This is a genomic window from Paenibacillus sinensis, assembly GCF_019904155.1.
In the GTDB taxonomy this organism is placed as follows: domain Bacteria; phylum Bacillota; class Bacilli; order Paenibacillales; family Paenibacillaceae; genus Paenibacillus_AQ; species Paenibacillus_AQ sinensis.
This window is the reverse complement of the sequence record NZ_JAHCMB010000136.1, coordinates 1-47,062: the sequence shown is the minus strand read 5'-3', so window position 1 is coordinate 47,062 and position 47,062 is coordinate 1. Positions and strand designations below refer to the sequence as shown.

Annotated in this window: 32 protein-coding genes and 1 rRNA gene; 27 read left to right on the top strand and 6 right to left on the bottom strand. The window is 55.9% G+C overall.

Features of this window, described 5'->3' with window-relative positions; translation table 11 throughout:
- Window positions 1-148 precede the first annotated feature (148 nt).
- Both KIH86_RS15780 and KIH86_RS15775 read left to right on the top strand, forming a co-directional pair.
- Window positions 149-1,081, top strand: coding sequence for a glycosyltransferase family 2 protein (locus KIH86_RS15780; RefSeq protein ID WP_223080973.1), 933 nt, complete (start codon window positions 149-151; stop codon window positions 1,079-1,081).
- Window positions 1,082-1,504: 423 nt separating this feature from the next.
- Window positions 1,505-2,575 (top strand): FecCD family ABC transporter permease, encoded by a 1,071-nt coding sequence (locus KIH86_RS15775; protein ID WP_223080972.1) that lies wholly within the window; start codon window positions 1,505-1,507, stop codon window positions 2,573-2,575.
- 250 nt (window positions 2,576-2,825) lie between these two features.
- Here KIH86_RS15775 and KIH86_RS15770 read toward each other — a convergent pair whose 3' ends face one another.
- Together KIH86_RS15770 and KIH86_RS15765 are read right to left on the bottom strand one after the other, a co-directional pair.
- Complete coding sequence (locus KIH86_RS15770) at window positions 2,826-3,806, bottom strand: hypothetical protein (protein WP_223080971.1); 981 nt, start codon at window positions 3,804-3,806, stop codon at window positions 2,826-2,828.
- Window positions 3,807-3,931: 125 nt separating this feature from the next.
- Window positions 3,932-4,924, bottom strand: a complete 993-nt coding sequence (locus KIH86_RS15765) for a hypothetical protein (protein ID WP_223080970.1) — start codon at window positions 4,922-4,924, stop codon at window positions 3,932-3,934.
- A gap of 328 nt (window positions 4,925-5,252) precedes the next feature.
- Here KIH86_RS15765 and KIH86_RS15760 point away from each other — a divergent pair, with 328 nt between their 5' ends.
- The 20 genes from KIH86_RS15760 to KIH86_RS15665 all read left to right on the top strand — a co-directional run bounded on the left by KIH86_RS15760 (window position 5,253) and on the right by KIH86_RS15665 (window position 37,553).
- Window positions 5,253-9,170, top strand: coding sequence for an S-layer homology domain-containing protein (locus KIH86_RS15760; RefSeq protein WP_223110553.1), 3,918 nt, complete (start codon window positions 5,253-5,255; stop codon window positions 9,168-9,170).
- 45 nt (window positions 9,171-9,215) lie between these two features.
- Window positions 9,216-13,919 carry an InlB B-repeat-containing protein gene (locus tag KIH86_RS15755; protein WP_456094019.1) on the top strand — a complete coding sequence of 1,568 codons (4,704 nt, stop codon included), beginning with the start codon at window positions 9,216-9,218 and terminating at the stop codon, window positions 13,917-13,919.
- Between the two features lie 81 nt (window positions 13,920-14,000).
- Window positions 14,001-16,019: a hypothetical protein gene (locus tag KIH86_RS15750; protein WP_223080967.1), complete on the top strand. Its 2,019-nt coding sequence runs from the start codon at window positions 14,001-14,003 to the stop codon at window positions 16,017-16,019.
- 106 nt (window positions 16,020-16,125) lie between these two features.
- On the top strand, window positions 16,126-17,022 hold the full coding sequence (locus KIH86_RS15745) for an ABC transporter ATP-binding protein (protein ID WP_223080966.1): 897 nt from the start codon (window positions 16,126-16,128) through the stop codon (window positions 17,020-17,022).
- Window positions 17,000-19,309, top strand: a complete 2,310-nt coding sequence (locus KIH86_RS15740; protein ID WP_223080965.1) for a hypothetical protein — start codon at window positions 17,000-17,002, stop codon at window positions 19,307-19,309. Before KIH86_RS15745 ends, KIH86_RS15740 begins: the two co-directional genes overlap by 23 nt.
- Before the next feature lie 2 nt (window positions 19,310-19,311).
- A complete protein-coding gene (locus KIH86_RS15735; protein WP_223080964.1) occupies window positions 19,312-20,379 on the top strand; it encodes a FecCD family ABC transporter permease in 1,068 nt (355 codons plus the stop codon).
- Between the two features lie 65 nt (window positions 20,380-20,444).
- Window positions 20,445-21,509, top strand: a complete 1,065-nt coding sequence (locus KIH86_RS15730) for an ABC transporter substrate-binding protein (protein ID WP_223080963.1) — start codon at window positions 20,445-20,447, stop codon at window positions 21,507-21,509.
- Window positions 21,510-21,554: 45 nt separating this feature from the next.
- Window positions 21,555-21,809, top strand: a complete 255-nt coding sequence (locus KIH86_RS15725) for a heavy-metal-associated domain-containing protein (RefSeq protein WP_223080962.1) — start codon at window positions 21,555-21,557, stop codon at window positions 21,807-21,809.
- Between the two features lie 9 nt (window positions 21,810-21,818).
- The gene (locus tag KIH86_RS15720; RefSeq protein ID WP_223080977.1) at window positions 21,819-22,814 is read left to right on the top strand and encodes a cytochrome c biogenesis protein CcdA; all 996 of its coding nucleotides are present in this window, start codon (window positions 21,819-21,821) and stop codon (window positions 22,812-22,814) included.
- A 19-nt stretch (window positions 22,815-22,833) separates the two neighbouring features.
- Window positions 22,834-23,412 (top strand): TlpA family protein disulfide reductase, encoded by a 579-nt coding sequence (locus KIH86_RS15715; protein ID WP_223080961.1) that lies wholly within the window; start codon window positions 22,834-22,836, stop codon window positions 23,410-23,412.
- Window positions 23,413-23,681: 269 nt separating this feature from the next.
- The gene (locus tag KIH86_RS15710) at window positions 23,682-24,641 is read left to right on the top strand and encodes a glycosyltransferase family 2 protein (protein ID WP_223080960.1); all 960 of its coding nucleotides are present in this window, start codon (window positions 23,682-23,684) and stop codon (window positions 24,639-24,641) included.
- The gene (locus KIH86_RS15705; RefSeq protein WP_223080959.1) at window positions 24,638-26,044 is read left to right on the top strand and encodes an undecaprenyl-phosphate glucose phosphotransferase; all 1,407 of its coding nucleotides are present in this window, start codon (window positions 24,638-24,640) and stop codon (window positions 26,042-26,044) included. The genes KIH86_RS15710 and KIH86_RS15705 overlap by 4 nt, the downstream gene beginning before the upstream one ends.
- A gap of 94 nt (window positions 26,045-26,138) precedes the next feature.
- Window positions 26,139-27,029, top strand: coding sequence for a phosphatidylinositol-specific phospholipase C/glycerophosphodiester phosphodiesterase family protein (locus tag KIH86_RS15700; protein ID WP_223080958.1), 891 nt, complete (start codon window positions 26,139-26,141; stop codon window positions 27,027-27,029).
- Between the two features lie 222 nt (window positions 27,030-27,251).
- Entirely contained in the window at window positions 27,252-27,959 is a 708-nt protein-coding gene (gene pcrB, locus KIH86_RS15695; protein WP_223080957.1) for a heptaprenylglyceryl phosphate synthase, read from the top strand.
- 55 nt (window positions 27,960-28,014) lie between these two features.
- Complete coding sequence (pcrA, locus tag KIH86_RS15690; RefSeq protein ID WP_223080956.1) at window positions 28,015-30,363, top strand: DNA helicase PcrA; 2,349 nt, start codon at window positions 28,015-28,017, stop codon at window positions 30,361-30,363.
- 157 nt (window positions 30,364-30,520) lie between these two features.
- Window positions 30,521-32,545: an NAD-dependent DNA ligase LigA gene (ligA, locus tag KIH86_RS15685; RefSeq protein ID WP_223080955.1), complete on the top strand. Its 2,025-nt coding sequence runs from the start codon at window positions 30,521-30,523 to the stop codon at window positions 32,543-32,545.
- A gap of 131 nt (window positions 32,546-32,676) precedes the next feature.
- Window positions 32,677-33,384, top strand: coding sequence for a response regulator transcription factor (locus KIH86_RS15680; RefSeq protein WP_223080954.1), 708 nt, complete (start codon window positions 32,677-32,679; stop codon window positions 33,382-33,384).
- 19 nt (window positions 33,385-33,403) lie between these two features.
- Complete coding sequence (locus KIH86_RS15675; protein WP_235775440.1) at window positions 33,404-34,528, top strand: sensor histidine kinase; 1,125 nt, start codon at window positions 33,404-33,406, stop codon at window positions 34,526-34,528.
- A gap of 119 nt (window positions 34,529-34,647) precedes the next feature.
- On the top strand, window positions 34,648-35,604 hold the full coding sequence (locus KIH86_RS15670) for a hypothetical protein (protein ID WP_223080953.1): 957 nt from the start codon (window positions 34,648-34,650) through the stop codon (window positions 35,602-35,604).
- The gene (locus KIH86_RS15665; protein ID WP_235775439.1) at window positions 35,601-37,553 is read left to right on the top strand and encodes a transglycosylase domain-containing protein; all 1,953 of its coding nucleotides are present in this window, start codon (window positions 35,601-35,603) and stop codon (window positions 37,551-37,553) included. Before KIH86_RS15670 ends, KIH86_RS15665 begins: the two co-directional genes overlap by 4 nt.
- A gap of 171 nt (window positions 37,554-37,724) precedes the next feature.
- Here KIH86_RS15665 and KIH86_RS15660 read toward each other — a convergent pair whose 3' ends face one another.
- Window positions 37,725-38,480 (bottom strand): helix-turn-helix transcriptional regulator, encoded by a 756-nt coding sequence (locus tag KIH86_RS15660; protein ID WP_223080952.1) that lies wholly within the window; start codon window positions 38,478-38,480, stop codon window positions 37,725-37,727.
- Window positions 38,481-38,697: 217 nt separating this feature from the next.
- On the opposite strand from KIH86_RS15660, the gene KIH86_RS15655 reads away from it, so the two are divergent.
- The 4 genes from KIH86_RS15655 to KIH86_RS15640 all read left to right on the top strand — a co-directional run bounded on the left by KIH86_RS15655 (window position 38,698) and on the right by KIH86_RS15640 (window position 42,843).
- On the top strand, window positions 38,698-40,053 hold the full coding sequence (locus tag KIH86_RS15655) for an ABC transporter substrate-binding protein (RefSeq protein WP_223080951.1): 1,356 nt from the start codon (window positions 38,698-38,700) through the stop codon (window positions 40,051-40,053).
- A 94-nt stretch (window positions 40,054-40,147) separates the two neighbouring features.
- Window positions 40,148-41,029 (top strand): carbohydrate ABC transporter permease, encoded by an 882-nt coding sequence (locus KIH86_RS15650; RefSeq protein ID WP_223080950.1) that lies wholly within the window; start codon window positions 40,148-40,150, stop codon window positions 41,027-41,029.
- Window positions 41,026-41,859, top strand: coding sequence for a carbohydrate ABC transporter permease (locus KIH86_RS15645; protein ID WP_223080949.1), 834 nt, complete (start codon window positions 41,026-41,028; stop codon window positions 41,857-41,859). Before KIH86_RS15650 ends, KIH86_RS15645 begins: the two co-directional genes overlap by 4 nt.
- Before the next feature lie 36 nt (window positions 41,860-41,895).
- On the top strand, window positions 41,896-42,843 hold the full coding sequence (locus KIH86_RS15640; protein WP_223080948.1) for a nucleoside hydrolase: 948 nt from the start codon (window positions 41,896-41,898) through the stop codon (window positions 42,841-42,843).
- A 62-nt stretch (window positions 42,844-42,905) separates the two neighbouring features.
- Here KIH86_RS15640 and KIH86_RS15635 read toward each other — a convergent pair whose 3' ends face one another.
- The 3 genes from KIH86_RS15635 to KIH86_RS15625 all read right to left on the bottom strand — a co-directional run bounded on the left by KIH86_RS15635 (window position 42,906) and on the right by KIH86_RS15625 (window position 46,563).
- Window positions 42,906-43,694: a hypothetical protein gene (locus tag KIH86_RS15635; RefSeq protein WP_223080947.1), complete on the bottom strand. Its 789-nt coding sequence runs from the start codon at window positions 43,692-43,694 to the stop codon at window positions 42,906-42,908.
- Between the two features lie 161 nt (window positions 43,695-43,855).
- Entirely contained in the window at window positions 43,856-45,121 is a 1,266-nt protein-coding gene (locus tag KIH86_RS15630; protein WP_223080974.1) for a molybdopterin-dependent oxidoreductase, read from the bottom strand.
- Window positions 45,122-45,306: 185 nt separating this feature from the next.
- Window positions 45,307-46,563: an MFS transporter gene (locus KIH86_RS15625; RefSeq protein ID WP_223080946.1), complete on the bottom strand. Its 1,257-nt coding sequence runs from the start codon at window positions 46,561-46,563 to the stop codon at window positions 45,307-45,309.
- A gap of 339 nt (window positions 46,564-46,902) precedes the next feature.
- Here KIH86_RS15625 and KIH86_RS15620 point away from each other — a divergent pair.
- Window positions 46,903-47,062 (top strand): 16S ribosomal RNA (locus KIH86_RS15620); the annotation flags it as partial.

Below are 47,062 nucleotides of genomic sequence, written 5' to 3'. Positions count from 1 at the left end.
TTTGGAACCGCCGTATGCGGACCCGCATGTACGGTGGTGTGAGAGGACGGGGGCTTGCCGCCCCCTCCTACTCGATTCAGCTAGATGGCCGTTTGCGCTATACTAGTTCATGTGGAATGTAATCAATCACTTGTATAAGGACTGGACTATGGCTAACAAAAAGGTAAGCGTACATATCATCACATTCAACAGTGAATCCGATATACCGGAATGTCTGGAGGCCGTAAAGGGCCAGACCTATCCTATCTCGCAGATTATTGTTATTGATAATGCTTCAACTGACGGCACTACTCAGCAAGTGGAACGGAGCCCGGAGGGAGTAGTTACGCTCATTTGCAATCCAGTTAACACCGGCTTCGCCCCCGCCCATAATCAGGCTATTGCCGCCAGTGATGCCGATTATATGCTCGTGCTGAACCCGGACGTCGTCCTTGCGCCTGATTATGTGTCCCGGCTGGTGGCACAAATGGAGGCCAATCCGCAGATTGGGAGCGCTACGGGGAAGCTGCTGTTCAAAGGCGATCCGACGATTGTGGACAGCACAGGCCTGCGGATGAACCGGATTCGCCGCGCGTTCGATAGGGGGATGGGGGAGCCGGCGGAGAACTGGAAGAAGTCGGGCGAGGTGTTCGGCGTGTCCGGGGCGGCGGCGATGTACTCACAGAGAATGATCGAGGATATCAGCGTGGACGGGGAGTTTTTTGACGGCAGTTTTTTTGCATATAAGGAAGATGTCGATGTTGCCTGGCGGGCACAGCTGCTCGGGTGGAAGGCCTGGTATGACGCGGAAGCGGTCGGGTACCATGAGCGGGGCTGGAAGACGTCGGGGCGCGGCAGCAAACCCCTGTTCATCCGGAGAAAATCCTATCTCAACCGCTACAAAATGCTCGTTAAGAACGAGCCGGCCCGCACGCTGCTGAAGACTCTGGTCTTCGCCCTACCGTATGAGATCGCCGTTCACGGATACATGCTGCTGAAAGAGCCTGGCGTGCTTCGGGCATGGGGAAGCTGGGGGGCGGAATGGAAGACGCTGAAGCGGAAACGGAAGGTCATTCAGGAGATGGTCCGGTCAAAACAGTAAAGAGGCAGCCGTGAACCATTCTTCGCTGTCGTCCTTGATGCCGCTTCGCCTGTCGGTCACGAACTATTAATTCACCAGGAGCGGGCTATATGGAGAATAGCGGACGGATCACCCCGGATTACTCTGTAGAGATCATAGTTCCGAACTGGCCGATAGAACGGGGATGTAACGGTAGCCGGAGGCCGGTGAAGACAGCCATTTTGATGGTTACTGGTTAAAAAAGAACAAGTATGCAGCCGATGCCCGATTGGGTATCGGTTTTTTGGACTTGGCGGATGCGTGTTGCGTTTCGGAAGAGTTCTGACGGGAGCCTAATAGAAAATTCCCCGAATTGACTATTGATGTTTATATCGGGTGATTATATTATATTTAATTATATTCAGATATATTTGGTTATAAATAAAATGTTCGGGGGGACCAAAATTGCAGCATCATTCTATAGGTCATGGCTCTGCAGAGGGCGGGGGGATTGGCGGGAAAACCGTTATTCGCGGCAGGACGGTGGCCGTTGTTCTGATTCTCTGCGCCTGCGTGGTGTTCCTGGGCTCCTTCACCTGGGGCAGATACGGGATTTCGCTGGAGCAAATGGCGGAAATCTTGGCGGGCCGATTGCGGGGACAAGCGGCGGATTGGTCGAATCCGGTGGAGACGGTGCTGCTTAAGGTGCGGGTTCCCCGTATTTTTGCAGCGATGCTGATTGGTTCGGCACTTGCGGTATCAGGCGTCGCTTATCAGGGATTGTTCCGGAATCCTATGGTGTCCTCCGATATTCTGGGAGCCTCGGCGGGGTCAGGCTTCGGAGCGGCTGTGGGCATTCTGATGTCTGCGGGGACGTTCGGGGTGCAAGCCCTGGCTTTTGTCTTCGGATTAGCGGCAGTCCTAATCACTTATGTCATAGGAGCCTCAATTGGACGCAGGGGAGGCATGGTGACGGTTCTGGGACTCCTGCTTACCGGCATGGTCGTATCGGCGCTCTTCGGCTCTCTGACCTCTCTGATCAAATATGCGGCCGATCCGTACAGCAAGCTGCCGGCGATAACGTTCTGGATGATGGGCGGCTTGTCCGCCGTCACAGGCAGGGATCTGCTTATACTGCTGATTCCTGGCCTGCTGGGGAGCGTGCCGCTTCTGTGCATTCGCTGGCAGATGAATGTGATGTGTTTCGGGGAAGAGGAGGCGGAGGCGCTTGGTGTCAATGTGCGCAGAATTCGTATGGTAGTTATTCTCTGCTCCACGCTGCTCACGGCCTCTGCGGTGGCTGTGGGCGGCATGATCGGCTGGGTCGGCCTGGTCGTTCCCCATATGGCCCGCCTCCTGGTCGGACCGGATCACAAGACGCTGCTGCCGGTGTCGATGGGGCTGGGGGCTATCTATTTGCTGGCCGTTGACGATCTGGCGCGCAGCATGTTCGCCCAGGAAATCCCGCTCGGTATTCTGACTGCGGTGATCGGCGCGCCGTTCTTCCTGTATTTGCTGGTTAAGGGGAGAGGTTAGGTATAGGCAAGGTGTGTATCGGCAGGTTAGGACGAAAAAGATAAAGAAATGCAGACAGGCCCTGTTCAGTTATGTGCTGAACAGGGCCTGTCTTATTGCATGAAGCTTATTCTTGAAGATGTATACCTAACAGGCTGGACATTGGACCAGGGCGAATGGTGGAAGTCCGGCCGATCAAGCGGATGCTTGTACGGCAGTCGGTGCAATTACGGGAAGACAGTCGATACAAGTCAGATGTCAACAGATCATCTTACTGGTTCGTGTAGTTGATGACACGCAGCGAGATGGTTTCGCCATCGTCATAAACCCCGGTATTCTTGGTGATCGACAGCGTACCACCGGAGACAGTTGCAGTGTAACCGGTAGTGTTACCTGGATAGTTGATTGCCGATGCGATGGTGTTAGCGTAGTCGTTGGCGGTCAGCGTGACGAACATATGCGAGTGCAACGGAATCGTACCTGTCAGGGATGATACTGCTGATGGCCAGGAGAAGGGCAACCCAGAGCTGTCGTATGTTGCATTAACCTTGTGGAACCCTGTATCGTCCGTATAGCCAAGTTCTACGTAGCTTACTCCGCGAACCTGTGGCAGGGAACTGATCGGAATTGACAGAGATGGTGCAGTGCTAGTTGCATTGTCTCCCGGAGTCGAGGTAGCCGATCCAAATCCAAGTCCAGTCGCGATGATCTGATTCGAGAAGGCTGTGTTGGGCCATAGGGCAACATCGGAGGTACCGGTCTTCGTCACGCTGTTTAGCACCTTGCCCAGAGTAGCGTCGGTCGAAGAGGAGGTGATGGACAGTGCAGCGCCCATGATGGCGAACATTCCGCTGGCAGGCGGAGGATTAGGAGTATAGATCTTCACAGTAAAGTAATTAGTGCCGATCGTATCAACATCGAAGATCATGTACGGGTCCGGTGACACTTCACCGACGGCAGGAATGTTGGTGCCGTTGAGGCTGACATCCAGTTCGGCCCGCAGAGCCGACGCAGAGCTGACCGTAATGTTCTGGTCAAAGGTGATGGTGGCAGTAACGACCTGAAGCGGGTTCGCGGCAGCTTGGGTCGCACCTGTATGGGAAGAAACGATGCTGATGCTGGATTTCTCCGGGTTGGTTGCATTGGCATGAGCCGTAAGTGGAGAAATGAGCAGTGCGCTCAGCGAGAGGATAGCGGCGGCAAGAAGGGCAAGCCAACGCATGGCCAGCGGTTGTCTTGAATACGTCGTCATTGTGGTAAAAGTCTCCTTTTCATCAGAAATTTGAAATACTGGTGCAGTCTTCGCCCTTATGTCCAAACCTGATGCAACTGGAAGGGATGAGTGAGCCTTGCATTACACAGCAGCTAATTTAACTATTACTGGTTCGTATAGTTGATGACACGCAGCGAGATGGTCTCTCCATCGTCATAAACCATGGTATTCTTGGTAACCGTGAGCGTACCGCCAGTGACTGTGGCAGTGTAACCGGTATTGTTGAATGGATAATTGATTGCCGATGCGATGGTGTTGGCGTAGTCGTTGGCTGTTTTAGTTATGAACGACCCTGAATATAACGGAATGCACCCTGTGAGACTGGGAACACCCGTTGGCCAGACAGCTAAAAAATACGTATAGTCCCCGAAGGGATCTGTGGTTGCATAAACCTTGTGGAACCCAGTATCGTCCGTATAGCCAAGCTCCACGTAGTTCACCCCGCGAACCTGTGGTAGGGAACTGATTGGAATAGTCAGAGACGGTGAAATGCTTGTAAAATTATCTCCCGGAGTCGAGGTAGCTGTTCCAAATCCAAGACCGGTCGCAATGATCTGATTCGAGAAGGCCGTGTTGGGCCACAGGGCGACATTGGAGGTACCGGTCTTCGTCACGCTGTTTAGCACCTTGCCCAGAGTGGCATTGGTAGAGGCGGAGGTAATGGTGAGATCGGCTCCCACAATTGAAAACTCACCGTTGGCAGGCGGAGGATCAGGAGTATAGATCTTCACAGTGAAGTAATTGGTGCCGATTGTACCAACATCAAAGACCATATAGGGGTCCGGAGAAGTCTCGCCGATCGCCGGGATGTTGGTGCCGTTGAGGCTTACATCCAGTTCAGCGCGCAGAGCCGAAGCTGAGCTGACCGTAATGTTCTGGTCAAAGGTGATGGTGGCAGTAACGACCTGAAGCGGGTTCGCGGCAGCCTGAGTCGCACCTGTATGGGAGGAAACGATGCTGATGCTGGTTTTCTCCGGGTTGGTTGCATTGGCGTGAGCTGTAAGCGGAGAAATGAGCAGTGCGCTCAACGAGAGGATAGCGGCGGCAAGAAGGGCAAGCCAACGCAAGGCCAGCGGTTGTCTTGAATACGTCGTCATTGTGGTAAGAGTCTCCTTTTCATCAGAAATTTGAAATACTGGTGCAGTCTTCGCGCTTATGTCCAAACCTGATGCAACTGGAAGAGATGGTAATTAAGATTCACCAGAAGGATAGCAAAATGGCAACTAAATATCAACAAATATCATCAAATATAATTGAATATAATTAAAATCGCGAAAAAATGACAAAATTCGATGAACTTTTTTGGAATTAAGCTTGATATGAGTATGTTTAGTTATATTTGATATTGATTAATGAAAAGCGGTATGATTATATATTTTGTAAATTTACTGAAACTGTATGACGGGGGGAGAGATATTGAAAGAAATGAATACCAAACCGCGTAAGAGTAGCATGATGCTGCGAGCCATGCTGTCGCTGACCTTGCTTCTGCCGATCTTGGGACAAGCTGGACTGACGGAGAAGGCTGCGGCGGCCGAGTATGACCCGAGTACTGATATTCCTATGGTTAGAAGTTCATGGGCAGCGGCTAAGTACCAGACAACAATGGTTACCGGAATTACTACATATGACAATACCAGTGTAATTGTCGATTCTGCCGGAGACTACGTGTCCACGCTATCATTGTCGCTCCAGGATACAGAAGAACTGGGATTGAACCACGACGAGCTGTCAGGCGATGCCGCAGCTGAAATTACTGGGTTGGTGGTCAAGACATCCGACACGGACGGTGTGATGAAGAAAGTATGGGCTAATGGGTTATATGCGGTTTCGGGAAGTAGCTCATATACGATAGATTTTCAGAATGTGGCCGAGCTGAAGGGGGGGGGCCTCGTCGCGGTCGGCGAGATTTTCACAAGAAATAGCGGCGATGCCGATCGTCGCCCGGTTATTCTAAAAGATTATTCAGGAGGTTCGTGGACCGTTAATGTATATTCTGGTACAAACGGATTGTCAGGAATAGGAGACGCTCTCATTATGCAAATGGATGCATCGGGACGTGTGCTTGGGGTAGCAACTCTGGGCGGAAGCGGAACTGACATATTGCGTAGCGTCAAAGCGACTGCTGACGGGGGCTTTGTGTCCGCCGGAACGAGCGACTCGCAAGATGGAGATTTTGAGGGGAACAGTAGAGGGAAATCAGATGGAATTGTGGTCAAATGCACTGCAGACGGAACCCGGGAATGGCTGCAAAATCTCGGGGGCTCCCAAGAGGACAGATTAAACAGCATTGTTGAACTGCCTGACAGCGGAGGATATGCGGTCGTTGGGAGCTCTTCTTCCGCTTCACTTAACACAAAACCCGCCGCATCGGATGTTGGTCCGGCTTCTCTGGCAGCGGCTAATGCGACACCTGAAACCCGTGGATTGATCGCACGTCTGGATATTGATGGCAAGCAGATATGGGGGAAGAGTTATTTTCCTGGTTCAACCACGACAGTCCTTAATGATGTAGTAATCTCGAAAGACGGAACGAGATTGACGATAGCAGGGGTGCGCTCGAGTAAATATGTTTCAATAGCGGTTCAATATGATTTGGCGACGGGAGGGTTGATCAGCGAGAAATCGTACTCAAGACCAGAAGACAGAGTGTTCGCCGGCAGCAGCGAGCAGTGGCAGGACACGTTGTCGGCGGTTGTTGCGGCGCCTGGAGGCGGCTATTTGTTCATGGGACAGGCGCTTGCCTTATCTGGCGATATTGATAATGAAATTGCCTCGAATCCCAAAGGGGGAGAGCCGCTTGACTTTGTTATCTTCAGAACAGATGAGAATCTCAATATGGAGTGGGTCGGATTCTATGGAGGAACCGGGCATGAACAGGTACTGAGCTGGGGAGGAGGGACCAACTTTCTTCACACCCTAGCCGCAACACCAGACGGGTTCGTGTTGGCCGGATATAGCGTCACGGCACCCGGAGAGAGGATGGACGGGGACCTTGCTCAGGCTGGTGCGGCGTCTGCGGGAATATCACAGCCGTTTTATAGTAATACCGGACAGCTGGTCAATGGTGGAACCTACTCTGTGGTTGCACGCTTTACCTTCGACTGGGACAACGACGGCGTCATCAATTCCCGGGACTTGTACCCTGATGACCCCGATTACAGCATTCCCTTCGGAGCCGATGCGAATAAGCTGAACTTGAACGCAGCATCCGCAAGAGAATTCAGGGCGGAGGGCATCACCCATTCGGATATTGAGGATTTGCCGCCGACGGTCAATGTAGATGTGTACACTGAACGCGCCAACATAACTATGCCTGTCGCTGCGCTTGACCGCATTCTGGGAAGCAGGGGAAGAACGGTTGTGATGGACAGCACTTATCTGGACTCTCCCTGGAACGGACTCTCCGCACTTCTGCCAGCCGGACAGCAGATAGAAGCCGCAGTTGATGTCAGCGCCAAACTGGACGGAGCGGCGATCCGGGATTTTGGAACGGAAGCGCGGGTGGCTCTGTCCGTTAACCTTCCCGGTGATTATTCCCGGTTGAGGGTATATTCCTACAATTCAGACGGTTCAAGCAGTACAGCCTTGTCGCGGATTTCCACAGCGGATTTCTCCGGGACTTCCGGGGTTGCGTTTCTGACGGCCAAGCCAGGTGTGTACCTTATAACGGGACCAAACGCCGATCAGTTGGCTGCCGATTCTGTAATTGCGCAGATCGCGGCGCTTCCGTCACAGGTGTCGATTGCCCAGACTGAGTTGGTAACGAACGCCCGCGCGGCTTATGAGGGGCTTGCCCCGTCGCAGCAGTCGCTGGTCACGAATTACCCGCTGCTGGTAAATGCGGAGCAGCAGCTTGCGGATATGGCTGATCTTCGGGAGCAATTGATCGCAATCAATCCGGTGATCGCCAAGTTCTCTAACCTGCCGGATGCAGGTGCGGTTACGCTGAATGATCAAGCGATGATCGAAGAAGCGCGCGCAGCGTATGAAGCATTGACCGACCGGCAGAAGGAACTGGTGCAGTCGGGAGATAATCTGGCCATGTATAACCGGCTTCTGGAAGCGGAGGCTGCGCTGCAGGAGCTGCAGCTGGAGCGCGACACTGAAATTGCGAATGTAGTGGTATCGGCGATTGCGGCGCTGCCTTCTCTGGTATCTCTGGCGGACCAGAACGCCGTCGCAGCTGTTCGCGCACGGTACGATGCACTTACTCCATCGCAGCAGGCGCTGGTGACGAACTATGTGAAGCTGCAATCGGCAGAGGCACAGATCAACATACAGCTGACGCAGAATTCCGCGTTGAAATCCCAGGTGAACGATCTGACGTCTTCTCTCGTTCAGGTAATGAATCGCAACAGGGAGCTGATTGCTTCCGGTGGACCGGCCGCATCTACCAGTGGTTCAGCTTCTGTTACTCCCGCGCTTGGAGGATCAATCTCGCTTGGTTCAGGGGCGGCGGTGGAAATACCGCCCGGGGCTCTGAACGGAAGCGCGAAGGTGAAGGTAGGCATATCAGAGGTTGCGAGTCCGCCAATGGCACCTTTCACTCTGACCGCAGTCAGTAGTACGTTCGAATTCACCGTTGGCAGCGGGTCTTCCTATACATTCGCCAAGCCGGTGACGATCACGCTGCCTTTCGATTCTTCCAAGGTTGCCAAAGGCAGAGAAGCGGCGATTTACTACTATGATACCAGCACATCCAAATGGGTACGGGTAGGAGGAACGGTGAACGGCAATCAAATCACGGCATCCGTGTATCACTTCACCAAGTTTGCCGTATTTGCTGAAATTTCCGCAGACGTGCTGGGTACGGGAGAACTGGCGCCGCTGAACGATATTGAAGGGCATTGGGCGAATCGCTATATTCAGGAGCTGCGTCAGCGCGGTACGATCAGCGGTTATCCGGACGGTACATTCAAGCCGAACAAGAGCATATCGCGGGCGGAATTCGCCGCGCTGGTGGTCAAATCGCTTAGTCTTGCCGGTACAGGCACAGCAGATTTCAATGATATCGGGCAGCATTGGGCGCGCGAAATGATCCGGACTGCGGCGAATTATCAGATTGTCAACGGCTACCCGGACGGACGGTTCATGCCTGACCAGCCTGTAAGCCGGGAGGAAATGGTAGCTATGGCGGTGTATGCGTTCCAATTGACCGGCGGCAATGAGCTTCAATTTGCAGATAACGCAGAAATATCGGATTGGGCGAAGTCGGCGGTCGGAGCGGCCGTCAAGGCCGGTATTGTCTCCGGTCAGCAAGGGAATAAATTTGCCCCCAAATCGGCGGCAACCCGGGCGGAAGCGGTGACGCTGCTGGCCAAGGCAATGCGACTGAGATGATTGTCATATAACTATCCGTATTCACCGAAGGAGGATTAGTGCTCAATGAGATGCAGTGAACTGGCAAGGAATGCCAAAGGGAACCGATCGCAATGGAAGCGAATGACCGGAATGCTGTTAGCTCTTATACTGCTTCTGACAAGTCTATTGCCGGAAATGTATGGTGGCCGTTCTGATGTGGCTGCTGCAAATGGCAGTGAAGAGAGTTATACACTCAGCAGGTATGTCGGTATGGGAGAGGTTGGTTCAGGAAACGCAGGCGCACCAAGCTCAACTTTTGCCGATGCCGGTGACAATGGTCTTGCAGCTTCTGCGAAGATAAGGGCAGCTAAAGCGTTGACTCTGGATAGCGATGAAAATCTCTATTTTATAGACACTACTAATAAAAGAATTCGGAGAGTTGATCGAAGCACCGGAATTGTTACAACAATTGCCGGCAATGGCGACAATCTGCAGGTTTCAACAATTGGCGAGGCTCCGGCAACGGAGGTCGGGATTGGAGCTCTCACCAATTTGGCGCTCGACACGAATAATAATATATATTTTTTTAGCGGTTTTTATCTTTTTAAACTGAATGCCGCCACCCAAAGGATTACGGTTATCGCAGGTACCGGGGTTACAAGAAGCTCCAACACCCCTCCTATTCCTGATGGGGATGCATCTGGAGTTACGTTTGGGCCTATTACTGGGATGGTATGTGACCGGGATAATAATCTCTATTTATCCGAATCGAATGGATATGGCTTTATTTATAAAATATCACCAGATAGGCAAATAAGCAGATTTGCAGGGATTTCCCAGGCTTTTTATTCAGCGGATAGTGAATTGGCCAAGGAGAATATTCCCGCAACAGAAGCAATTCTCTCATCTCCAGCCGGACTGGCTGTGGATGCTGCCAATAATCTGTACTATACGGAGTCTACGGCAAGCGATAATTCACCTTTGGGTAATAAGGTCCGAAAAATACTTGCCGGTGACCATACGGTTCATACTGTTGCTGGAGCCGGCCTTCAAGTGGGAATCGTTCCGACTGCTACCAACGGCGACGGCGGTCCGGCAACGGAGGCTTATTTATATGGGCCATCAGCGGTCACCGTCGATAATAGCGGTAATGTGTATATTGCGGATACTCTCAATCATAAAATCCGCAAGGTTAACGCGGAAGACGGCATTATCACAACGATTGCCGGGAACGGTTCTTCTTCAACGACTGACGAAGTTGTAGGCCCTAAAGCGATTGTCGCTGACAGCCTTGGAAACCTCTATGTAGGATACAATGCGAAGTACTATATTTCCAAGCTCGCCCTTAATTACACCGTGTCTTATAACGGAAATGGCAGTGATACGGGCAGTGTTCCTGCTCCGGGAATCGCCACCGGCGATTCGGCGGTTGCGGCGGCAGAGAATAGCGGAAGTCTTACAAAGATGGGATATTCCTTTGCGGGATGGAATACGCAGGCCGATGGAACAGGGGTGACCTATGCGCCCGGCGAGTCGTTCACAATGACGTATGGGAACCTCACGCTCTATGCGAATTGGGTGCCCGGCACATTATATACGCTAAGCTATAATGGCAACGGCAACGATGGCGGGACAGTTCCGGCTTCCAATGCGTTTCCGTCCGGCATCGAGCTTACAGTAGCGGATGGTTCCGGCTTGACTCGGCAGGGCTATGCCTTCACAGGTTGGAATACTCTGCCTGACGGCTCGGGCGTCAGCTATCCCGCCGGTTCGACATTGACCCTGAGTGCGGGAGATGTGAACCTGTACGCTCAATGGGCGGAGAATCCGAAATATTCGATTGTCTATAACGGGAACGGAAATACTGGCGGCGTTGCACCAGCAAGCGTGACCGAAGAACCCGGCACCGAGACGGCTATTGCCGAACCGGGCAGCCTGATTCGCACCGGTTATTCATTTAGCGGGTGGGGAACCGCCCAGACTGCCACTACGGCTACTTATCATCCGGGTGACCCCGTTACAATCGGCGGCAGCAATTTGCTGTTATATGTCGTATGGAGCATTGATACGTACAAGCTGACTTTTGAAACGAACGGAGGCGGCATAATTAACAGCCAGACGGCGGTCTATAACACGCTCTTCACACGTCCGGCCGATCCGGTCCGCACCGGCTATCAGTTCGACGGTTGGTACACAGACCCCGGGTTAACGAAGACGTATGTTTTCGGAACTCCCACTACCGGTGATGTGACTTTGTATGCCAAGTGGAATCCGATCAAATATAGCGTTAGTTTTTCAGGAGTTCCTACCAACCCTCCGGCACAGTATGTTGAGTACGGTGGGAAGGCAACCCGTCCGGCCGATCCGGTATGGGAAGGCAGAATTTTTGCAGATTGGTATTACAGCGGAACCACTCTCAAATTTGATTTCAACACTCCGATTACGGCGAATGTCAAGCTTGAGGGAAAATGGCTCTTTACTCAATACACCGTCACCTTTAACACCGACGGTGGAACGGCGATTGAGTCCCAAAAGGTTGATTATGGAAAACCTGCGGTTCGCCCGGATGACGATCCCGGCAAGTACGGGTACGCATTCGCCGGCTGGTACTCCGACAGCGAACTGACGCATGAATATAACTTCGCCAGCACAGTGAGCAGCGATCTGACGATCTACGCGAAGTGGGTGCCGCGCACCTACACCGTCAGCTTTAACACGAACGGCGGAACGGCGGTTCAGGCGCAGAGCATCACCTACAACGAGAAGGCGGCGCAGCCGGAAGCTCCGGCGAAGGACGGATACGGATTCGGCGGCTGGTACAGCAACGCAGCGTTGACCACAGCATACAACTTCAATGCGCCGGTTACGAAAAATGTGACATTGTACGCCAAATGGGTCAAGGACAGCTACACGGTCAGCTTCAACTCCAACGGAGGCACGGCGATAAGTGCTGTGGCGGTGCCATACGGAACACCTGTAGCCCAGCCGGAAGCACCGACGAAAGCCAGCTATACCTTCGGCGGCTGGTATGTGAATGCGGCTCTGACAACGAAATATATTTTCACCGCTGCCGTTGAGGACGACTTGACGCTGTATGCGAAGTGGACGCCGATTGTCCACACCATCTCCTTTAACACAGGAGGGGGTTCATCGGTAGCAGTGCAGAAAGTGAATGATGGTGAAACCGCGACACTGCCGGGAGCGCCAGCGAAGGAAGGCTACGGTTTCGATGGTTGGTACATCGATGAAGCGTTGATGATGCCATATGACTTCAGCGCGCCTGTGACGGGTGACCTTACGCTCTATGCCAAATGGAAGGCGAACAGCTACACCGTTAGCTTCAACTCGAATGGTGGCACGGCTGTCAGCAGCCAGGCCGTGGCGTATGGAACTCCCGCCCAGCAGCCGGTTGCTCCGGTGAAGACCGGCTATACTTTCGGCGGCTGGTACAGCGACAGCGCACTGACAACCGTCTACGATTTCGGTGCTCCTGTCCAGGGAAATGTCACGCTGTATGCCAAATGGACCGTGAGCAGCTATACCGTCACCTTTGAACCGAACGGTGGTACAGCTGTGAGCACACAGACGATTGCTTACGGTCAGACCGCGGCACTGCCAACTGCTCCGGCCAAGACCGGCTATGCGTTCGGCGGCTGGTATCTGGATGAAGAGCTGACTGTAGCGTACAGCTTCCAATCGCCGGTTATCGGTGATCTGACTCTGTATGCCAAATGGAACACAGCGGACACATCCGGCGGATCAGGCAGCGGCGGATCGGGCGGTGGCGGAGGAGGCGGCGCAGCAGCAACGGCCTCTCCAGCGGCTTCAGCTTCTCCGACTCCGCAGCCGACAGTCACCACAACCGGATCGGCGTCGGTAAATCCGCAATCAGGCGCCAGAGTCAGTCTGGGCGATTCGGCGGCGGTGGACATTCCGGCCGGCGCGCTCACGGGCAGCGGAGCGGTTGAAGTGAGGGTAGCTGAGGTTGCGGCGCCACCGGCCGCTTCCGGAGATTTGACACCGATTGCCAAGACTTATGAATTTACTGTCGGCGGTGCCGGCTATACGTTCACCCGCTCGGTCAAGATTACGCTGAAGTTCGATCCGGCATTGATTCCAGCGGGGGCAACACCGAGTATCTACTATTACGATGAAACTGCCGGTGAATGGAAACGCATTGGCGGCACGGCAGACGGCGGAACGATTACGGCGGAGACAACCCATTTCACGAAATACTCTGTGTTCGCCGAGGGGTCAACCGCTCAAGCGTCCACACCGAGCGATATTTCCGGCCACTGGGCCGAGGTTTATATCGTGAAGCTTCTTGGAAATGGAGTCGTTCAAGGCTATCCGGACGGTACATTCCAGCCTGGCAAAGCGGTGACCCGTGCGGAATTCGCGTCGATGCTCGTTAAAGCTCTGAATCTGCAGGCAACGGGACAATCTGCGTTCTCCGATATGGACAGCCATTGGGCCAAGAATACTGTGGCAATCGCAGCCGATCATGGTATTGTCACTGGCTACGATGATAGAACCTTCCGTCCGAACCAGCAGGTGACCCGGCAAGAAATGGTTGCTATGGCCGTGCGGGCGTTCGGACTTTCCGGCGGCTCCGCTCTGAACTTCGCCGACAGCGGAGACATTGCGGCATGGGCAAAGGCCTCGGTGAGTGCCGCGGTACAAGCGGGCATCGTCTCTGGACAGACAGGCAACCGGTTCGCTCCGGCGGTTACGGCTACCCGGGCTGAAGCAGTCACATTGATCGCCAAAGCACTTGAGTTGAATTAATTGCATAGGCAGGCGGAGGGGGATCTCCGCTTGTCTTTTCCATTGGAATCCAACTATCCAAACAAAAGGAGGGACAAAAGAGTGAAAGGTAGAGTGATTCGTCAGGCCCTGCTGACTCTGTTCGCTCTGGTCATCATCACGGCCGCAGCAGGCAGCCAGACCGTGTATGGCTACTATAATCGGGGGACCGTCCAGTTGTCCCTGGGGGACAGCTCGGCGACGCTTAATGTCGGAGAGACCACTACGATCTCGGCGACCATGAGTCCGGCATCGTACTCGGGAGTTATCGGCTGTGGACAAGCTATTTGTCCGCAGCAATGCAACGGCAAATGCGGCGATGAAGTTACTGGCGCCTGCGCTTGCGCGGGACCCGACCGCAAGACGGAGAATGCCCGCGCTTCGGTCAGCGTGGCCGATCCGTTCGTCGCGTCGGCATCCTATTCGAACGGAACCATTACGATCAAGGGCAAGAAAGCCGGCAGCACCACCGTCACGGTGGTCGGAACACTGTGGCAGCATAGTGAATCGTCGGCGGAGACCATTTCGGTGACGGTGGAGAATCCGAATGCGGGCGGCGGTGATTCGGAAGGAGGAGGCACCAGCGGCGGTGGAGGTGGCTCTGGCGGTGGAAATCCGGGAACGGAGAATCCGCCGGCCGCGAGTCCTGTGATCAATCAGCCTTCGCCGATCACGAATAATCCGCCGGCCGTCGTCCCAAGTCCTGTTCCGGTGGCGACGCCGTATGTGCCTGTGCCTGATGCAACATCGCCTAAAGTATCGTCCGCACCGCAGCCGGAATATTCCGCTTCATCGGGACAGGACTCCTCACAGCAAAATGCCTCCGGGCCGTCCCCCGCGCCTGCGGTGAACAGCGGAACGACGCCGTATGTTCCGCAGTATTCGCAGAATCCTGCTCCGTTAGCTTCGGCCGCCGCGGGCAATTCGGGCGTTCCGGACAAGGCTCAGCCGACCCCGTATCGGCCTGAATATGTGCAGAATGTGCCGCAGCCATCGCCGGTATCGGCGCTTCCGCTTCCCTCGGCCGATATGAGCGCGGCGTTCCCGGGAAGAACCAGCAGCGGAGGATCGGGAACGACGGGCAGCGGAGGCTCATCGGCGGGAGGAGGCACAGTCCCTTCCTCCGGCGGTTCCGGAACAGCTGCGGCTTCCGGCGGCGGGACCGGAGCTTCCGGCAAAGGCATTTCTTCCGGCACGCTTGGCAGCCTCACAGGCTCCGCCGGGGCGGGCGGCAAGCCCTACGTAAGCGCGGCGAAGCCATATGTCGCGGTAATCGCGCCCTATGTGCCGCTCGTGGCGGCGCAGGGAACGAACATCAGCGAGAAGGAGCAGCAGGAGGTCATCGCCAAAATGCAGGCGCTGGCGCCCGTCACGCCGAAGACGCTTGCCGGTGAAGGCGGGGAGCAGCTTCAGCCGGAGGCGCTGTCGTCGGAGCCAAGTGCTTCGCCCGGAGCGGATACGCCCGAGACGAAGGAAATGCAGACGATGCGCGGCGCCATGAAGATGATTACCTTGACCGATACCGGCATTCTGACCGGCAAGGCGGCGATGGAGGAAGCTAAGGAGAAGAATGAACGGCTCACCTTCCAGAAGCTGAATGACAGCGGGAATGTGCTGTACTCCTGGAACTTCGACGGCGATACGCTGGGAACGCCTGAGGATATCAGCTTCCAGATTGATTTCCCGGAACAGGCGCCCGCTCTCAAGAAGGCGGCGTCCTCGCTTACCAAGCCGTTCTATATTTCCTTCGTCCATGACGGGGATCTCCCCGGTCCGGCCGAGATCTATGTCAATACCGGCAGCCGGTTCAGCGACTCGGACAACCTGACCCTGTATCTGCTCGATACACAGAAGGGGCGGCTTGTGCCGGCGGCGACGAATCTGAGCGTGAGTGCGGGCTATGTCTCGTTCACGATCAGCCATAATTCCGATTACGTTCTGGCCGTAGGAGCGCCTTCCTATTCCTCCGGCGGCAGAATTATTGTTGTCGCAGTCGCGGTGCTGCTGGTCATAGCAGCCGGGGCATCGGCGCTGATTCTGAGCGGTATGAGACGGCGGCGTCAGTTCCGCGATGCGGCCTGACAGCAGGGAATGCCATAAGGCGGGTCCGTTCCTCCTAAGCGGTTCATTTAATATACAAGGAGCGGCCCGCTGTTCACAGAGACAGATGCAAAGGATGGTGGAGAACTTGATATCCATAGAAGGAGTAGGCAAAACCTTCGGCCGGTTCACGGCACTGGAAGACATCACGTTTGAGATTGCGGATGGACGGATCTGCGGACTGGTCGGTTACAACGGAGCGGGTAAGACGACGCTGCTCAAGATGATCGCGGGAATTTACCGGCCCGAGAGCGGCAGAATTACAATTGACGGCATTCCGGTATACGAGAATGAGGGGATCAAGCGCAGACTGTTCATGGCCCAGGATGATCCGTTCTTCCTTCCGCAGGGCTCGCTGCGTTCGATGGCCCTGTTCTTCAGCGGTTTTTATCCAAAGTGGAGCCAGAAGACGTTCAAGGATCTCGTCGATTTCTTCGAGCTGGACCCGGATGCCCGGATCAGCGGTTTCTCCAAGGGGATGCAGCGGCAGGCGGCGCTTATTCTTGCGTTCGCGACAATGCCCAAGTACCTGCTGATGGATGAATCCTTCGACGGCCTGGACTTGTCCAAGCGCAATCAGTTGAAGAGCATTATGTTCGAGTATATGAAAAAGCACGGGACGAACATCGTGATCTCGTCCCATAATCTGCGGGAATTGGAAGGTCTGTGCGACTTCATCGCGATTATCCGCGACAAACGCCTCTCCTTCGCGGAGACGGTGGATGAGATGCGGAAGCGGCGGACCAAATACCGGATCGCCTTTCCGCGCAATGACGGGGCGGAGCGGCTTGCGGCCATCGCGGCCCGGAATATTACGCGCGACGGGGACGGCTTTATTTTCACCTGGGACGGTGGAGAGGATGAGCTGCGCAAGATGCTGGAGTCTTCCGCTCCGCTCTGGATCGCCAGCGAGCCGATGACGCTCGAAGAAATCTTCTTGGATGAGATGGAGGATAAGGAATATGACATCGCAACCTTCTTTTGAGCGTATCGAGACAGAGCCGCAGCCGGAATCTTCGCCTACTCCGCCTGTGAAGGCGGCCGATTCTTCGCGGGGACGCGCCTTTCCGGTCTATCTTCACGCCTTCACCCGCGCGCTGACCCAGAGCCTCGGCGTCTCCGCTCTCGGTCTGGCGGTGCTGTTGCTCCTGATTCCGGTATCTACTGCCTTCATACCCGGAAAGTCGATCTTCGACGAGAACTATACGCATAACCAGATGCAGTACCGGTTCTACTACGAGAGCCTGACCGGGGTTATTCTTGCCGCCGTCATCGCCTTCGGGGCCGCGCTGGCGGTCGTTCTGTTCCGGTTCATGCTGGTGAAGCGCTCGTCGGATACGTATTTTGCCCAGGGCATCACGCGGGTCAAGCAGTTCGGCTTGCGCCTGCTGATCGGCGTTCTCATGCTGGCGATTGTCCTGTTTATCCCGATCATGGTCTCGCTCATGATGAATGTCTCGGCCTTCAGCGGCCTCGGCTACGCGAACATCGCCATTTCGGGCGCCGGGTATATGTACTCCGGATTCCTCATTATGGGTATTGCCGCTTTCTGTGTGACGGCATTGATCTGCTGTATGGTCGGCACGATCACGGAGGCCGTATTCTTCTCCCTCCTCGCGCTGGGTGCGCCTTCCATTGTGCTGTACGGCGCCAACTCGCTGATGAAGCAGCTGCTCTTCGGCAATTCCTTCGGCTTCTCAGCCAGCACAGGGACGGTCGAAGTAGGCGCGAGCCTGCTGGACAAGCTGTCCGGCTTCAATCCGGTGCTGTTCTTCTATCAGGCGGCCAAAGACTACTGCGCCCAGTACACCCGCTTTGACGGTTTCGTCCAGCCGCCGATGCATATCGCGCTTCTGCTGGCCTGGGTTGCCGCAAGCGCGGCCATAGCCGCACTTGGAATATATGCCCTGTCGAAGCGCAAGGCCGAGATCGCCGGTGTCTCAGGGACGAACCGGATTCTGGGCACGGCATCCACCTTTCTACTGCCGCTCTTCGGCTTCGCCGTCGTGCTGGAATATGGAGCCGATATGGGAACGGGCTATTCCATTCTGGCGGCATCGCTGACTTTTATCGTCTTCTTCCTCATTACCGAGCTGATTCAGAAGAACGGCTCGCGCGGACTTAGCCGGGGCATTCTGAAGCTGCCCTTCGGACTTGGCGTCGTTCTGATCGCTGTCGTGATTCTCGTTACCGGGGGCTTCGGCTACTCAACCCGGATTCCGCAGATTGACCGGATCGCCAGCGTCCAGATGTCCTACGCCGGTTCGCCGAACTATCTGGACGGCCAGGTCGGCGGCGTCAGCACGGGCGGAAGCTATTACGTCATGAGCAACTACACTTTTACAACGCAGAGCGATCTCAAGACCATCACGGAGCTGCATCAGAAGCTGATCGACGGCGGAAAGGGCAAGCTGGCGCTGGACCGGGACAATTTTACCGACACGACAGTGCCTTACGATATTATCGTGAACTATACGCTGACTAATGGCTCCCATCTGACCCGTTACTATGACCGGACCAAGTTCAGCGTTCTCTCGGACTTCCTGGCGCTGGACAAGACGGAGGCTGTGGAGAAACAGACGCGGCGCACCATTACCGGAACGACCGAATCGCAGTATTGGGCGGCGGGTGCTTTTCGGAATGGCCTCGTATATTTGGCGAACAGTAATTATACGAACCCGAGACAGGTGATCCTGTCGGACAGCCAGCGCAAGGAGCTGCTTGGACATATTGCCGACGATGTTGAGGCGCAGAGCCTGGAAGACCGCTATTTCCCGAAGGATCAGGCACTCGGCATTATCATGTTCACCCAGGACGGCGGTCAGGAGAGCTTGAAATTTGGCTACCGGCTGGAGAACAGCATCATCTATCTGACACCGTCTTTCAAGAATACGCTGAAATATTTACAGGACACAGGCTTGTATCCTTATCTGGAAAATACAGAGGAAATCGAGAGCATCACCCTCCAGGCGTATGATCCCTATGTCGGCATGAACAAGAGCAAAGATCCGAAGTCGCCGTTCTTCCTCGGATACATCGCCGACAACGACCGGGAATTCATCCAGACGAAGGATTTCGGCGCCAATCCAATCGTCAGCGATCCGTCCAAAATGGACGAGCTGGCTCCGCTGCTGAAGAATGACTACTACATGAGCGGTGGCGGCTATCTGGCCTGCGTGAAGCTGAAGAACAAAAATCTGTATGTCTACAAGTTCCTCCCAGCAGCGGATGCCCCAGCCTATCTGGCGGATGCCGGGGAGCATCAGCATTAGAGATGAACAAGAATCTTCCGGCACTGTCCGGCAAACGCGGAATCCGCAATGGCCAATCGGTGAAGGCAAGCCTTCAGGCTGTCTTCTCCGAGCCATCCCGCTGTCTTGCGGCATTGGGAGCATTGCTTGTGCTGACGGCTTTAGGTTCCCTGCTTGTGGGGAGATACAGCATCTCCCTCTCCGACTTGCCGGGATTGATCCTTGGAAAAGGCGATGCGGCGGCGGCCCAGGTGCTGCTGCAGGTCCGGCTGACGCGGATCGGTGCGGCGGTGCTGACGGGCGGCGCCCTGTCCATGTCCGGGTCAGCCTATCAGGGGATGCTGCGCAATCCGCTCGTCTCGCCGGACATTCTTGGCGCGGCGGCAGGGGCAAGCTGCGGCGCGGCCCTGGCGATACTTCTGGGCTTGGACGGCCTGGCCGTTCAGGCGGTTGCTTTTGCCGCTGGACTCGCGGCGGTGCTGCTGACGTTCGCCGTGAGCAGAGCCGTGGCGGGAAGCGCGGCCAGCGGCCCCTTGCCGCTCATCCTGACCGGCATGATCGTCGGCGCGCTGTTCAGCGCCGGGATTTCCGTGATCAAGTTCACCGCCGATCCGTACAACACGCTCCCGGCGATTACGTTCTGGCTGATGGGAGGGCTCAGCTATGTCACAGGAACCGACCTGCTGCTTCAGCTGGCGCCGATGGCATTGGGCGCTGTTCCGCTGCTGCTGCTCTCCTGGCGGCTGAACGTTCTGTCTTTCGGAGATGAGGAGGCGTCGTCGCTTGGCGTCAATGTGGGACGGCTGCGGATGATCTTTATCGTAGGCGCCACACTGCTGACCTCAACGGCGGTCGCTGTTGCGGGGATGATCGGCTGGGTGGGCCTGCTCATTCCGCATCTGACCCGGATGCTGACCGGAATGAATCACCAGCTGCTTCTGCCGGCCTCGGCGCTTCTTGGCGCGAGCTTTCTGCTGATCGCGGACGATCTGGCCCGGGGGCTGTTCGACCAGGAAATCCCTCTCGGGATATTGTCCTCCATCGTCGGGGCTCCCGCTTTTTTATATCTACTTTTAATGAAGGAAAAATAACGGCCGCCCGTTCGGAGCGCGGGAAAAGTTCCGCCGGAAACGGGCGGCGAAGAGGGAGGGGCTCTATGACCAGGCACCGCCGCATAATGCTAATGCTCGCAGCCTGTCTCTTGCTCGCGGTAAGCGCCGGTTGCGGCGGCTCCCGAGCGGAGCAGCGGACCATTACGAACATCAAGGGCCAGGAGCTGAAGGTTCCGGTGGAGGCCAAGCGAATCGCCGCCGTATACGGGCCTTCCTATGAAATACTGGTCATGCTTGGCGCGGAGGACCGGATTGTGGCTTGCTCTGACGTGCAAGTGGACAATTTTCCGTGGGCGCAGCTCATTTTCAAGCGGATGAATACACTGCCCAAGCTGAAGAACGTGCATACCGCCGTGAACATCGAAGCGCTGCTGTCGTACAAGCCCGATCTGGTGCTCGGATTCCCTCGGCCGAACGAGAGCAACAAGCTGGACGAGCTGAAGATAGACAATGTGCCGGGAGCGGTGACCGCCAATCTGGAGAGCTCGCTGAAGCAGCTGGAGGTGTACGCCAACGCCGTTGGAGGCGAAGCGCCGGAGCGGGTGCGGGAATACGAGGATTATTTCCGTGCGAAGCTGAAGCGGGTGACGGATGTTACAAACAAGCTGCCGGACGCCGATCGCCCTGCCGTGTATTATTCGGCTATCGATCTGCTGTCCACCTACGGCAAATATTCCGATTTGACAGAGGTGATTTCGGCTGCGGGGGGCCGGTCCGTTACCGCCGATTTCGAGGCGGGCAATCATTCGCAGATTACGTTCGAGCAACTGGTGCAGTACAACCCGGCCTATATTTTTATCGACCATGGCGGAATCAATGACCTGGAAACGGCGGAGAAAATCCGTTCGAACGCCTACAGCGACGGCCGGTACGGACTGATCAAGGCCGTGGCGGACAAGCAGGTGTATTTGACGCCAAGCGGTGCTTTTTACTGGGATATGGGTTTGCAGAAAATTTTGCTGGTCATGGAGATGGCCAAAATCCTTCATCCCGATGCATTCGCCGATCTGGACATGAACGCGGAGCTGCGGGAATTCTACTCTAAGTTCTATCATTATGAGCTTACGCAAGAGCAAGCGGACCAAATCCTGAACAGGGAGAACCCCTGATCGTCTTGCAAGACAAGACTAGTGGGAATCGGAGGAGGTATTCAAATGGAACAATCGCAGAATACGGTCGCAACCAGGTTTATTGTGGAGGGCATGCATTGTCCCAAATGCGAAGCGAAAATCACGGAAGCTGCCTTGCAGGTGCCCGGCGCTCTGCATGTCAGTGTTGACCGGGAAGGCAAGCGTGTGACGGTTACGCATCTGGACGAGAGCGGGCTGGTAGGCGCCATACGCGGCCGGATCGAAAGTCTGAACGACGGGAAGTTCACCGTAACGGGCATTGCCGCCGCCGAGGCATAAGGGCGGGTCATGACCGCCAATTACGGACTCAGCTTCCTGGAGGGCGTGCTGACCTTCATCTCGCCCTGCATGCTGCCGATGCTGCCGGTCTACCTGTTCTACCTGGCGGGTGTGGCCGGTCAGGAGGACAATCGGGAAGAGTACGCTGACTCAAGGGCTGTCGATTCCCGGACTGCCGACTCCCGTGCCGCCGACTCTCAGACTGCCCAACCCAGGGCCGACGCCCCGGAGTCGCATCAGGCGGAATCCCGCGCAGCAGGCGGGAAGGCCGCTCCCTGTGCTGTTGGCTCCCGGACCACCGATGCCCTAACCGCCGCCCCCCGGACAGCTGATGCACGGACCGCCGATCCCCGGACTGCCGATTCCCGCGCCGCCGACTCCCAGGCCGCCGACCCGGAGTCGCAGCAGCCGGAATCCCACGCGCCAGACAGCAAGGCCAGCCCTTCGCAGCCCCGCCGAAGTGGCGGGAGGCTCTTCCGGAACGCCGCGGCCTTTGTCGCCGGGTTCACGCTGGTATTCGTCTCCATGGGAGCGGCGGCAACCGCAGTCGGCGCTTTTCTGAACGGACATCTGGCTCTCTTTCGTCTTCTCGGCGGAATGCTGATGATTCTGTTCGGACTGAGCTTCGCCGGGGTGTTCAGGCTGGGCTTCCTCCAGAAAGAGCGGCGTCTGTCCTTTCAGCCGGGCAAGCTGACGGTTCTTCGCTCCCTAGCCTTCGGTGCGGTCTTCGCGTTCGGCTGGACGCCATGCGTCGGCTACTTGTTGTCATCGTCGCTGCTCATGGCGAGCACCTCCGGCTCCGTGCCGCAGGGGATGGCCATGCTGCTGCTGTACTCGCTTGGCCTCGGCCTGCCGTTCCTGTTCTCGTCGCTCATCTACCATGAGCTTAAGGAGACATTCCGCTTTCTGCAGCGGCATAACAGGCTGATCGGCATCCTCTCCGGAATCGTGATGATTGCGGCCGGTGTACTGACACTGACGGGAAGGGTGCTGACGAACTGGTAAACAGAGAGGAGAACATGCCATGAAAATGAAAAAGCTGCTGTGGCTCTGGATCGCCCTGCTGGTCTTCCTGCTCGCGGGCAGCGCCTTCATCTACAGCCGCGCCCAGGCGGGCCCGCAGACTCCGCTGTCGGGCGTGGCGCCCATCGAATTGCTTAAGGCTGCATCGGGGGCGAAGGAGCCGGCGGAGTCCGGGAAGCTCCGGGCGCCGGATTTCAGTCTGAAGGATCTGAACGGCAGACAAGTGTCGCTTGCGGATTACAAGGGCAAGATTGTCGTGCTTAATTTCTGGACAACCTGGTGCACCATCTGCAAGAAAGAGATGCCGGAGCTGGATCAGGCTTCGTCTATTCTGCAGAAGCGCGACGATGTTGTGCTGCTCGCCGTCAATACCGGAGAAGACCCGGAGACGGTGAAGCAGTATATGAAGGACAATGCCTATACGCTGCCGGTTCTGCTGGACCCTGATTCCACACTGTTCAAAGCATTCGGTCTAAGGGCATACCCCACGACCATTGTCATTCTGCGGGATGGTACCGTATATGGGGGAGTGGAAGGCGCCATTACGGCGGAATCCCTGCTCGAGCTGGACAAGCTGTGATGCCCTTACTGTCATTCATTGCGATTGCGCAATCGCCTGTTTTTCCGCCTGAGCGGGAGAACAGGTTTTTTTTATTTCCAGGTAAGCGCTCGTTATCTTGAAGATGATTCCAGACGATTGTCCTTGTTATCACCTTTTTCATGAATCGCACCATCAGAAGGAAACTTGCAAAACAGATGAAACTTGCGAAAACCGCACCGTTAATCTATGTCAATCTATGCTATAATATTGTCGATAGATTACTAATTTTGTATGGAGCGTAACAACCTGTGAAACCTGATGTCAGTATTCTGATCCTTAACTACAAAACGCAGCGTCTGACTTTGGACTGTATACAGTCGGTATATGACTCGGAGACGAACTACTCCTACGAGATTATTGTGGTCGACAATCACTCCTCCGACGGGTCGGTGGAAGCGATCCGGGAGCGGTTCCCGGAAGCGAAGCTGATTGCCAATTCGGAGAATGTCGGATTTGCCAAAGGCAATAACCAGGCGATGGAGATCGCAGACGGGCGTTATGTGCTGCTGCTGAACTCGGATACGGTGGTACGCCCGGATACGCTGGAGACGATGATCGCCTTCATGGACAGCCGGCCGGATATCGGGGCATCGGGTTGTAAGGTGATTTTGCCGGATGGAAGTCTCGACAAGGCCTGCAAGCGCGGATTTCCGACACCTTCGGCGTCCTTCTACTATGCGTTCGGCTTCAGCAAGCTGTTCCCTGACAATCCCCGGTTCAACGGCTATCAGCTCGGGTATCTTGATCCGAATGATGAGTATGAGGTGGACTGCCTGGTCGGCGCCTTCATGCTGGTCCGTCAGGAGACGATCCGGCAGGTTGGAGGGCTGGACGAGACTTTCTTCATGTATGGCGAGGATTTGGACTGGTGCTATCGCATCAAGGAAGCCGGCTGGAAGATTTACTACTACCCGAGAACATTGATCATCCATTTGAAGGGCGGAAGCGCAAGGCGCAGGCCGCTCAAAATTATTTATGAATTCCATCGCGCTATGATCCTCTTTCATCATAAACATTACCGTAGGAAGTATTTCTTCGCGGTTAATGGCGCCGTATATGCGGGAGTGGGCGTCAAGTTTGCCGCAGCACTGCTGCGCAATGCTTTGACGGTGGGCAGAGGGAAGCCTGCACCGGCTCCTGATCTTTCCGCTCTGGGGCAGACCCAGACCGCGAACCGGTCCGACAATAATGCCGAGGTGAGATTATGATTCGCCGCAACCAGCGGTTTTTGACCCAACTGTATATGGTGGCCGACTTTATCGTCATCCAGATTGCATTCCTGTTCTCCTGGTGGCTGAAATTCAAGAGCGGCTGGATGCCTTACGAGAACCATATGCCGGTAGAATCGTATGCCTACTGGAGCATGGTGTACGGGGCGATTGCGGTGATGATGGGCATTTTGCTGTCGCTGTATCTCCCCAAGCGCAAGAAGCGCTTCGCGGATGAATTCCTGAAGATCTTCCAGGTGAACGGACTGAGCCTTCTGATTCTGCTCGGCCTGATGTACTTTCTGCGCGAGATCGATATTTCACGTCAGTATCTGACCGTATATATCAGCACCATTATGCTCTCCACCATGCTCTACCGTTACGTGCTGAAGAAGATGCTGAAATCATTCCGGGAAAAAGGCTTCAACCGCCAGTTCGTCCTCATTCTCGGGGCGGGTACGCTGGGTAGACGAATCTATGATAATCTCGCCAACTACCCTGAACTCGGCTATGAGATTATCGGCTTTCTGGATGATTACCAGACCTGGGACCCTCTTGAAGCGAAGAGATATAAGCCGATCCTCGGGAAAATTGACGAGCTGCCGGGTCTGCTGGATACGATGCTGATCGACGAGGTGGTGCTTGCGCTTCCTCTGGATGTGCACCACAAGTTCCCTACCATTATCGCAACCTGTGAAAAAGCCGGCGTCCGCACCCTGATCATCCCCGACTTCTTCGATTATTTGCCGGCGCGTCCGTACTTTGATAATTTCGCGGGCATGCCGATGATCAACGTCCGCGACATCCCGCTGGATCTAACCGGGAACCGGATGGCCAAGCGGGCATTCGACATCATATTCTCGCTGTTCGCCATTCTGGTGACAAGCCCGATTATGCTGGCTGTAATACTGGGCGTGAAGCTTACCTCTCCCGGTCCGATTATTTTTCGTCAGGAGCGGGTAGGGCTGAACCGCAGAAACTTCACCATGTACAAATTCCGTTCCATGCGCATGCAGCAGGACGAGGAAGAGGATACCGGCTGGAGCACACCGGTGGACCCCCGTCGGACCCGGTTCGGAACCTTTATCCGGAGAACGAGCCTGGATGAACTGCCCCAATTCTTCAATGTGCTGATGGGTCATATGAGCGTGGTCGGTCCCCGGCCGGAGCGTCCGTATTATGTCGAGCAGTTCAAGGATGAAATCCCGAAGTACATGGTCAAGCATCATGTGCGGCCCGGCATTACCGGCTGGGCGCAGAGCAACGGATTGCGCGGGGACACCTCCATTGAGGACCGTATCAAGCATGATATTTTCTACATCGAGAACTGGTCCCTGCTGTTCGATATCCGGATTATCGTCAAGACGATCCGCAACGGCTTTGTCAACAAGAATGCCTATTGAGTGAGCTATCATACTTAATCTTCCCCGTCTCGCCGGGCAACGGCGGAGCGGGGAATTGTTTTTTTACAAGACATAAGGCAAAGGAATCCTGTATATGAAGAAAAAAGCAGTCCTGACATTCGCGATTTTCCTCTCATTGACTATCCTTATGGTGGCGATATGGCCGCACGGGTCCAAGAAGCAGACCGGCACCGGCTACGCCGCATACCGTATTGTCGCCCACGCGATGGGCGGGATTGACGGTCACCCGTATACGAACGCTTTTGAAGCATTCGTCGCCAACTATGAGAAGGGCACCCGGCTGTTCGAGACTGATCTGCTGCTGACCAGCGACGAAAGGCTGGTGGCGAGGCATGAATGGACGCAAAATATGAGCAAGCTGCTGAACCAATGGGATACGCTGCCTACAGACAAGCGGGAGGGAGTTCCGACATATGCGGACTTCATGGACACGCCGATCCTCGATATTTATTCCGCCATGGATTGGGATACGGTCCTTGACCTGCTTGAGCATTATCCGGATGCCTATATTGTGACGGATATCAAGAAATCAGGCTCTAAATCCATAATGGATGAGTTTGAAATGCTGGTCGACGCCACGCAAAAACGTGATCCGGCTCTGCTGAACCGAATTATACCCCAAATCTACAACCGGCCGATGCTGGAGCAATTGAACCAGATCTATACCTTTCCGGAGGTCATCTATACGCTGTATGAGTCGCCGGACAGCGATGAGCAGGTGATTGATTTTGTGAAGCAGACTGGCGTGAACATCACGATGCCCGTCAGCCGGGCGAACGGGAAATTCATCTCGAAGCTGAAGGATGCCGGGGCGCGCGTCTACGTGCATACTCTCAACGAGCCGAGTGAGATCGGGAAGCTGTACCGGATGGGGGCGGACGGGTTCTACTCGGATTTCATATCGGAGGACGAGCTTGAGAAATCGGGCGCGCTGCGCCGTATCTCCTGGGGGTTTGGCGGATAACCTGATCTATAGGGACATTGATGTGATGCGGCGGTCTTATCCGCCTTCGTGGACGCGGAAGCTGCTGATTGAAAAGGCGAAAAAATGTTCGCCTTTTTGGGCTGAATTAAATTGACAGGCCTATCCTGCTATTTTAACATAGACTGTACAAGACAGGTGGCAGACGCCCTGTAATGACTTCAGCATTTTGTATAAGCTCACTTAAAAGAAGGTTGGAATTCCATGAATACGGCGCGTCAAATGATAGAAACCTGGCAGCATGTCTTCAAGCTCGATCCCGACCGGACGATCGGAGAACGGGAGCTGGAGGCGGTATGCCATTCCGGAACCGATGCCATCCTTGTCGGAGGCTCATCCGGCCTGACGTATGACAATACGGAGGAGCTGCTGGAGCGGATTTCCCGGTACAACATGACATGCGCCCTGGAGGTGTCCGATCTGGCCGCCGTTGTTCCCGGTTTTGATCTGTATATGATCCCCATCGTGCTGAACACGCCCGATCCGGCGTGGATTGTGGGGCAGCACCGGGCAGCCATAGAACGTTATGCCGACTTTATTCCCTGGGAGAGTCTGATCGCCGAGGGATACATTGTGCTGAATGAGCATTCGACCGTCGCGCGCGTCACGCATGCGGAGACGTTTTTGACTCCGGAAGCGGCCGCGGCCTACGGTCATATCGCCGACAAGCTGATGTCGCTTCCGATTGTCTATCTGGAATACAGCGGCCGGTTCGGTGATCTGGAGACGATGGCTGCCGTACGCGAAGCGGTGGGACAGGCCCGTCTGTTCTATGGAGGCGGGATCACCGGAGCGGAGGATGCTGCCCGGGCAGCAGGAATGGCCGATACCGTTATAGTAGGGAATATTGTCTACCAAGACATAGAGCGCGCGCTATCAACGGTTGGCGCAGTTAAGGCGCGAAGCGTATAGTGTATGTATTTTGAACGAAGCCTTTTCAGGCGCTTTAGAAAGGGGCATGCTATTCATGCAATCCGTTAACATAATCGATGCCGTAAGCCGGCTGAATCCGCCGCAGCGGCAGGCAGTTGAGGCGACCGAGGGACCGCTGCTCATCATGGCCGGGGCCGGGAGCGGCAAGACCCGGGTGCTGACGCACCGGATCGCCTGGCTCATCTCGAATCGGAAGGCTCCGCCATGGGCGATTCTGGCGATCACCTTTACCAATAAAGCCGCCCGCGAGATGCAGGAGCGCGTATCCCGGCTCGTCGGACCGGATGGACGGGATATTTGGGTGTCCACATTCCACTCCATGTGCGTCCGCATTCTGCGCAAGGATATCGAACGGATCGGATTTACCTCCAACTTCTCGATCCTCGATTCCACGGACCAACTGTCCGTCATCCGCGCCTGCATGAAGGAGCTGAACATCGATACGAAGAAATTCGAGCCGAAAGCGGTTCAGTCGATGATCAGCACGGCCAAGAACGAGCTCGTTACGCCGCAGCAGTACGAGATGAAGATCGGGGACTATCTCGAAGGGCTTGTCTCCAAGGTCTATAAGCTGTACCAGAAGAAGCTCAAGAGCAACAACTCGCTTGATTTCGACGACCTGATCATGACGACGATTCAGCTCTTCAAGGAAGTGCCGGAGGTACTGGATTTCTACCAGCGCAAGTTCCGCTACATTCATGTCGACGAATACCAGGATACGAACCGGGCGCAGTATATGCTCTGCCGCATGCTGGCTGACAGCCATCATAATATTTGCGTCGTGGGCGACAGCGACCAGTCGATCTACCGCTGGCGCGGCGCGGATATTACGAATATTCTGAACTTTGAAGAGGATTACCCGGAGGCCAAGGTCATTCTGCTGGAGCAGAATTACCGCTCGACGAAGAACATCCTGAACGCCGCGAACGGGGTCATTGCGCTGAACAGCGGGCGGAAGCCGAAGAAGCTGTGGACAGACTCCGACGAGGGACCGAAGATCAAGGTGTACCGGGCCGACTCCGAGCATGACGAAGGCTATTTCGTCACCGGCGAAATCAGCAAGAATGTGAAGCAAGGCAAGTCCTATCAGGATCATGCTATCCTGTACCGCACGAACGCCCAGTCCCGGGTAATAGAAGAAATTCTGATCAAATCGGATATTCCGTACCAGATCGTCGGCGGCATCAAGTTCTATGACCGTAAAGAAATCAAGGACTTGCTCGCCTACCTGCGGCTGTTGTCCAATCCGGACGACGATATCAGCTTAACCCGGATCATTAACGTGCCTAAGAGGGGGCTGGGCGACACCACGGTGTCCAAGCTGTCCGATGCGGCCGCAGCCCGTGGCGTTTCGATCTACCAGGTACTGGAGACGGTGGACGATCTCGGCTTCGCCGGACGGACGCGCAATGCGCTGGTGGAATTCTACGACATGATTCTGGCGCTTCACCGGATGGTGGAGTTCCTGTCGGTGACGGAGCTGACAGAGAAGGTGCTGGAAATGTCACAGTACAAGCTGGAGCTCCAGAAGGAGAATACGATTGAATCGCGGTCCCGGCTTGAGAATATTGATGAGTTTCTGTCGGTAACGATGGAATTTGAGAAAAATAATGAAGACAAATCGCTCGTCTCCTTCCTGACCGATCTGGCGCTGATTGCCGACATCGACAGCATGAACGACAGCGAGGAAGACCGCTCCGACGCCGTTGTGCTGATGACGATGCACAGCGCCAAGGGACTGGAGTTCCCGACGGTATTCATCGTCGGCATGGAGGAAGGCGTCTTCCCGCACAGCCGCGCCTTCCAGGACAATGACGAGCTGGAAGAGGAGCGCCGGCTGGCGTATGTGGGCATTACCCGCGCGGAGAAGCAGCTCTTCCTCTCCTGCGCGCGGATGCGCACGCTGTTCGGGCGGACGACGCAGAATCCGCCGTCCCGCTTCCTCGAGGAAATCCCCGAGGAACTGAAGGAGGACACGGCCGGTGAGGGTCCCGACCGGTTCCGCCGCGGCGGAGATTCCGGCGGCGCTTATGGCGCCCGCGGCTTCGGCGCTGGCGGGCGCAGCAACTTCGGAGGCCGGAGCACAGCGTCTCCGGCCCCGTCAGCCGCCCCGGGCTCCAGGGGCGGCGCGGCCTCGCCGGCTGCGGGACGCAGCAGCGGCGTGACCGTGACGTCCGGCACCGGGGCGCAGCCGCGGCCGGCCGGGGGATCGCCCGCCGATTACAAGGCGGGCGACAAGGTCTCGCACGGCAAATGGGGCATTGGCACCATCGTCGCCGTGAAGGGAACAGGCAATGACATGGAGCTGCAGATTGCCTTCCCGGCCCCGACGGGCGTGAAGAAGCTGCTCGCGAGCTTCGCCCCGATTACGAAGGCGGAGTGAGCGGAGGGGCGCGGGTTCCACTGGAATGCCGCGCCCTTTCTGTGCAGTAGGCAGCTTGCCCGGTCATTGTTCATTGCCGGGGCTCCTCTGGCTGCATATGGAACAGTACAATAAGTAGCAAGAAAAATTAAGTCACCCACGGAGGGATGTTCCCAGCATGGATGCAACTGAACGAATGAAAGAACTGGTAGCGGAGCTGAACAACTACAACTATCATTACTATACGCTGGACGCACCGCTGGTCAGCGACAAGGAATATGACGCCTTGTACGACCAACTGACGGCTCTGGAAGCGGAGAGCGGAGTCATGCTGCCCGATTCCCCAACCCAGCGAGTGGGCGGGGAACTGCTAAAGGGCTTCGTGCCCCACAAGCATCTTGCGCCGCTCTGGAGCCTTGATAAGGCCCAGAACATTGAACAGCTCCGCAGCTGGAACACGCGGGTGCTGAAGCTGGTGAACGACTATAACGCCAAAAATCCGGATCAGCTTCTTCCGGAGCCTTGTTATGCCGTAGAGCTGAAATTCGACGGGCTCACCTTGAATCTGACCTACCGGGACGGACGGCTCGTTCAGGCGTCAACCCGGGGTAACGGGGTGACGGGCGAAGGCATCCTGGCCCAGGTCAAGACGATCAAGTCGATCCCGCTGACGATTCCCTTCACGGATGGGGTGATCGAGGTTCAGGGCGAAGGCATTATGAACCTGTCCGCGCTTGCCGAGTACAACAAGACGGCAGCCGAGCCGCTGAAGAACGCCCGGAACGGAGCGGCGGGGGCGCTGCGCAACCTGAATCCGAAGGTGACGGCCGGGCGGAAGCTGAGCGCTTTTTTCTATAACGTGGGATACAGCGAAGGGACCGAGTTCCAGACTCATCAGGAGATGATGCAGTTTCTGCGGGACAACCGGTTCAAGGTCAATCCGTATCTGACCTATTTCGAGAACTTCGATGACGTGACGGAGCAGCTGGCGGAGATTGAAGACGGACGCTCGAAGCTTGATTATCTGATCGACGGCGCGGTTATCAAGGTCACCGATTTCCGCACCCGCGAAGTGCTGGGCTATACGGACAAATTCCCGCGCTGGGCGGTTGCCTACAAGTTCGAGGCCGAGGAGACGACGACGGTGTTGGAAGCGGTCGTATGGAATGTGGGGCGTACCGGCAAGATCACGCCGCTGGCGAAGGTGGAGCCTGTGGAGCTGGCGGGCGTAACCGTGCAGAACTGCACGCTGAACAATGTCGGCGACATCGAACGCAAAAATCTGAAGCACGCGCTCGGCACCCGCGTCTTTATTCGCCGCTCCAACGATGTCATCCCGGAAATTCTAGGCAAGGTGACCGAGGAGAGCGACGGCGGTGAGATTGTGTTCCCGGACCACTGTCCGGCCTGCGGCTTCCCGCTGGAGATGCGGGGCGCGCATCTGTTCTGCAACAACAAGCTGAACTGCAAGCCGCAGATTGTGGCCCGGATTTCCCATTTTGCGTCCAGAGACGCCATGGATATTGAGACATTCAGCGAGAAGACGGCGTCGCAGCTGTATGATGAGCTGAGCGTCCGGGAACCGGCCGATCTCTATGAGCTTACCCTGGAGCAGCTCGTGAAGCTGGAGCGGTTCGGCGAGAAGAAGGCGGCCAATCTGCTTCAGGCTCTTGAAGACAGCAAGGGCAAGGATTTGGCGTCCTTCCTGTTCGCGCTCGGCATTCCGAATACAGGAAAAGCGACGACCCGAATGCTGGCCGACCATTACCGCAGCCTGGATGCGGTGATGCAGGCGAACGCGGAGGAGTTGGCCGAGCTGCCGGATATCGGCGGCATTGTGGCGGAGAGCATCGTCGGCTACTTCGCCGACCCGTTCATCGTGACAGGGATAAGCAGGCTGCTGGAGCTAGGCGTGAATCCGACAGCGCCGGAAGCTCCGGCCGCGCCGGTGGAGAATTCCTTCTTCAGCGGCAAGACGGTCGTGCTGACCGGCTCGCTGCAGTTGCTTACCCGTGACGAAGCGGCCGAGCGGCTGGAGGCGCTTGGAGCAAAAGTAACCGGCAGCGTCTCGAAGAAGACCGATCTCGTCATTGCCGGCGAGAAGGCGGGCAGCAAGCTGGCCAAAGCGCAGTCGCTCGGCATCCCCGTGATCGAGGATGAAGAGGAGCTGCTGCGGCTGCTGGACGGCGGGGCGCCTGAATAAGAAGCGCTCATTCGGGGGATGCACAGGAACGAATCAACGGCGTGTTGGGAACAGGCTGTGCATTTTTTTCGAATAACGAATACTCCCTCCGGAAAATCGGATGGCACATAAGGAAAGGAACCGAATGTGACATGGAACGGGATACAATTCTGCTGGTGGATGATGAGAAGGAAATTGTGGAGCTGCTGGAAATCTACTTCCGGAATGAAGGATACCGTCTGCTTAAGGCGTTCGATGGCCGGGAGGCGCTGGATCTGCTGCGCCGGGAGAAGGTCGATCTGATCATTCTGGATGTGATGATGCCGCGCATGGATGGACTGGAAGCCTGTATGAAGATCCGGGAAGAACGGCGCATGCCGATCATCATGCTGTCGGCCAAAGGCGGAGACCTGGACAAAATTGGCGGACTAAGCATCGGGGCGGACGATTATGTGGCCAAGCCGTTCAATCCGCTGGAGGTGCTGGCGCGGGTGAAGTCGCAGCTTCGCCGCTATCATGTGCTGGGCGGGGAGCTGCGGGAGAAGGTTGCGGAGGGCGAATTGGTGTGTGATGATCTGATCGTGTCTCCGGTCAATCATGAAGTGACCGTTCAGGGGCGGCCGGTCAAGCTAACTCCACGCGAGTTCGCGATTGTCGAGCTGCTGGCTCGCCATCCGGGACAGGTGTTTAACGTCGAGCAGATTTACACACGGGTCTGGGGAGAGCCGCCGATGGACAACGGGAACACCGTTATGGTGCATATCCGCAATATCCGGGAGAAAATTGAAGTCGATTCCAGAAAGCCCCGCTACCTTCATACGGTATGGGGAATCGGGTACAAGCTTGACCGGATGAACTGACGGTAAGGAGAGAGAGCCGGTGAACTCTAAAATGGGCGGGACCAAATTCATATATACCGTGCGCTGGAAGTTTATTTACGCATTTGCGCTGAGTGTACTCTCGGGCGGACTGCTGCTCTATGCCGGTTACCGGATGGTTCAATCCCTTCTCTATACGAATCCGTGGCCTTCCAACTCGCCCTATACTAGAGCGCTTCGCTGGATAATCAATCATTTCGGCTCGACATCCGTGATGACGGCGGTTGGCATTTTGAGCTTTCTGCTGTTCTTCTTTATCTACTCCCGAAAAATCATTCTATATCTCGAGGAGATCACAAGAGGCATCACCGAGCTTGCTTCGGAAGGCATGTCCCGCCGGATCGAGGTCCGGACCGGGGATGAATTAGGCGTGGTCGCCCTAACGATCAATTCGCTAGCCGAGCGGCTGGAACGTTCCTGGGAAGAGGAGCGGAGCGCCGTGCGGGCGAAGAATGATCTGATCACCGGAGTGTCGCATGACCTGCGGACTCCGCTGACGTCGATTCTCGGTTTCTTGGAATACATAGAACAGGACCGCTGCCAGGATGAGGTCGAGATGCGTTATTATACCGGAATCGCTTATGAGAAATCGCTCGTCCTTCAAAAGCTCATCGACGATTTGTTCGAATATACGCGGGTCAGCGGCGGCGGGCCGCAGCGGATTATGGAGCGAATCGACCTATCTGCGCTGGTACGGCAGTTGACCGTCGAATCCGGGCCGCTTCTGGAGCGCGCCGGGATGAAAATGGTGCTGACCGGTGACGAAGGCCCCTGCTCGATCAAAGCGGCGCCGCTGGACTTGGTTCGGACGTTTGAGAATTTGATCGCCAATGCGGCCAAATACGGCAGCGACGGAGGACTGCTGGAAATTGAAATCATCCGAGAGCCCGCCAACGTGTTGGTGAGGGTCAGCAATTTCGGCGAGATGATCGCCGCCGCCGATCTGCCGCATGTATTTGAGCGGTTCTATCGCGCGGACAAATCCCGCTCCCGGCAGGAGGGCGGCTCCGGTCTTGGACTTGCGATTGCCAAGAGCATCACCGAAATGCACGGCGGCAGCATTTCCGTCGTCAGCAATCCGGACCGGACGGATTTCATCGTTACGCTTCCGTTGCTCTCCGACTGAACTATCTTAAGAAAGAGTTAAGAAAGATGGAAGGGGAATCTTAAAAACTTGCCGCTATACTGGTGCAAAGGGGACGCGAGCCAGACACGCCGCCGTCCCTCTTACCCGGAGGTGGCAGCATGCATCGCTTCAGAACCGTATCTTATGGCTATCTTTATATTTGTCTGGGAAGCGCCCTGCTAAGCGGCGCTTTTCTTGTTGCAGCCCGGCAGGTGCTGGGGTTCCTGTTCCGTACCCAGAGCGCCGATTCGTCCGCGGCTTGGTTTCATCTGGTGAAGTGGACGATCAATCACCTGGGCAGGACACCGGTGGCTGCTGCTGCATTTACCTTGCTGTTCACCCTCTGCTTTGCGCTTCGCTCCAGGCAGTATGCCGCCGATCTGCGCGAGATTGCCCGGGGCGCGCGGGAACTGGCCGGGGGGAATGTGGCCGGCAAGGTAAGGGTGATGTCCGGCGGCGAGCTGCGCGACATCGCCGTTAGTCTGAACCGTGCGATGATGCGGGATGGCCAGGATGGCCGGTCCGAGGAGCCCGGCGACAGGCACGGGGAGACCGACGATGGCGCCGCTGCCGCTCCGCCGCCCGAACCGGCGGCAAGCGGGCCGGCAGGGGCCGGAGCGTCCGCCCGGCCTGCTTCGACTGAGCCGGGGATGGGCGAGTTTAACCGGCCGGAGTCCGCCCCATCGGCTGCTCCGTTGCCCGCAAGCGGCGACTGGCTGGCGCTGGGCCTTCGCAGCCGCGCCCTTCGGCGCGGGCTGGAAGAGGCGGCATTCGAAACGGATGCCGCGGCAAGGCCCGGACGATTCCCTGAGCTTATAGAGGAAGCTCGGATATTGGAACGCATCCTCGAGGATCTGGCGGACCGAAGTCTGCCGCCCGCTATGTCAGAGCGCCCCGGTCTCTCTCGAAGGGGCGACACGGGAGACGGTCCCGATCGGAACGGCGGAATTGCCCATTCATCTGAAAGGGGCGCCGATCCTGCCGCCAGCCGCACAGCCGCAAGGAACGGCGCGGAGGAAGCAGCACCCTTGGACGCCTCGTCAGCGGCTCTGCTTCACAGGGAGGAGCAGCCATGATGTCCATGCGCCAGCTTCTCCTTCGCCGGCGCTTTGGGCGCCAGGGCTATTCTCCGCGCGCCCATCGTCTTCCGAAGGCCTCCGGAACGGCTGCCGGGCCGCTGCGCCGGCTGCCGTACGCGGCCTTCGATCTCGCCGTAGTGCTTACAGGCGCATGCGTGTTGCTCTTATTCGGGCTGCGCCTGTATGGCGAGCAGACGCTCGCGCAGCAAGCCGACAAGCTGCTGCTGCCCCAATCGACCGTCCTGTTGGCGGCGGACGGCTCCGTAATGTCACGTATCCCGATCCCGGGCGGGGGCTACCGGGAGAATGCCGAGTCTGGCGAGCTCCCGCCTCTGCTGCTGGAGACGGTGATGGCGGTGGAGGACCGGCGGTTCTATGAGCATAAGGGCCTGGATTATCGCGGCCTCGCCCGGGCGCTGGCCAGCAACGTGTCCGCGATGCGGGTCGAGCAGGGAGGCAGCGGAATCACGCAGCAATTGGCGCGGAGCCTGTTCCTCAGCAGGAAGCAGACCGTTGCCAGAAAGCTGAAGGAGGCGGCAATCGCTATGGCGCTCGAACGCCATTTGTCCAAAGCCGAAATTCTCCGTCTCTATCTCAACGAGACGTATTTGGGGCGGGGTCAATATGGAGTCAAAAGGGCGGCGTTTTATTATTTCGGCGTCCGTGATTTAAAGGAACTGACACTCGCACAGATTGCCCTTCTGGCGGGTATCCCGAAGGGACCCTCCATTTATAATCCGGTGGATCGCCCGGAATTGGCCGTGAAGCGAATGCGGGAGGTGTTGGGCATTATGAAGAGCAACGGCCTCATCACCGCCGCCGAGGAACGGCAGGCGCTTCAGGCCGGTCTGCATGATGCCGCACCCTCCCCCGGAAGCGCCGCAGAGCACAGCGCGGCGGGTTATGCGGTCGCGGCGCTTCAAGAGGCTTCCGCGCGGACCGGAATCCCGCTCGCGAAGCTTCGAGAGGGCGGCTACACCGTGACGAGCGGGTTGAACCCCTCGGCGCAGCGCGCGGCGGAAACGGCCTTTCGGAACCCGGCCAACTTCCCGCCGGATGCGGGCGGCGAGCGGGCGCAGGGGGCGGTCGTCATCCTCGATTCCCGCACCGGTGAGGTCAAGGCTATGGTCGGCGGGCGTGACGAGACCGGCGGCGGTATGAATCGGGCCGTTTCCGCCGCCCGGCAGCCCGGCTCCGCGATTAAGCCGATCCTCGTCTACGGACCGGCTTTGGAGAGCGGCAGGTTCACGCCGGATAGCTTGCTGCCCGACCGGCCGGCCTCCTACGGTGGATATTCGCCGGGGAATGTCAAAGGCGTCTATCGCGGAACGGTGACGATGAACACCGCGGTCGAGCGTTCGATCAATGCGCCGGCGGTCTGGCTGTTGAATGAGGTGGGGGTGACGCAGGCCCTTGCTTTTGCGGCCAAGCTCGGGATTGAACTGCCTGCGGAAGACCGGCAGCTCGCCATCGCGCTGGGTGGCACGCACGGTGGAGTGTCACCGCTTCAAATGGCTCAGGCGTACGGCGTGTTCGCTTCAGGCGGCCGCTTCAGCACCGGTCACCTCGTACGCGAGGTGCGGGATGGTTCCGGTCATCTGCTGTACCAATGTACGCCGGATAGCCAGCAGGTCATCGCGGCGCGTACCGCCGAAATGATGACTGCCATGCTGGTTGGCGCCGTAAATGAGGGAACCGGGCGCAAGGCGCGGCTCAGCGGAATAACGGTTGCCGGCAAAACCGGAACCACCCAGCTGGATATCCAGGGTGTACCAAGCGCGGCCAATCGGGACGCCTGGTTTGCTGGTTATGCGAAGGGGTGGTCGGCGGCGGTCTGGATCGGATTTGACCGGACAGACCGGAATCATTACATGACGGATGGCGGCGGGACGGCGGCGGCTCTTTTTGCCGCGATCATGGGACCGGCCTTGAACGCCCTCCCCTGAACAAAAAATCAAATGCAAGAGCCGTTTCCGAAATTTCGCCGGAAACGGCTCTTTGTTGTGGAATGAAACATCTTCAAAGTTTCTTTCTTCAGAACCTCGCCATTCTGCGCGGGAGACAGCACGCTCTCCGTGCAGCCTGAAATGGCTGTCGGCAATGCAATGCGCATGAGCCTACCCCGCCGGGGTTTTCCGGAATTTCAGCGGAGTGAGTCCCGTCTCCCGTTTAAAAATAGTGCAGAACTGGGAATCCTTCGAGAACCCGGATTTTTGCGAGATGACGGAGATCGGAAGCTGGGAATGAAGCAGCAGCGATTTGGCATATTCGAGCCGCTTATTTTGCAAATACTGCTGGGGAGAGACGCCGGCCGTTTCTTTGAATAAATGCCTGAACCGGTCATAGCTGTACCCGGACATCCGGGCGAGAGTCTCGATGGAAACGCGCTGCCGGAAATGCTCGTCCATGAAGTTCATCGCATATTTGAGTCGGCCTCCGCCTGGACGGATATGCTTGTTCAGACCGACCAGACGGTGGATCTGGGTGGTCAGTTCGGTGACCAAAAGGTTCAGCATTTCGAAGAAATTCTCCTGCTGCTCGGTAAATTCATGCTCCATGCGGAACATCAGCTGCCGGATCGTATGCTTCTCATCATCCTCAAACACCTGATTCAGATGGCGGATCGCTCCGTCCTGCTCGCAGTGAAAGCCGATGAACAGCAGCTCGGAGCCGGTTAAGTGCCTCTCGTCATGCAGCGTCCGCGGCGCAATGAAAGCGAAAGTGTTCGGTTTGAAGCTGTACTGTGTGGAGCCGATCATGGTCGTTCCGTTTCCGTTCAGATAATAGACCAGCTCGTAGCATTCATGCTGATGAAGCTGGATATAGGTGTCCTTCGGATGATCAGTATGGAAAAGAAACAACAGACGATCCACTTTTTACCCTCCATTCTGGGATAGTTAGCCGAATCATAGAAAAAACTGACCGAATAAGGGTGATCTTTATCACTAATTATTGATATTATCCTAACAACAAATATATGAGACCGCAATGGAAACTCATTCTTGTGTAAGGTTATCTGACGGTGCGACGGACATGGGGCAGCAAGTGGAGAAAGGTATTTTCATTCATACTGAAGGAGTGAACCATACGGTGAGTACAAAGAGAAAAGCATTGTTGTTGTCGCTCGTCCTTAGTGTCACAGCTATTCTGGGGGCCTGTTCGAAGCAGACGGAGCAAGGCGCGGCCGAGTCCGCAGCCTCTTCTTCTCCGGCGGCAGGGGGAGGGACGCTGACGATTATGGCGGAGACCAGCTCTCATGCCGATGCGTTCAAGAGCATCATTCCGGATTTCGAAGCGAAGTATGGTGTGAAGGTTAAGGTCGTGGAGCTTCCTTATGATCAGTATCATCAGCAGCTGACGCTCAAATTCACCTCCGGCTCCGCCGACTTTGATCTGGCTTATGTGCCGATCGGCTGGGTTCCTGAGCTTCAGGTTCCGAACTACATCGTTCCGATCTCGACCGATCAGGCGGAGCTGGACAAGCTGAAACTGGACGACTTCCCGGGAATCGAGAACGCCTACTTCGGCGACAAGAAGGAGCTGTATTTTGTTCCTTACATGAATGAAACGCAGGGGATTCTGTACCGGACCGACCTGTTCAACGATGAGAAGGAGAAGGCTGCTTTCAAAGCCAAGTACGGGTATGATCTCGCGCCGCCGAAGACGATGCAGCAGTACAAGGAGATTGCCGAGTTCTTCAATCGCCCCGACCAGAATCTCAGCGGCGTGACGCTGATGGGGGAGAAGAGCATCCTGCTCGGATTCGCTTTTTACAATCGGCTGTTCAACTATGGGGGCGATCTCTACGACGACCAGTACAAGCAGCAGTTCGACAACGAAGCAGGCGTGAAGGCACTGAACGATTTGAAGGACATGTTCAAGTACACCTCTGCCGCCGCGAAGCAGTATGGCTGGTCCGATGCGTCGGGTGAATTCCTGCAGGGCCGCAGTGCGATGGCAGAAATGGCGACAACGATCGCCCAGGTCGCGCAGGACCCGGCACAGTCCAAGGTCGTTGGCAAAGTCGGCTTTAGCGCCATTCCGGCCAATGATGAGAACACGAAGGACATCAAGCGCTTCTACCTGCCTTACGGATTCGTTATCACCAAGGATTCGAAGCTGAAGCAAGAGGCGCTGGAATGGATCGAGTTCGCCACCAGTCAGGAAATGATGGAGAAAGCCGCTCCGGTCGGCAACATCCCGGCTCGCACATCGGCGCTGACCGGCACGCTGTCCTCCCAGTACAGCTTCTATGCTCCGCATGCCGAAATTATGAATTCCTTCAAGCTTAAGCCGCTGCCGTTGATCCCTGAAGGGTCCACCATCACCGGCGATATTTTGCCAAGCGCGGTATCCCGGTTCCTGAACGGCGAGCAGACGGCGCAGGAGGCGCTGGACCAGGCCGCGTCGGAGTATGACGAATTGATGAGCTCGCGCGGATATTGAGACAAGGCCGGGCGCAGCATAAGCGGAAAAGTGTGATGCATGGAGGGGCGCTCTCGCCCCTTCTCCAATTTTTCAGGTAAGGCGGTTAGTCTATATGTCTTCCGATTCGCGAGAGAAATGGTGGTTTGCCCTTCCGGGCGTGTTGATTATCGTGGTCGTGCTGCTCATCCCGATTGTGGCTGCTCTTGGCCTAAGTTTCTTTTCCTATCCGCTGCAGCGGCCCGATCTGGGCATCAGGTTCACAGGGCTGGATAACTTCTCCAGATTGCTGTCGGACAAAAATTTCTTCACCTCTCTATGGAGAAGCGTGTTGTTCACGCTGGGGGCGGTGGCGGCCGAGCTAGTGCTTGGAATGATCCTTGCGCTCCTGTTAAAAGGAGAGGTCTGGGGGAAGACGCTGTTCAAGGTCGCTTTTATGATCCCGATGATGATGGTGCCTGTTGTAGTCGGCGTAGCCTGGCGTCTGTTCCTGCTGCCCGATTTCACTCCGCTCCAGACCATTTTCGGGTTCCTGCATATTCCGTTCAACCCGTCCAAGCTGCTGACCGAACCGGGGTGGGCGATGTTCTCGGTCATTCTTGCCGATGTGTGGCAGTGGACGCCGTTCGTCATGCTCCTGATTCTGGCCAATCTCCAGGGGATTTCGCCTGAAATCTACGAGGCTGCCCAAATGGACGGAGCTTCGAAGTGGAGGGAATTCTGGCGGATAACGCTTCCGCTTGTCTTTCCATCGCTGCTGTCGGTCGGCATTCTTCGCGCCATGGACGCCATGCGGACCTTTGACCTTGTGTATATCCTGACCAGCGGCGGTCCGGGAACGGCTACCGAACTGCTGTCCATTTACAATTATAAAATCGCCTTCGGCCGGTACGATATGGGATACGCTTCGGCTGTATCCGTCGGCGTCATGCTGGTGCTGGGCGTCTGCATTTTCGGTCTGCTGGCTTACGTGAATCGGGGAGGGAAGCGAAGATGAGTGCTAGACGAGTGCGACGGAACCTGTTTAAAAGCCTCAAGACAGCCGTCTTGTGTCTGTTCCTGATTTTCTTCATGCTGCCGATTCTATGGGTCGTTCTTACCTCGATCAAGCTTCCTGTGGACCAGCTGGCGATTCCGCCTGTCTGGATTCCGGAGCATCCGGCATTCTCGAATTACGTGCAGCTGTTTCAGCATCCGGATTTCATGACCAGTCTGATCAACAGCTTGCTGATCGCAGGTGCGGCGACGCTGATTACGACTGTGCTGGGCGCTTTGGCGGCTTATTCAATCGAACGCTTCAGCACAGGCGGAAGCCTTCTGCCGAATGTACTGCTGCTCACGCGGATGATTCCGCCGGTCGTCGTCATCGTGCCCGTCTTTCTGTTCGCCTATCGGGTGCATCTGTTGGATACGCACATCCTGCTGATCCTGACGTACTCTGCGCTGAACATGGCGCTTGTGATCTGGCTGCTGCGTGCCTTTTTCGCCTCGCTGGCGGTGGATATGGAGGAGGCAGCGCTGATCGACGGCTGTTCCCGGCTGAAGGCGTTCATCCGGATCGTACTTCCTGTGATCATGCCCGGAATTGCGGCAACTGCGCTGATTTGCTTTATTTTCTGCTGGAACGAATTTCTGTTCGCGGTCACGCTGACGGGGGCGCATACGAAGACGATGCCGGTTCTGACGAGCACTTTTGTCAGCCAAAAAGGGCTGGACCGGGGATTGATGTCCGCGAGCGGCATCATATCCAGTCTGCCTGTTATTCTGCTGACCGTATTTTTCCAACGGTATCTCGTGAGCGGGCTTACGCAGGGAAGTGTGAAGTAAGCTTGCGGTATAGAACTCGAAGAAAGGATGAATGGTTTGAAGAAAGTCATCATTGATTGCGACCCTGGGATGGACGACTCCCTGGCGCTGATTCTGGCGATTAAATCGCCGGAGCTTCAGGTGGAAGCCATTACGGCGGTTGCCGGCAATTATCCGGTTGATATAACGAGCGTTAACGCGCTGAAGGTGCTGGAGCTGCTGGAGCGTACCGATATTCCCGTAGCAAAAGGGATGGGCAAGCCGCTTGTGCGTGATCTGCCAAACGATCCCTTCTCGCACGGCTCGGACGGGCAGGCGGAGGTCCATCTGCCTACCCCCACAACTCCGCTTCACGACAGTCACGCCGTCGATCTGATCATCGAGACGGTGAAGCGGAACGCCGGGGACATTCATATTGTGGCGCTGGCTCCTATGAGCAACATTGCGATGGCCATCATGAAAGCGCCGGAGATTATTCCATTGATCAGCGGGATTACCGCGATTGCCGGCCAGTACGGACTGAACCGCTATTCTACAGCAAATGCAACAGGGGACAACCCCCAGAGCGAATGGAACGTATATGTCGATCCCGAAGCCGCGGACATGGTGTTTAAATCGGGAATTCCGCTCCAGGCTATCGGGCTGGATGTGTCCACCCATTTTGATGTCAATTTCACCGAGGCGGAGCTGGCGGAGCTCAAAAAGTCGCCCAAGCCCGAGGCGGGCGTGCTGCATCAAATGATTCAATTCGTGCTCGGCCGCGGCTTCGAGTCTTATTGTGTCCTGATTGATTCCATGGCGGTCGCTGCTGTTATCGATCCTTCGCTCATTCAGTATTTGAAGGCCAGGGTAGGCGTTGAGACCAAAGGCGAACTTACCCTCGGCATGACGATCATGGATTCGCGTCATCATCATGTATGGGGAGATTTGCCGGAAGTAGCAGTAGCCTATGAGGCCGACTACCGGCGCTTCCTCCGGCTCGTGATGGATACCGTACTGGCTTAGTTTGGGCGAATAGAGCGGACCTGGCGGATCGGGGAACCCCAATTCAACCTGTCCCCAGTCGTTCAATCGCTAAGCGTATCATCCTGTATCCCGTATTTTTTGAGATAGGCCTTAACCTCTTGCAAATGCAAGGTAATGTATTTGTTGCTTTCTTTTATCTTGTTGTTGGCGGAAACAAAGCTGAACTTGGCGGGCGATGACGGGGCAAGCGCCTTCTTGAACAGAATAACGGCGTCCAGTTTGGTTTTCATTCCTTTAATGTAATCCTGATGAAGGGTGGCCAATTCCGGATTATCGGTCTTGATTTTCTTGGATTGGGCAAGGGCTTGCGTCACGTTCGGCACTATGACCTTATCGTAGGCGTAATAGGCCTGTTTCCGGGTAGAAGTTGTAACGAGCTGATATTTGGCATAATAAGTCATGGCAACATCGTCGTATTGCGCCACCTTCTCGAACTGTTGCTTATAGGCCCAGTAGTCTTTCTCTTCCTGGCTGGTTCCGACCGTCAGCGTAAAGCGCAGTTCATCATATCCCGGATAAGTAAAGACGATATCAGCTGTACCTTCCGAAAGACCGGTGATTTTATATTTAAAATAATCGGTTGATTCTACCTGGAGTACGGATTCGTCCGAGGATACAGGCTCCAGATCGAGAACATTAAATTGCGACATTTCTTGAGCCGGCGATATTACTAGCGTTACGCTCTCGCCAACGTCCATCTTGTAAGCCGAGAACGTAAAGTTGGCTTGGTCTTTCAGATTTGCACCAGCGGCAGCCGCCGGCTGCGCCGGGAGCAGAAGGGGCAGAATCAGGCTGAGTCCCAGTATGTACTTAGCTACTCTTTTTAACAAATCTATCTTCTCCTTTTGGGTATTTCCAACAGCGTAGCCTATTTCTGAACAGTCGGCAATGACGTACAAGACTTGCATCCTATCGCATATAAAAAGCAAAGGCAGCCCCTGGTCGTCAGGGACTGCCTCTTTTCGTGCAAGACTTCTCAATCCGATCGCGGTTACAGCGTCTGCTTCTTCCCCGGCAGCCAGGCGTCGTTGTCATACCCTCGCTGCTCCCAATAGCCGATATGGTCGCTGTCGATCAGCTCAATCCGGTTCAGCCATTTCACGGACTTATAAGCGTACATCTGAGGCACGACTAGCCGGACCGGGCCGCCGAGCTGATTGGAGATCGGCTTGCCGTCATGCAGGACGGCGACGAGCACATCCTCCATTTTCGCCTGATCCAGAGTAAGCGCGTCGGTGTATACGCCGTCCCCCGAGTAGAACTTGACGCTAGTCGCCGTGCTCTTCACGCCAGCCATTTCCAGCAGATGGGCGAGAGGGATGCCCTCCCAGGTGTTCTTGTAGACCGACCAGCCGGTAATGCAGTGAAAATCGCTCACCTGCACCTCCCGCTGCAGCTTGAGGAACTGCTCCCAGTTCCAGGTGAAGGTCTGGTCGACCAGGCCATCGATTGTAAAAGACCAATTGGAATTGTCGAATGCGGGGATATCCGTTACGGTGTAGACGCGGAAATTCCCTTGGGCCCCGCCTCCAATTGGAGGAGAGGACTGGGCCAGCGGCGCGGGATCGGGAATCATCTTGTTGGCGTTGTCTGTTGAAGCGTCCCCGGGAGACAGCTGGAGCGAGCGGCCCATCCAGCGCACGAACGTCGGACCAATCGTCAGGGCTAGCCCGGCACCGACGGCTGTTTTGATGAAGCTGCGCCGGGTGTACACGGGTTCGGGTCTCTGCCTTTTTGTCTGTGTCCCGTCTGCGGCTGCTTCCGTCTGCCGATCCTCTTCCGGACGGATGGACCGCTTGTTCGGTTCCTTCAGCCAGCGCGTTCTGGTGATGGAATGATAAATAATGACCGGAAGACCGACCCAGGTGAACAGATCATGGATCAGGAGCGCTGCATTGGCTGCGCGGGGACCGGCTGCTCTGTACTGCCACAGCACGATGCCCGACAGAATCCATCCGGCCAGCAGCAGCAGAACGAACAGGACGTTCGCCTTTTGCGCCGCTTTACCCTTGAGTCTCTTCCAATGCTTCGAGGCCAGGAACAAGTAGTAGAGCACCGGAATGAGCAGCAGCAGCCCGATATAAGTATGCGCCCACTTCAGCCATACCCGCCCTTCGCCCAGCCACTCTCTCCAGAAAGCCCCAACCAGCATGAGGCCGCTTACCGACAGGAACAGCACCAGCCAGGCATTCCACGCATGAATGGACACCAGCTTTTTGCCATAGCCTTTCCGGATGCGGGCCAGCGCCTCTTTGATCATCACTTAAGCCTCCTTCCCGGTTCGAAAAACAGTGGTGCTTTAAATTTTAAGTAATTGATTTTATTGTACCGCAAGCGGGGGCGCTTTAAAAATAACTTCGCATTTCCGCGAGAAAGCAGCGCAACAAGGCTCAAGATCTCTCTTCGAGAGTCCTGAGCCCAATTGAGGGTATGTCCCTTCTCTTACGCTTCTGCCCATTCCTCCAATTGACTGTCCCCGGGAAGCAGCAGTGCCAGAAGGCCGAGAAGCGGCAGGAAGCCGCAGGCGATGAATACCCGGGCGATTCCGATCTCATCGATCATATGGCCGATTAACAGGGAGCCGATTCCGCCGAGACCGAAGGCCAGGCCTGTTACTAATCCGGACACGGTGCCGATATTGCCGGGATACAGCATTTGCGCGTAAATGACCGTAACCGAGAAGCTGGACAGCAGAATGAATCCGCCGATGAGCAGCAGCACGCCAGCCCAAAATTGACTAACAAAGGGCAGAGCCAATGCGAACGGAACGGTTCCTACCATAGAGAGAAGGATCAGGTTTCTCCGTCCGAAGCGGTCTGCCAGCGGCCCGCCGAACAGGGTGCCGATAGCCCCCGCCGCGAGATACATAAAGATGTAATTCTGTGCGCTGTTCAGCGCAAGTCCGTATTTATCCATTAAGTAAAAAGTGTAATAGCTGCCTATAGCCTGGCCATACCAGGAACGAACAAAGACGAGCAGGACCAGAATAACAGTTGCGCGAAGAATGCTCTTGCTCCTGGCAGGATCGATGGAACGCGAGGCGGCTTTCTTACGGAAAGTATAGCCGGTGTTCAGCATTTCCCGATACCAGCGTGCTACATAGACCTGAACGGCGACGCCGGCGGCAGCAATAGCGGTAAAGCCCAATGCGCCTATTTGACCGAAAGGAATGAAGATCCATTTGGTGAGAAGCGGACCGAACGATTGACCGGCATTTCCTCCAACCTGAAATATGGATTGCGACAGGCCTTTTTTCAGACCGGCCGCCATATGGGCTACCCGCATCCCTTCGGGGTGAAACGCGGCGGAGCCAAATCCGATCAGTACGACGGAGAGCAGAACCAGGACGTAGTTATGAGCATAAGCCAGCAAAAGAACGCCCAACAGCGTGCTTCCCATCCCAAGCGGCAGAAGGATCGGCCGTGGATGACGGTCCGCCGCATAGCCGATAACCGGTTGAATGACCGACGAAGTGACATTGAGCGCAAACGCGATCCATCCGACTTGGGCGAATGACAGCAGCATATTGTCTTTTAGAATGGGGAAGATCGCCGGGATTACAGCCTGAATCGAATCGTTAAACAGATGAACGAAGCTGACGGCCAGCAAGATGCGGTATATCGTGGCCTGCTGCAAAGTAGGCTGTGCCTTATCACCCGTACTGTCGGCGGTGAGAGTGGGGGCAGAATGATTTCTCATAGTGGCTCCTTTCTATAAATAACACTAAACATAACCGCTGGAATATCAGGGGGCAATGATTTTTACACCGATTATATTGAAAGAAAAAAAGAGTTGCACTCATCACATCAGCGTGGTATATTATTTCTTGCGGCTCGAAAGGTTATGTTGAAATAAAGCGCATAACTGAAAAAAGAGTTGCGAATGATCAACCAATATGTTATGATAAAATTCCTGTGTGCGATATTGTGAGAATATCGAATGCAGGGGCAAGTTCTTTGAAAACTGAACAAATGAACGCGTTAAGAACTGATTCATGTAAATGAATCGTCAGATTCAAAATGAGCAATCAGCTTTTCTTTAATGGAGAGTTTGATCCTGGCTCAGGACGAACGCTGGCGGCGTGCCTAATACATGCAAGTCGAGCGGAGTTATGAGGGGGCTTGCTCCGGATTAACTTAGCGGCGGACGGGTGAGTAACACGTAGGCAACCTGCCCTTCAGACTGGGATAACTACCGG

Coding starts and splice junctions, on each gene's coding strand:
- KIH86_RS15780 (WP_223080973.1), top strand. CDS start 149: ATGGCTAACAAAAAGGTAAGCGTACATATCATCACATTCAACAGTGAA.
- KIH86_RS15770 (WP_223080971.1), bottom strand. CDS start 3,806: ATGACGACGTATTCAAGACAACCGCTGGCCATGCGTTGGCTTGCCCTT.
- KIH86_RS15765 (WP_223080970.1), bottom strand. CDS start 4,924: ATGACGACGTATTCAAGACAACCGCTGGCCTTGCGTTGGCTTGCCCTT.
- KIH86_RS15760 (WP_223110553.1), top strand. CDS start 5,253: ATGAATACCAAACCGCGTAAGAGTAGCATGATGCTGCGAGCCATGCTG.
- KIH86_RS15755 (WP_456094019.1), top strand. CDS start 9,216: ATGAGATGCAGTGAACTGGCAAGGAATGCCAAAGGGAACCGATCGCAA.
- KIH86_RS15740 (WP_223080965.1), top strand. CDS start 17,000: ATGACATCGCAACCTTCTTTTGAGCGTATCGAGACAGAGCCGCAGCCG.
- KIH86_RS15735 (WP_223080964.1), top strand. CDS start 19,312: ATGAACAAGAATCTTCCGGCACTGTCCGGCAAACGCGGAATCCGCAAT.
- KIH86_RS15730 (WP_223080963.1), top strand. CDS start 20,445: ATGACCAGGCACCGCCGCATAATGCTAATGCTCGCAGCCTGTCTCTTG.
- KIH86_RS15725 (WP_223080962.1), top strand. CDS start 21,555: ATGGAACAATCGCAGAATACGGTCGCAACCAGGTTTATTGTGGAGGGC.
- KIH86_RS15720 (WP_223080977.1), top strand. CDS start 21,819: ATGACCGCCAATTACGGACTCAGCTTCCTGGAGGGCGTGCTGACCTTC.
- KIH86_RS15715 (WP_223080961.1), top strand. CDS start 22,834: ATGAAAATGAAAAAGCTGCTGTGGCTCTGGATCGCCCTGCTGGTCTTC.
- KIH86_RS15705 (WP_223080959.1), top strand. CDS start 24,638: ATGATTCGCCGCAACCAGCGGTTTTTGACCCAACTGTATATGGTGGCC.
- KIH86_RS15700 (WP_223080958.1), top strand. CDS start 26,139: ATGAAGAAAAAAGCAGTCCTGACATTCGCGATTTTCCTCTCATTGACT.
- pcrB (WP_223080957.1), top strand. CDS start 27,252: ATGAATACGGCGCGTCAAATGATAGAAACCTGGCAGCATGTCTTCAAG.
- pcrA (WP_223080956.1), top strand. CDS start 28,015: ATGCAATCCGTTAACATAATCGATGCCGTAAGCCGGCTGAATCCGCCG.
- ligA (WP_223080955.1), top strand. CDS start 30,521: ATGGATGCAACTGAACGAATGAAAGAACTGGTAGCGGAGCTGAACAAC.
- KIH86_RS15680 (WP_223080954.1), top strand. CDS start 32,677: ATGGAACGGGATACAATTCTGCTGGTGGATGATGAGAAGGAAATTGTG.
- KIH86_RS15670 (WP_223080953.1), top strand. CDS start 34,648: ATGCATCGCTTCAGAACCGTATCTTATGGCTATCTTTATATTTGTCTG.
- KIH86_RS15665 (WP_235775439.1), top strand. CDS start 35,601: ATGATGTCCATGCGCCAGCTTCTCCTTCGCCGGCGCTTTGGGCGCCAG.
- KIH86_RS15650 (WP_223080950.1), top strand. CDS start 40,148: ATGTCTTCCGATTCGCGAGAGAAATGGTGGTTTGCCCTTCCGGGCGTG.
- KIH86_RS15645 (WP_223080949.1), top strand. CDS start 41,026: ATGAGTGCTAGACGAGTGCGACGGAACCTGTTTAAAAGCCTCAAGACA.
- KIH86_RS15625 (WP_223080946.1), bottom strand. CDS start 46,563: ATGAGAAATCATTCTGCCCCCACTCTCACCGCCGACAGTACGGGTGAT.